The 57,671-nt window shown below is 30.8% G+C and carries 66 protein-coding genes (2 of these 66 cut by a window edge); 1 reads left to right on the forward strand and 65 read right to left on the reverse strand.

Annotated features, from left to right (window positions below):
* The 51 genes from J2S15_RS11315 to J2S15_RS11565 form a co-directional block, all read right to left on the reverse strand.
* Positions 1-374, reverse strand: partial view of a DNA topoisomerase gene (locus J2S15_RS11315; RefSeq protein WP_307408365.1) — the start only. The gene continues 1,750 nt to the left of window position 1, outside the view; the window shows 374 of its 2,124 coding nt (coding positions 1-374); it begins with the start codon at positions 372-374; its stop codon lies off the left edge, out of view.
* A 74-nt stretch (positions 375-448) separates the two neighbouring features.
* The gene (locus tag J2S15_RS11320; protein ID WP_307408367.1) at positions 449-1,855 is read right to left on the reverse strand and encodes a hypothetical protein; all 1,407 of its coding nucleotides are present in this window, start codon (positions 1,853-1,855) and stop codon (positions 449-451) included.
* A gap of 116 nt (positions 1,856-1,971) precedes the next feature.
* Positions 1,972-2,739, reverse strand: a complete 768-nt coding sequence (locus J2S15_RS11325) for a hypothetical protein (RefSeq protein ID WP_307408369.1) — start codon at positions 2,737-2,739, stop codon at positions 1,972-1,974.
* On the reverse strand, positions 2,732-3,946 hold the full coding sequence (locus J2S15_RS11330; protein ID WP_307408371.1) for a hypothetical protein: 1,215 nt from the start codon (positions 3,944-3,946) through the stop codon (positions 2,732-2,734). The genes J2S15_RS11325 and J2S15_RS11330 overlap by 8 nt, the downstream gene beginning before the upstream one ends.
* Positions 3,939-4,598 carry a hypothetical protein gene (locus tag J2S15_RS11335; protein WP_307408373.1) on the reverse strand — a complete coding sequence of 220 codons (660 nt, stop codon included), beginning with the start codon at positions 4,596-4,598 and terminating at the stop codon, positions 3,939-3,941. Before J2S15_RS11335 ends, J2S15_RS11330 begins: the two co-directional genes overlap by 8 nt.
* Entirely contained in the window at positions 4,579-5,145 is a 567-nt protein-coding gene (locus tag J2S15_RS11340) for a hypothetical protein (protein ID WP_307408375.1), read from the reverse strand. The genes J2S15_RS11335 and J2S15_RS11340 overlap by 20 nt, the downstream gene beginning before the upstream one ends.
* Before the next feature lie 3 nt (positions 5,146-5,148).
* The gene (locus J2S15_RS11345; protein ID WP_307408377.1) at positions 5,149-5,571 is read right to left on the reverse strand and encodes a hypothetical protein; all 423 of its coding nucleotides are present in this window, start codon (positions 5,569-5,571) and stop codon (positions 5,149-5,151) included.
* An 11-nt stretch (positions 5,572-5,582) separates the two neighbouring features.
* A complete protein-coding gene (locus tag J2S15_RS11350; protein ID WP_307408378.1) occupies positions 5,583-5,777 on the reverse strand; it encodes a hypothetical protein in 195 nt (64 codons plus the stop codon).
* Positions 5,778-5,811: 34 nt separating this feature from the next.
* Positions 5,812-6,315 (reverse strand): hypothetical protein, encoded by a 504-nt coding sequence (locus J2S15_RS11355; RefSeq protein WP_307408380.1) that lies wholly within the window; start codon positions 6,313-6,315, stop codon positions 5,812-5,814.
* Between the two features lie 13 nt (positions 6,316-6,328).
* Complete coding sequence (locus J2S15_RS11360) at positions 6,329-7,435, reverse strand: DUF874 domain-containing protein (protein ID WP_307408382.1); 1,107 nt, start codon at positions 7,433-7,435, stop codon at positions 6,329-6,331.
* Between the two features lie 3 nt (positions 7,436-7,438).
* Positions 7,439-8,707: a relaxase MobL gene (gene mobL / locus J2S15_RS11365; protein ID WP_307408384.1), complete on the reverse strand. Its 1,269-nt coding sequence runs from the start codon at positions 8,705-8,707 to the stop codon at positions 7,439-7,441.
* Between the two features lie 14 nt (positions 8,708-8,721).
* Positions 8,722-10,857, reverse strand: coding sequence for a VirD4-like conjugal transfer protein, CD1115 family (locus J2S15_RS11370; protein ID WP_307408386.1), 2,136 nt, complete (start codon positions 10,855-10,857; stop codon positions 8,722-8,724).
* Between the two features lie 437 nt (positions 10,858-11,294).
* Positions 11,295-12,008, reverse strand: a complete 714-nt coding sequence (locus J2S15_RS11375) for a hypothetical protein (RefSeq protein ID WP_307408389.1) — start codon at positions 12,006-12,008, stop codon at positions 11,295-11,297.
* A gap of 57 nt (positions 12,009-12,065) precedes the next feature.
* Positions 12,066-12,497, reverse strand: a complete 432-nt coding sequence (locus J2S15_RS11380) for a hypothetical protein (RefSeq protein WP_307408391.1) — start codon at positions 12,495-12,497, stop codon at positions 12,066-12,068.
* Between the two features lie 33 nt (positions 12,498-12,530).
* A complete protein-coding gene (locus J2S15_RS11385) occupies positions 12,531-12,926 on the reverse strand; it encodes a hypothetical protein (RefSeq protein WP_307408393.1) in 396 nt (131 codons plus the stop codon).
* Positions 12,927-13,279: 353 nt separating this feature from the next.
* Positions 13,280-14,053, reverse strand: coding sequence for a Fic family protein (locus J2S15_RS11390; RefSeq protein WP_307408395.1), 774 nt, complete (start codon positions 14,051-14,053; stop codon positions 13,280-13,282).
* A 47-nt stretch (positions 14,054-14,100) separates the two neighbouring features.
* A complete protein-coding gene (locus tag J2S15_RS11395; RefSeq protein WP_307408397.1) occupies positions 14,101-14,580 on the reverse strand; it encodes a hypothetical protein in 480 nt (159 codons plus the stop codon).
* A 56-nt stretch (positions 14,581-14,636) separates the two neighbouring features.
* The gene (locus J2S15_RS11400) at positions 14,637-15,197 is read right to left on the reverse strand and encodes a helix-turn-helix domain-containing protein (protein WP_307408399.1); all 561 of its coding nucleotides are present in this window, start codon (positions 15,195-15,197) and stop codon (positions 14,637-14,639) included.
* A 9-nt stretch (positions 15,198-15,206) separates the two neighbouring features.
* Entirely contained in the window at positions 15,207-15,434 is a 228-nt protein-coding gene (locus J2S15_RS11405; protein WP_307408401.1) for a hypothetical protein, read from the reverse strand.
* A gap of 13 nt (positions 15,435-15,447) precedes the next feature.
* Complete coding sequence (locus tag J2S15_RS11410; RefSeq protein ID WP_307408403.1) at positions 15,448-16,407, reverse strand: CHAP domain-containing protein; 960 nt, start codon at positions 16,405-16,407, stop codon at positions 15,448-15,450.
* Position 16,408: 1 nt separating this feature from the next.
* Entirely contained in the window at positions 16,409-18,952 is a 2,544-nt protein-coding gene (locus J2S15_RS11415) for a VirB4 family type IV secretion system protein (protein ID WP_307408405.1), read from the reverse strand.
* On the reverse strand, positions 18,882-19,280 hold the full coding sequence (locus J2S15_RS11420) for a hypothetical protein (protein WP_307408407.1): 399 nt from the start codon (positions 19,278-19,280) through the stop codon (positions 18,882-18,884). The genes J2S15_RS11415 and J2S15_RS11420 overlap by 71 nt, the downstream gene beginning before the upstream one ends.
* A gap of 14 nt (positions 19,281-19,294) precedes the next feature.
* On the reverse strand, positions 19,295-21,094 hold the full coding sequence (locus J2S15_RS11425) for a conjugal transfer protein TrbL family protein (RefSeq protein WP_307408409.1): 1,800 nt from the start codon (positions 21,092-21,094) through the stop codon (positions 19,295-19,297).
* Position 21,095: 1 nt separating this feature from the next.
* Positions 21,096-21,845, reverse strand: coding sequence for a hypothetical protein (locus tag J2S15_RS11430; protein ID WP_307408411.1), 750 nt, complete (start codon positions 21,843-21,845; stop codon positions 21,096-21,098).
* Between the two features lie 47 nt (positions 21,846-21,892).
* Positions 21,893-22,138, reverse strand: coding sequence for a hypothetical protein (locus J2S15_RS11435; RefSeq protein ID WP_307408413.1), 246 nt, complete (start codon positions 22,136-22,138; stop codon positions 21,893-21,895).
* 48 nt (positions 22,139-22,186) lie between these two features.
* Positions 22,187-22,993: a hypothetical protein gene (locus J2S15_RS11440; RefSeq protein WP_307408415.1), complete on the reverse strand. Its 807-nt coding sequence runs from the start codon at positions 22,991-22,993 to the stop codon at positions 22,187-22,189.
* A 33-nt stretch (positions 22,994-23,026) separates the two neighbouring features.
* Positions 23,027-23,215 carry a hypothetical protein gene (locus J2S15_RS11445; RefSeq protein WP_307408417.1) on the reverse strand — a complete coding sequence of 63 codons (189 nt, stop codon included), beginning with the start codon at positions 23,213-23,215 and terminating at the stop codon, positions 23,027-23,029.
* Between the two features lie 14 nt (positions 23,216-23,229).
* The gene (locus J2S15_RS11450) at positions 23,230-24,099 is read right to left on the reverse strand and encodes a hypothetical protein (protein WP_307408418.1); all 870 of its coding nucleotides are present in this window, start codon (positions 24,097-24,099) and stop codon (positions 23,230-23,232) included.
* Entirely contained in the window at positions 24,092-28,261 is a 4,170-nt protein-coding gene (locus J2S15_RS11455; RefSeq protein WP_307408420.1) for a SpaA isopeptide-forming pilin-related protein, read from the reverse strand. Before J2S15_RS11455 ends, J2S15_RS11450 begins: the two co-directional genes overlap by 8 nt.
* A gap of 226 nt (positions 28,262-28,487) precedes the next feature.
* Complete coding sequence (locus J2S15_RS11460) at positions 28,488-29,564, reverse strand: hypothetical protein (protein WP_307408421.1); 1,077 nt, start codon at positions 29,562-29,564, stop codon at positions 28,488-28,490.
* Positions 29,545-29,988, reverse strand: coding sequence for a hypothetical protein (locus tag J2S15_RS11465; RefSeq protein ID WP_307408423.1), 444 nt, complete (start codon positions 29,986-29,988; stop codon positions 29,545-29,547). Before J2S15_RS11465 ends, J2S15_RS11460 begins: the two co-directional genes overlap by 20 nt.
* A gap of 64 nt (positions 29,989-30,052) precedes the next feature.
* The gene (locus tag J2S15_RS11470; protein ID WP_307408424.1) at positions 30,053-30,667 is read right to left on the reverse strand and encodes a hypothetical protein; all 615 of its coding nucleotides are present in this window, start codon (positions 30,665-30,667) and stop codon (positions 30,053-30,055) included.
* 15 nt (positions 30,668-30,682) lie between these two features.
* Positions 30,683-31,735, reverse strand: a complete 1,053-nt coding sequence (locus J2S15_RS11475) for a DUF3991 and TOPRIM domain-containing protein (RefSeq protein WP_307408426.1) — start codon at positions 31,733-31,735, stop codon at positions 30,683-30,685.
* A 50-nt stretch (positions 31,736-31,785) separates the two neighbouring features.
* A complete protein-coding gene (locus J2S15_RS11480; protein ID WP_307408428.1) occupies positions 31,786-32,631 on the reverse strand; it encodes a hypothetical protein in 846 nt (281 codons plus the stop codon).
* Between the two features lie 365 nt (positions 32,632-32,996).
* A complete protein-coding gene (locus tag J2S15_RS11485) occupies positions 32,997-34,280 on the reverse strand; it encodes a 5' nucleotidase, NT5C type (protein WP_307408430.1) in 1,284 nt (427 codons plus the stop codon).
* A gap of 82 nt (positions 34,281-34,362) precedes the next feature.
* Positions 34,363-34,923, reverse strand: a complete 561-nt coding sequence (locus J2S15_RS11490; RefSeq protein ID WP_307408432.1) for a JAB domain-containing protein — start codon at positions 34,921-34,923, stop codon at positions 34,363-34,365.
* A gap of 100 nt (positions 34,924-35,023) precedes the next feature.
* The gene (locus tag J2S15_RS11495; RefSeq protein ID WP_307408434.1) at positions 35,024-35,773 is read right to left on the reverse strand and encodes an LPD1 domain-containing protein; all 750 of its coding nucleotides are present in this window, start codon (positions 35,771-35,773) and stop codon (positions 35,024-35,026) included.
* A 59-nt stretch (positions 35,774-35,832) separates the two neighbouring features.
* A complete protein-coding gene (locus J2S15_RS11500; RefSeq protein WP_307408436.1) occupies positions 35,833-36,672 on the reverse strand; it encodes a hypothetical protein in 840 nt (279 codons plus the stop codon).
* Positions 36,673-36,733: 61 nt separating this feature from the next.
* Positions 36,734-37,540, reverse strand: a complete 807-nt coding sequence (locus tag J2S15_RS11505) for a hypothetical protein (protein WP_307408438.1) — start codon at positions 37,538-37,540, stop codon at positions 36,734-36,736.
* Positions 37,541-37,562: 22 nt separating this feature from the next.
* A complete protein-coding gene (locus J2S15_RS11510) occupies positions 37,563-38,507 on the reverse strand; it encodes a DNA-methyltransferase (protein ID WP_307408439.1) in 945 nt (314 codons plus the stop codon).
* A 118-nt stretch (positions 38,508-38,625) separates the two neighbouring features.
* A protein-coding gene (locus tag J2S15_RS11515) for an IS3 family transposase (RefSeq protein WP_307408441.1) occupies positions 38,626-39,734 on the reverse strand; the annotation gives its coding sequence in 2 pieces (ribosomal slippage) (positions 38,626-39,485 and positions 39,485-39,734; 1,110 coding nt in all).
* 158 nt (positions 39,735-39,892) lie between these two features.
* Positions 39,893-40,216 (reverse strand): hypothetical protein, encoded by a 324-nt coding sequence (locus tag J2S15_RS11520; RefSeq protein ID WP_307408443.1) that lies wholly within the window; start codon positions 40,214-40,216, stop codon positions 39,893-39,895.
* 142 nt (positions 40,217-40,358) lie between these two features.
* A complete protein-coding gene (locus J2S15_RS11525) occupies positions 40,359-40,805 on the reverse strand; it encodes a hypothetical protein (protein WP_307408445.1) in 447 nt (148 codons plus the stop codon).
* A complete protein-coding gene (locus tag J2S15_RS11530; protein ID WP_307408447.1) occupies positions 40,795-41,580 on the reverse strand; it encodes a hypothetical protein in 786 nt (261 codons plus the stop codon). Before J2S15_RS11530 ends, J2S15_RS11525 begins: the two co-directional genes overlap by 11 nt.
* A gap of 11 nt (positions 41,581-41,591) precedes the next feature.
* Positions 41,592-42,122, reverse strand: a complete 531-nt coding sequence (locus tag J2S15_RS11535; RefSeq protein WP_307408449.1) for a hypothetical protein — start codon at positions 42,120-42,122, stop codon at positions 41,592-41,594.
* A gap of 323 nt (positions 42,123-42,445) precedes the next feature.
* Positions 42,446-43,078 carry a putative bacteriocin export ABC transporter gene (locus J2S15_RS11540; RefSeq protein WP_307408451.1) on the reverse strand — a complete coding sequence of 211 codons (633 nt, stop codon included), beginning with the start codon at positions 43,076-43,078 and terminating at the stop codon, positions 42,446-42,448.
* A gap of 4 nt (positions 43,079-43,082) precedes the next feature.
* The gene (locus J2S15_RS11545; RefSeq protein ID WP_307408453.1) at positions 43,083-45,257 is read right to left on the reverse strand and encodes a bacteriocin-associated integral membrane family protein; all 2,175 of its coding nucleotides are present in this window, start codon (positions 45,255-45,257) and stop codon (positions 43,083-43,085) included.
* A 74-nt stretch (positions 45,258-45,331) separates the two neighbouring features.
* A complete protein-coding gene (locus tag J2S15_RS11550; protein ID WP_307408455.1) occupies positions 45,332-45,682 on the reverse strand; it encodes a hypothetical protein in 351 nt (116 codons plus the stop codon).
* A gap of 60 nt (positions 45,683-45,742) precedes the next feature.
* Complete coding sequence (locus J2S15_RS11555; RefSeq protein WP_307408456.1) at positions 45,743-46,105, reverse strand: hypothetical protein; 363 nt, start codon at positions 46,103-46,105, stop codon at positions 45,743-45,745.
* Positions 46,106-46,744: 639 nt separating this feature from the next.
* On the reverse strand, positions 46,745-47,233 hold the full coding sequence (locus J2S15_RS11560; protein WP_307408458.1) for a putative periplasmic lipoprotein: 489 nt from the start codon (positions 47,231-47,233) through the stop codon (positions 46,745-46,747).
* A 377-nt stretch (positions 47,234-47,610) separates the two neighbouring features.
* Positions 47,611-47,838, reverse strand: coding sequence for a helix-turn-helix transcriptional regulator (locus J2S15_RS11565; protein ID WP_307408460.1), 228 nt, complete (start codon positions 47,836-47,838; stop codon positions 47,611-47,613).
* Between the two features lie 69 nt (positions 47,839-47,907).
* On the opposite strand from J2S15_RS11565, the gene J2S15_RS11570 reads away from it, so the two are divergent.
* Positions 47,908-48,588 (forward strand): hypothetical protein, encoded by a 681-nt coding sequence (locus tag J2S15_RS11570; RefSeq protein WP_307408462.1) that lies wholly within the window; start codon positions 47,908-47,910, stop codon positions 48,586-48,588.
* Between the two features lie 249 nt (positions 48,589-48,837).
* Here the strand turns inward: J2S15_RS11570 and J2S15_RS11575 are convergent, their stop codons facing one another.
* From J2S15_RS11575 to J2S15_RS11640, 14 genes are all read right to left on the reverse strand, one after another.
* Positions 48,838-49,038: a hypothetical protein gene (locus J2S15_RS11575; RefSeq protein ID WP_307408464.1), complete on the reverse strand. Its 201-nt coding sequence runs from the start codon at positions 49,036-49,038 to the stop codon at positions 48,838-48,840.
* A gap of 132 nt (positions 49,039-49,170) precedes the next feature.
* Positions 49,171-49,419, reverse strand: coding sequence for a hypothetical protein (locus J2S15_RS11580; RefSeq protein ID WP_307408465.1), 249 nt, complete (start codon positions 49,417-49,419; stop codon positions 49,171-49,173).
* A 19-nt stretch (positions 49,420-49,438) separates the two neighbouring features.
* Positions 49,439-50,113 carry a CPBP family intramembrane glutamic endopeptidase gene (locus J2S15_RS11585; protein ID WP_307408466.1) on the reverse strand — a complete coding sequence of 225 codons (675 nt, stop codon included), beginning with the start codon at positions 50,111-50,113 and terminating at the stop codon, positions 49,439-49,441.
* Positions 50,082-50,711 carry a hypothetical protein gene (locus J2S15_RS11590; protein WP_307408467.1) on the reverse strand — a complete coding sequence of 210 codons (630 nt, stop codon included), beginning with the start codon at positions 50,709-50,711 and terminating at the stop codon, positions 50,082-50,084. The genes J2S15_RS11585 and J2S15_RS11590 overlap by 32 nt, the downstream gene beginning before the upstream one ends.
* Before the next feature lie 82 nt (positions 50,712-50,793).
* The gene (locus J2S15_RS11595; RefSeq protein ID WP_307408468.1) at positions 50,794-51,576 is read right to left on the reverse strand and encodes a ParB/RepB/Spo0J family partition protein; all 783 of its coding nucleotides are present in this window, start codon (positions 51,574-51,576) and stop codon (positions 50,794-50,796) included.
* 1 nt (position 51,577) lies between these two features.
* Positions 51,578-51,994, reverse strand: coding sequence for a hypothetical protein (locus J2S15_RS11600; RefSeq protein WP_307408469.1), 417 nt, complete (start codon positions 51,992-51,994; stop codon positions 51,578-51,580).
* Positions 51,995-52,005: 11 nt separating this feature from the next.
* Entirely contained in the window at positions 52,006-52,893 is an 888-nt protein-coding gene (locus J2S15_RS11605; protein ID WP_307408470.1) for a ParA family protein, read from the reverse strand.
* 22 nt (positions 52,894-52,915) lie between these two features.
* Positions 52,916-53,281, reverse strand: coding sequence for a hypothetical protein (locus tag J2S15_RS11610; RefSeq protein WP_307408471.1), 366 nt, complete (start codon positions 53,279-53,281; stop codon positions 52,916-52,918).
* A 10-nt stretch (positions 53,282-53,291) separates the two neighbouring features.
* The gene (locus J2S15_RS11615) at positions 53,292-54,044 is read right to left on the reverse strand and encodes a hypothetical protein (protein WP_307408472.1); all 753 of its coding nucleotides are present in this window, start codon (positions 54,042-54,044) and stop codon (positions 53,292-53,294) included.
* A gap of 55 nt (positions 54,045-54,099) precedes the next feature.
* A complete protein-coding gene (locus J2S15_RS11620) occupies positions 54,100-54,612 on the reverse strand; it encodes a hypothetical protein (protein ID WP_307408473.1) in 513 nt (170 codons plus the stop codon).
* A 14-nt stretch (positions 54,613-54,626) separates the two neighbouring features.
* Positions 54,627-55,406, reverse strand: a complete 780-nt coding sequence (locus J2S15_RS11625) for a hypothetical protein (protein ID WP_307408474.1) — start codon at positions 55,404-55,406, stop codon at positions 54,627-54,629.
* 4 nt (positions 55,407-55,410) lie between these two features.
* Positions 55,411-55,911 (reverse strand): ArpU family phage packaging/lysis transcriptional regulator, encoded by a 501-nt coding sequence (locus J2S15_RS11630; protein ID WP_307408475.1) that lies wholly within the window; start codon positions 55,909-55,911, stop codon positions 55,411-55,413.
* A 34-nt stretch (positions 55,912-55,945) separates the two neighbouring features.
* Complete coding sequence (locus tag J2S15_RS11635; RefSeq protein ID WP_307408477.1) at positions 55,946-57,148, reverse strand: hypothetical protein; 1,203 nt, start codon at positions 57,146-57,148, stop codon at positions 55,946-55,948.
* 193 nt (positions 57,149-57,341) lie between these two features.
* A protein-coding gene (locus J2S15_RS11640) for a hypothetical protein (RefSeq protein WP_307408479.1) crosses the window boundary here: on the reverse strand, positions 57,342-57,671 show its final stretch. The gene runs 498 nt beyond the window's last position; the window shows 330 of its 828 coding nt (coding positions 499-828); its start codon lies beyond the right edge, outside the window; it ends in the stop codon at positions 57,342-57,344.

Consider the following 57,671-nt stretch of genomic DNA (forward strand, 5'->3'; position numbering starts at 1 on the left):
TTCCCTTTGTAACTGAAATAATCTAAAATTTCATCAATTAAAAGTTGTCCTTCATCATCTGGATCCCCTGCATGAATGACTTCATCACTTTCTTTTAATAATTTACCAATAAGTGCCAATCTTTTTCTTTTATAGCCTTCGTTGTCTGGTACCCTTTTCCAATTCTCAAAGTATATTGGTAAATCATTTATGTTCCATGTTTTATATTTCTCATCATATACTTGTGGATCTGCTAACGTTAACAAATGCCCATATGCTGAGACAATGGCATAATCATTCCCATATATTACATCATTTCTTTCTTCTTTTCTATCTAAAATGGCATTAGCTATATCTTTTGCTAATGCTGGCTTTTCTGCTATTACTAGTTTCATATTACCTCCGTTAATTTACTATAAAAAAAGATGGAAATTTCACCATCTCTTCCTCTTATTTCGCTAGTTGATTTCTACTTCTCTATATTATTATCTTCCAGTTGCATCAGCCTAAGTTTTTTTTGCTTTGTACTTAATTCTTCTATTAAGATATCTATTTTTATTTTCCAAATTTCTTTTTGCTGACTTGTGACTTGCTTTGCATAATAATAAAGATTCGAAAGTATCGTTTCTAAATTTCTTAGAACAAAATCATTTTGCATATGTTCAATATCATTAATTATATCATTTAAATAGTCTATGACTACATCTTCATTTAGCACACCACGCTTGAATACCTCAATGTATTTATTTCCAAAATTGGTCTCTTTATATCCAGAAATATTACCAATGTAATAGGCAAACCTTCCATCATCTGTATTTAATTTGTTACTCTTCTGCATTGCCAAGACTTTTGAAGATAAAATATCTTTGACTATGTCAAGTAAAACCTTTTGCTGATCAACTGTTAATTTACTAATATATACACGAATATTATTTATGAGTTCAACTGTCTTAAATATGAACTCTTTTTTTATTTCATCATCACTATCCTCCAATGTATACCTAAAGTTCAATATGGAATTTATAACTTCCTGAATTGATTTATTTTCTTCAATGAGATATTTATTATCTATATATTTTTTCTTTGCATTTTCCAACTTCTTATTATATCCAAATTCATCAATTTTACATTCCAATAAAAAAGCATATTCCAAGAAAGGATAATACAATTTTGAATCACTATAATCACTAAAGTTTCTTATGAATGTATCATTCTCATATGAATATTCACTTATATATGCATCGCCTGAAAGATTATTATTAGTGTAAATATAATAAGAATAATCATTAGCATCAAACAATAAATACTTTGATAACTCATTAATCAAATCTGCTCTTATAATATTTATAAAACTTCTGCCAATGTCAGCAAACCTCACTTCTAATGATCTATTAGTAGATGAATTTGAAAAATGTATAATTTTATTTGTTTCATCTAAAAACAGATAATAAAGTTCATAACCAACAACTCTCTGCTTATAGATAAAAAGATAATTGTTATTTTGAACAGGAAATAAATAGTGTATTCTTTCTTCAATAAGCAGCGTTATCGGTCCATTTGTAAACTTTGAAATTTGATTTTTTTCTAAAATTGAATATAAAACCGCCATCATTACTTGAGATATCGTTAATTGTAATGACTTTGAAAGTTCTTCAATTTCTCTTATAACCCTTTTGTCAAGATATAAGGATACATTAATTTTGTCACTAATGGAATTTAATACATACTTATTTGCTAAATTCAGTTTTGCGTTACTCATATTAAAATCGTGAATAAACTTAGTTACCTCATCACTAATGTTTATTGATCGACTTGAAGCCCATTTTCTAACCACAATCATTAATTCTTCACTAACTACATATGTCTTTGATTTCATACCATTCTCCTTTTGATAATACTTATATTATTAATAATAATACACTATTTTAAAGAAGTCAATTTTTTGAATCCATTTTATATGTAATTGATTGCTCATCAACGAAGTTAAGCTCTCTAATTTATTTGTAATGGTTTTGCATTATACTTTACTTTGTATCTAATTATTTCTACATCAATTTCACTGTCTACTGGTATTGATAAGGTATTCACTCTATCCTTAAAGTAGTTTTTTTCCTTCTCTAAACTGTTTAATAGATTTGCTAGAAATGTAGTTTCTTCTTTTGTTATTTTTCTTGACGCAGAAGTATAATCTATATACTCATTTATAAACCAACCATCATCAAAGTCTAGACTCGCTATACAACCTACAACCTCACTATAATTGTTTCTATTGTGTTTGGTGTCACACAGTAGAGTGCTTTTCGAATATAGTGCATATATACGGTCATTTTCATTTTTGGTAAATGATAACTCATATTCAGCTATGCACACTGATAAACTAAAATTAAAAGGCTCATCGCACATATATGATAAATACTCACAATCCCATCGTACAAATACTTTAGTCACATCACTCATTTCTTCAAAAGAATTAAAAACTATTGGGATGCCTATTGTCTTTTTCCGTCCTTGCTTAGCTGCAATTTGCCATATCCTTTTATTGATATAAGGTTTTTTCACTATTTGATTATCATCAAATGGAATTATCTGATCACCTTTACTTGTTTCAATTATGACCTGTCCTTTTACTTCCTCTATTGCATGGCAAACAAATAAATCCATGATGATCCATAAAACATAATCATCTTTTCTATAATCTGGAAAAACTCTTTTTAACTCTTCAGTGTTCAAACTCCTTCTTTGTGGTATATAATCATTCATTTTCTTCACCACCCAAATTAAAAGATGGATATAGATCCATCTTTGTTTGCTTTATATGATTGCTCAAATTACACACAACTAAATGTACATCAACCTTATGTAACGGCTTATCAATTACATGTTTGTAATTTTCGTTCCTAATTGATTCTTTCATAATCTCTTGCAGTTTTAGAAATGCCTCTTTATACTTCATATCGTCAAAATTCACAGTATCTCTATTATTATTCATAGTAAACAATACTTGCTTATTTGAATTTGCTAATAAATCGTTTGCAATATTACTTAACAAAATAAAAGGGATTCTAATTTCCAATATATCTAACACTACGTCATCGTCAAGTTTGCTTTCTAATAAATCAGAGTATTGATTTTGATATTTAAATAAATCATCAAGCATTGCATCCGCTGCTTTTAACAACATCTCCTGATTTACCTTTATATAATTCTCTTGCTCATCTGTTGTTAATTCTCCAGCTTCGTTTCTATATAGATCCTCCAATTCACAATTATTAAAAATCATTTCCAAATATGATTCCAATAACCCAATTTCTTCTTTACTAAGTTTCAAAGTTGTATTGAATAATTTCTGTAAAATTACTTCTCTATTTTTAACTTGAATACTATCTCCAACCACTTCTGGCATTGAACACGTTTTTGACTTTTCCAAAACATAATATCCTTTTATTGTTGTATCATCTAAAACAATCGAAATATCATACTTCTTGTCATTTCGTACATCTATGATAAGCTTTATTACTTTACATATGATCCAAACAATTAGGAGCCACAAAACATGCAATAAATCATTAAACATATAAAATGTAATCAACACTCCAAAAAAAGATAAAATCATTACAATCATATCTATAGTTAAATAATGCACTATTATGTTTGTTTTTCTATTGGAAGCGCTATTTGACATCCATGTTAGAAAAGCAACAATCATAAGGATTGGTAACAGCAGAACAATAAACCTAATTACTGTCTTTTCATCAAAAGGGACAACTCCACCTTCCTGGATAAATGTTGTGCTTATGTGAATAGCCCCTAATACTCCAATCCAAAAACCAATTGCATATATTACATTTAAAATTCCTAAAAATAGTTTATCAATATCTCGAAATACTTGTGCTGTAAAGTAAAGCTTTTGTTCATCATTTTGTTCATTCCATTTATTTTTTATTTTATCTACAATTTTTTTAATCATTCTCTGTACCTCTCATTTCTGCATAACACATATTTTGTGGTGGTCTACTCATTACATTTCCTTTACTATCCAAAAATTCTGATATTTCTATAGACTTCTGGTATTCCTGTACATTGGCAAACCATAGAATATAATCGAAATCATGTGTTTCCCATCCGATTTTCTCAAGATAAGATATAAACTTTTTACTTGAAAACCAACCTTCATTTAAATTCGGTTTTAAGTTATTCATAAAACACCAGTCTAGATATAAGTTTTTTATGGCAAGATGCCTACATTTTGCATAGTCACAATCAACACGATAACCTTCCTCTTTTTCTCTAATATAGCCAATTGGGAAAACAGTAAATAAATCTGCTTCTCCTACTATCTTTCCACTTCCACCTTTGTTTTTTGTTTCATAGATATAGATTTTGGTTACTTCATTCATAGGCTCTTTATTCGTGCATGCTTGATGAAAATCATCATTTCTTAATTTCAACCAATTCTCACTAGTATTAAAGCGATAAAAAGACGCATACCACTCTGTTAAGCTAAATTCAGTTCTTGGATGCATATCTTTCAGGATCTTCTTTCTAAATTCATACCACTTCTCTTTTGATAGTATCTGATGGGTATATGGTGGATTGATACTAATCATTATTGATTTCATTTACATCACTCCTCCTATCTTTAGTTTTGATCCAAGAACTGGGAACTTGGGCATTCTTGTTATCTGATATATCAAATTCTTCGTCATTACACACAAAATTCATAAATACTTCCTCACTAACAGTAATTGATCTGCTTGAAGGTAAGTCTAAAATACTTCCAAGTTTTAGTTTCACATTATCACTTAATGTAGGATTATCACGGAGTGTACCTTCTAATACATCAATGGAATAACTCACAACTTCAAAATGAATTCCGGAAAGTTTCTCCATGATAACTTTATTTGCCTGATTAAGCGATGGATTGATTTCAAATCCTTTTTCTAAATCGTAAGAAACGCTTATTACATCACATAAGTAATATTCTTCTCCATTGATTTCTATTGCAGTTTCTTCATCAAACAATTGTTCTTTTCCATCATCACTGGTAATATGAAAAGCAATTGAAACCGTTGCACCCGTTACAAGCTGACCTTCAAATTTCTTTTCTCCAAAATAATTGAATTGATAGTCGTAACACAAAATTCCTTTTTCTTTATTATTTTCCATTTTCTAATATCCTTTCATCATCAGGTTCACGATTGCCTGATTCATTATCAAATCCTTTTTGAAGTATGGTTGATGAATAATGCTCCAACGCCCACCCTCTTCCACTCCAATTACTCCGATATATTTCTTTTCCTTCAGATAACCGAAATATTTGTTTAATATCAGTTCCTTCTTTTCAATTGGAATTACAATCCAACTTTTGTGTACATACTTCATATTTTCTTCTGCCTGCAAGAACACTTTCTTGATATCCGTTAATTTAAATTCGAATGCATTTATTTGAAAGTTATCCTGGTACTTTTCAATTGTTACTAAATCCGAACAACCTTCTCGGATCTCACATTCAAATTGATGTTTAATTGCTCTGCCCTTCTGGTTGTAATACTTCCAAAATAGATCTTTTAAATTCTTCTCAGTTAAAAACATCAGTTCCTCCTTTATAGTTGTTTTGCCTTTTCTTCAATCTCACTCAAGCGCTTTTTAGCTGCATCTGCATCACTCTTCAACTTATAGAGTGGTTTCAACTGTTGATCAATATCTTCTAACTCTTTCTTGATTTTTTCTTGTTCATTAAGTTGCTTTTGTTTCTTCTTTTCTAAATCACTAATTTTCTTATCTAACACTTTGCTCATATTAGTTTTCTCCTTTACAATGTTCTTATGTCTTTTATTTATATGAAATCAATGTATCAAAAGCAATTGCATAATTACTTTTAACATCCCAACTAATTTCTTCAAGGTATTTCTTGAATTTTTTGCTTTTCATATGCCCTTCACTTAAATTAGGCTGTATATCTTTCATTAAGCACCAACCTAAATAAAGATCTCGTAATATCAATTCTCTATCCTTTGCGACATTTATCATTTCATTTTCATCAATTAAATCATTACTTGAATACATAAGTTTATAAATACGTCTAATGGTACATTCTGCCAAAACTTTATTATTATCTTCATCAAGAAGACATAGTTTAATCTTTTCTTTTTCAATATATTGCTCGATCATTTCAGGTGGTAAGTAGTTAAAAAAAGATATATTTTTGTATCCTGTTAAAATCATTTCAATTGATTCTTTATTTACTCCTAAAAAATATATATTTCCTTTTGCTAAACCCAATATTTTAGAGACTTTTTTTTCATATTCTAATGATTTTAATTTTGCTGAACCCATACAATTAACCATCTTATTTATAATCATTTTCTAACAATTCCTTAGCAAATACTTTTTTTAACTGATAATCAACTGATATTATATAGTGAGGCTTATCCAATGCATTCATTACCTCTTCCATCTCAAGAATTTTAATTATTTTATTATTATACTTCTGTCGCTTACTATTTTTCTCATTGTTCATTTTATTTTCAAATGTCAATAAATTAATTACTGGTTTCTCTAAAGCTGAATTTAATAACTTTTTAAATTTTTCAATTTCAAGGTCATTAATGAAATCAATAATCTCTAAATCTACATCACCATGATTTTGATTACTACAGTATATATTCGTTATAATCCATCTATTTATATAATAGTATTGCCACCAATTCTCGTTTTTCCATGATTCACTTTCTTTGGCTTTATTAGTGGCTTCCTTAATAAGTTCTTTAGATTGTTCATCAAATTTGCTTGCTATTTTGGTATATATATCTGTACTTGTTTTGGCTGCTCTTGTACCAGTTATATAGGCACGTCGCCATACACTATATTTTTTAGCATTTGCTGGCACCATATTTCTTGGACAATCTCCACATCGAGTTCTAGAGCGATAATTCATGTGTATCCCAAAATGATATTTATGATCAATATAACTTTTAAATGCTAATTCTATAAAAACTAACAGAAATTGAAATACTATACATCCAAATACCATGTTTAATAGAATGGGGATCTCTGCTAAACCCATGATTACGAAAACACCCATTAGTAAATCAAATGTAAACGTCTTAATCATATCTGGTCCTAATAATTCACTCACTAAATCTCCTGTAGAAGTCCTCCTAAAAATTGATGAACAAGATATTCCAACAATTATAAAGATTCCTATAAAAGGAATAAGGAACGAAATCTCTGTAAACTCTGTACTAAGGAATTCCTTGATTTCTATTACTTCTTGATAATTATTCATCACCCAAACTATTCCAATCCAAAAAGATAGAATTAACAATAAATTTAAGATCCATTTATCAATACGCATGATGACATGGATTATTCTTGTTCTAATATAAACTTTCTCTTCGATGTCTTTACTACTGTATAAATCACTCCATAATTTTTTAATTATAAGTTTCATCATCTCTTACCTTCCAATCACTTTACTTCTAATTTCTTCTTGTGCTTTACGAGCTACTTCATCTGCTTGTCGTTGCATACTTTTACCAGCATAATATGTGTGTTCAATACTAGAAGATAAATCTAGTACTGTTGCATGCAGAAAATTAGTTGCTCTAGTTTTTATATTGTTCTTTCGCAGTCCTCGAATAACTCGCTTATCATCAAACTCCTCTTCATAGTCTTCACAATCTAATCTATAAGCTTTGATATTAGATAAAATTAAATTTGCTAATCTTGTATCAATTTGATCTATTCTTTTTTGTTTGAAGTTAATCTTATCTTCACTATCTTTATCGCCACCATAAATAATAATTTGTGCTTCTACCTCTTTATCCAAATGTTCAATAAATTCTTTGTATACTTCACTAATTCCTCCATGCTTTTTTATATAATCTACTAACTCCATTATCTCTTCCCTATGAGGTTTAATATTTGCACTATTAAATTTAAAAGATCCTTGTTGTGGAAGGACCTTTTCTAAATGCTCCAATTTTTGAGTATATTCTTTATCTACCTTATAAGCCTTTTTACTGTTATTTTCACTTTTAACTATCAACCTTTTAATATTGTCTGAAAATCCAAGTTCATCTAACTTTTTAAATAAACCATGCTTCAAATCATCTCTTTTGATATATAAGTCTGTATTCAATTTCATTAATCTTGTAATTGCACTATTTGCTTTTGTTAATTTAGATTTCTCAATCATATATCTTTTCTTTGTTCTCTTCTTTTCATAAAAGGAAACATGAACATGTGGTTGATTCGTATTCGTATGATAATATGCACTCCAACTTACATTTTCCGGATCAAACCCCAAAGCTTTAATATTTTTGTTCATTGTTTTCTTAATTAAATCTTGCATATTTTTTTTAGGCTTTAGATTGTTATCACTAGCAAATTCATCTGTAAATGATATTACACAGTTATAAACAATTTCTGGTTTGTACTTTTCCAGTTCTGACAATACTTTTTCCTGTGTTAAATAACCAGTGTGATTAAAAGCACCGGTGGAACCAATTCTATAATTGTAATAATCGAATGCATCCTTTGTATTTTCTGTCTCAATACCTGCATCTAAACTATAAAATGTTTTATCACATGCATCACTTCGATTAAAATACTTATGCATACCTTTGGTATTAGTTTTTAACAACTTAGGGGGAGGTTTCCCCCTAAAATATTCTGTAGCCCTATATCGCAAATCAAATATTATACCAGGTGTCGTTTTTTCCATATAGACCTTCTCCTTTATATTCTAAATATATCTTCTAGTTTAGATCTTTGATTATTATGAGGATTGTTCATCCTTAATGTTAGATCTACATCTGGTATGCTACTCTCTTCTTGATCATCAATATCAACAGATTGTAACCATGTTGAGAATTCCTTACTTTTCAAATAATTTTCTACTGCAAATAATTCTCCATTTACATCGGCATCAGATTTCTTCTGTTTGATATGATGTTCAACAGATTCTCTTAAATCACTGCGTGAGGACCAATACCACAACATATTCTTTTCATTTGGTAGTTTAGCACCAGGTTTCATAAAATGTTTAGCTGCGGCGTTAAACATATCTTCATCCTCCATCTCTGGCTTATCTGTTGTAAACTCAAAAAACCTAGGAACAGCCCATTTTAATGTTTGGTCATCTCTTTCAACTTCTGTTTCATCATGTTCCATTTCTTTATACCAGTCATATTCACTAGCATCTGGTAAATATACTTCCATAGGTTGAGTATATAATCGTGTAACAATGATTCCGTTACCATCTCTATTATCTGCACTCATTAATTTGTTTGCGTCCTTCAATGGAACAGATTGTTTTGACCATCCAACATTACCGCCTGAATTGCTTCCAGTTTGCGAATAGTTTCCACCTAAGTTATCTACCCATAAAGTTTCATTTCCGATTTGCTTCGACATCTCTTCGCAAGTTGCATAGTCAGAACTCGAGATAAAGTATTTCAAGTTACAGTTTGAACGAATCGTCTTAGCAACCTCTGGTCCATAGATTTCATCCATTTGTCCATAATCCTGAACATATAAGTGATATACAATTTCACGAGATAAAGCAACTGTGATTTTTCTTTGAAAATTATTTACCTTAGGCATATTCCCAAATTCATCATAAATATTATGAACACGTTTTTTTAGTTTTCTACCTGGCATTCCATTGGCTTCAAAAACCAACTCTTGATATGACTGATCAAATATCATACCGGCAACTGAATCATACGTATTCTTTTCATCTGGGTTCACTACAAAGAGTGCTTTCTTCCCTTCTGTAAAATCACTAAACTTAAAATCACTTCGTGACAATACCTTTGCAAGTTTCCTTGTAGAAAAAGTATGTAGTGTCGCCAATGCTGATGTCATAAATGACCCCTTTGTTCTTTCTGGAGCATTTGCAACTGCTGTATATGCTACTCTTGCAGTATCTGATTCATTTAAACTTTCCATAAACATTGATAACACCATCTTCTGTGCTTTTGATCCAGAGTGCTTATCATTAACAGGAATTTCCCCACCTAATAATGCAAGGGTTTGATATACCGAATAAAAGTTTTTTCTGTCCTCTGGAATGTTTGCGGAACATACACTCAGGATAATCCCTTTGATCATCGCCTTCTGACCATCCAGCCAAATTTTTTCGCCTGCACCATTATCTACAACGATTTGTGCAACAATATCTTCTGCATATTGATCTGCATCGTCAACCTTTCCTTCATTGATACATTGAATAATGTTATTAAGTGGATTCCAGCAATCACTATATTGAAGATTTCTCAAATCGATTACATAGATTTCATATCCTCTTTTTTTCAAATACTTATGGAAGTCTTGATAGAATTCTTTTTTAGGATCGTTAAAAATCATACTCTCCATAGCCATCGAACAAATCATAACTAATTGTCTAATTATTTTTCTTGATTTCCCAGAACGTGTAGATCCTACACATAATGAATGAACCGCTTCCTTTTCATAAAGCACTTCATTACGATCAAGTTTATTTACTGGTGGACCTCCAATCGTCAACGTTTCATTCGTATCAATAGAAGTAATTGCAAAAAATTCTCTTTGCTCTTTTTCTGTTGCCCACCTTGCAGCTGCTAAGTCATCATCTTGTACTGGCTTCTTAAACTGAAACATTTTAAACATAAACAATATAACCATAACCCATGCTGCAAAAGTTAATGTAAATATCTCTTTTCCTCTAAGACCAACTACATACAGAAAATCATAGTTTTCATTTAGCATGTCTACTTCCAGTCGCCAGAATAATATACATACAGCAATACCTATTATTGGAAGTGCAACTATAGCTAGTACTATATCTATAGCAACACCTTTTGATTTATATTTATTCTTTTCTTTACTCATAAATCTCCTTTCTGTGTAATACATAATTTTCAAATTCATGAATTAGTTTGATAAAATCTAACTAATAAAGGCGAACCTAAACCCTTTTTTTTATAGTTTTTTCAAGTGTTTTGTATCAGTTTGTAATACATCACCCTCAAAAATCGATAGAAAGTTTGATAATTTGAAACTCTAGTTTGGCTCGGTTTAGTGCATATAAACTAAAAAAGCGAACCATTGGTTCACTTTGTAATTTTTACATTAATATACTCATTATCTCTTCATAGTTTGATAAAACGTTGTGACCACTGGTCACAAGCGCCCCAGTGAGTTCGTTCGCGAACACACTCTTACCCTGCTCTCTATAATACGTGAACAAAGTTCGCGTTTTGTAGAGAGTGGACACGTGATAAGGTAGTACCTTTAAATAGTGTCCAAGCATTTTGCATTTCCATTAATCACATAGATAAGTCTTGCTCGTCATTACGATTAATATCTTCATCATCTGACAAATAAAAAGCTTGCTTTTCTCTATTGAAATAACATAGAGAATGTTTATTAACAATATCACTTTCATCGAAAATGCCTTTCAAATCTGTCACTTCATCAAACACATCCATCACGTCATCATATGCTCCAACTCGTAAAAGTTTCGATGCAATTTCTTCTGCTTCATCTAAACTTTTTGCAACAATTTCTAATTCATTTTGATATGTACAATACTTAATAATTCTGAATACTTTATCTGTTTTGTCATCATATTGAAGAAGTTTTTGTTTTGATTCACAATCGGTTTCCTCAAACATTTTTAGTAAACTTTCACTTCTTTCTTCTATAGCATATTCAAGATTTTTTACAATATCGCTAAATAAAAGTTTAAGAATATCATCATCATTTTCATATTGTTCTTTTGTGTAGAAATATTTCTTTGCATAAGAAATCATTTCTTTATTATCCAAAACCTGAGATAAATTAATAACAAAATCATCATACTTTGTAATTGAAATTACATCCAATTTATTAATCATATAATTTAAAAACTGTTTGCAGTTTGGATAATCTACGTCTGTTATATCCATAAATTTTATATTAAAAGTATACATTGAATCAATCTTCACATCACAGCAAGAAAGATTTCCTTTCTTCAATTCTACAATTTCTTTTAGTTTCATAATTCCTCTTTTCTTAAGTATATCGAGTATATTTTTTAAAATATACTCGATTAATTTCTACCACCATGACCAATAAAGAATGGCATCATCACTTTCAATTGTTTCTAAAATCTGTTGCATTGTTGCTTTACATATTTCTAAATCAACTAAATAATTCTCATCATATTCATAATTTCCATAGAACAATCCATATTGAATTGGTAGCCTTTCTTTTGCTAATTCAAAGTCTTTTGTATCTAAAATATAACTCGATTCTTCTAACAAATACTGAATATCTTCTACACTGACTCGTATATAATCACAGTTTTGTAAATCATATTTCATTTCGAAATAGCCTTGCACGCAATTCACTTTTCGTAAAAACAAGTCTGCTACTGAATCGGGATAGTTCATATTATCTTGTTCATCATAATACAAAACTGCTTCTCCCTCTTTATATAAAAATAATCGTTTATCTTTTACTATTACAAATTTTTGGTCAAGTCCCATACAAGCAACCTCTATTTTATTAAGAGAAGGGGATTACTCCCCAATCTCCTCATTACTAATTTTTCTTGTATACTCATCAAACATTTTTTTCATTTCTGGGTCTAATGAAGCATACTTTTTAAGTTGCTCTATCTTTTTAAGTTCTGCCATTTTGCTATCCATTTTATTGAATAAAATAATATCTTCTTTTTCTTTTGTAACCTTTTCTATGTATTCATCCATATCAACTTTTTGAATAATTTCAATTGGCGTTTCTACACTTGTTAATGCTTTCATACTAGAAATCACTGTCACAACTCTTGCACAAAGTGGCAAATCTTCCTCGTCATAATATGGTGGAATTACCACAACATCATTCTTTTCTACCTCTACTTTTGAAGAGTATAATTTTTGAGTTCCTTCTTCACATACTGCATAAAAATATTTCATATTAATTGTCCTCCTTCATTTGACTATGAAAATTTGCAGTTCAAATAATGAAGAAATTCGTAATGAAATTTTTACCAGATGTGTGGCGGGAATTTTCATTATTATCAACTGCACACGTAAGCAGAACACATAGAACGATGTAAGCAAGGACGACGTAGTTGCCTGATAGTTTTTGGAACAAAAACGTATCCTTGCTGTTACTGAGTCTATGTGTTATGAAAAGTAGCAGTTGATAATTCAATACTTTGTATTTATTAATATAGAAAAGTCCACCTCGATTTATCTCGGTGGACTCTCCTTATTTTATGTAATTCTTTTTGAATTAATACTATAAAAAAAGAAGCCTAGTAGCTTCAGTTTATCTCTTGTTCATCACTTGGTATTTCTAAAAATTCATCTAAATAGTTTCCAACCAATCTCTCATATATATCATTATAGTAATCTTGAAAGTGTCTACATGTTTCCATTAGAAAACCTTTTTCCTTGGAATATTCTTTTAACCCTCGATAATAAAATGCTTTTTGTTCATCCAAAACTATAAATGGTACTATATTATTTTTTAAGCATTCTTTAAATATTATTGCTCTTCCAACTCTGCCATTCCCATCTTGAAATGGATGGATTTTCTCAAACTTCACATGAAAATCCACGATATCTTCAAAGCTTACTTCTTCTAATTTATTATAGTTCTCAAGCAGCTTATTTATTTCAATATCTACTTTATCTGGTGCGGTTGTTTCCATATCTCCCACAACATTAGGAAGTCTTTTCCAGTCCCCTACCATGAACCATTTCTTTTGCGAGTCAGCAGTATTTACTTTTAAAATTCGATGATACTCCTTTATCAAATCTGTAGTTAATGGATCATCTGCATGATCAATTAAGTAATCAAATAAAATAAAATGGTTTCTAGTTTCAATCACATCATCTACATTGATTGATTCATTTTGATTATCTAGCATTACAGTATTTGTTTGAAAAATTAATTCTGTTTGCTCTTCTGATAACTTACTTCCCTCTATGTGATTAGAGTTGTAAGCAAATTTAACTTGACTCACATGATACAAGTTACCTTTCATTTTCATATCTTTTTGCTGTCGCAATACTTCTTTTATTGGATTAATCATATAAACACCTCTTTCCTATAATATCATTTTTATGTGATACTTTCATATTAACTTTTTATCATTTTCTTAATTTGCTTTTTCTTTACTTTTTTCAAAATGTAATTACTTTGGTCTACTTCGTAATCAGATCCTATTATTTCTCCAATTTCATATTCATTAATCGCAATATACCCAAGTTGTTTTGAAACAATTTCATGCATAAATATCTCATTCTTTTCAAGCACAACATCCATACAAACAACAACATTTATATTTGGATTAAATAATTTAATTCTATTTAATATCTTTAAAAGTTGGCTGTTACTGTACCATGATTTTTGTATAATTAGATCTCTTATATTTTTTATTCCATCAATTGGGTTTATTATAAAATTAATATAATCGCGATTTGTTAGATGATAAAAGTTATAATCGTCTTCACTAAAATAACTTCCAAGAACATTTCCATCTTCATCTGTATATTCATAATGTTTATATATTTTTTCATATAGAAGTGTATCGCCACAAAACACAATTTTATTTTGCATAAATGCTCATCCTTTCTAAAAAAATCTGCTCGCGCTCCTGTTCGTTACGCGAGCAGTTAATACTTTTCTGCTCTTTTGGTCTTTATATCTTTTTCAATTAATTTTCTTGAATACTCTTCGATATCTATACCAGTTTCTTCTTGAATCTTTTCCAATAATCCGTTCTTAAACGCGATATCTTTTTTCAAATAAGCGATTGTTCTTCCAAATGTTTTATCCAAGGAATTTTCAAAAAATTCCTCAATTTCATAGCGTACCTTTGTTAAATTCTTATTTTCCATATTCTCTCGAAGACAAAAACTGATTGCATCTGATAAATTCTCAAAATCATTTTCTTGTTGTATCTGTTGTAAGTATAATCTTAGTTCTTTACTAATTCGATATGTAAATGGTTTTGAAGACGATTCAATCCATAAGTTTTCATTTATACCTAATACGATTCCAATTCGATTAAGCACTTCCCTATCAACTCGTTTTGTATGACCTAATTCTATTCTTTTATAACTCTGTACACTAATATCTACTTTCTTAGCGACTTCTGCTTGTGACATCTTAATTTCATTTCTTGCAGCCTTTATTGCAGATATTATTTTGTCTTCTATCTTAATCTTTTCCATACATTACTCCTATCTCACCTGCTCGTTACATATAGTAGCCACCAGAGCCTCATATAAGCCTACATAGTAATAATACATCGTCATATGCATATAGATATTAGTTTCATTCAATTGTGCCTCTATGACCTTTATATCAATTCTCTCACTACTTGTGGCAATCTTATTGATACTTTCAATCATCATTACAACTCGACTTTTCCAATAACCCTCCGATCTATTACCAAGTTCTAAATTCATTCTTTCACCTCTTCTATTTTAAATATATAAATCCAATAAAATTCCCTCCACCTTGTCTTGTCTTTAATTCTTCTAATGTTCCTGACCATACATTTGTAAATGAAATCGAGTCCTCTAACGAACATGCATAGTTTACACATGATTTTGTAGGATTATAATTTCCTTCAGAAATAATTATTGTTGTTCCATCATATGATTCTACATAAGCAACATGTTGCAAATCTCCACCCCATACTGCAATAGAATTTACTGCTGGTGCCTGTCCCCAATCTTGATTCCACTGCCATACCCAATCACGTGCATTACCTGCTGGCATACCAGTATACTTCCCATTAAATACTTCATTCGCTCTTCCCCAACAGTACCAGGTGCATTGTCCTTGATATCCACTAATTGAGGATGGGTTTGTTGGTGATGTATACCATTTACTATTTAGATCTGCACCAACTTCATTTGCACCAATATTTCCAATTGGTGCTTCCGATTCCAAACCATCTTCCTCTTCTAATACCTTGGCGATTTCTTCATCCATTTTTTTAAAGTCTTTAATGAATGCTACAATATCTTGTTTTGAATAACCGAGTAATTTGTCTTTATATTTATCACTTTTCAAAAAACGATCTGCTATCGTTTCAGCAGTCCCTTTGTTATCAGCTATCCATTCAGCTTCTTTTTTAACATCTTCATAAACTGGTGTCTGCTCAGTTAATGCGTAATACCACGCCAATTGATATACACCCACATCGTAGGACTTTTCATCTTTCACTTCTTTTGTTGCTTTTAAGTAAATTTCTTTATACTCTTTTAAGCCCTCACCTTGTGTATAGTAATTTGCAACATTAGCAGGTGCATCAGCACTTCCACTTATACCACCAAAAATCAATAAGATTAAAATAATAAAAAAGCCGAAACCAGCTCCTGCAAAAGACAACATTCTGGTTCCAGCGTTTTTACCTTTTTTCTTCTTGAACATCTTACGATTTCATACTTTCAAACAACTCTAGAGTGTGCTGAGGTGGTGATATCTGCACTCGCATTGCTGTAGCTTTCCCTATCCGCGCATAGCATTGTCCAATCTTGGCTGTTTTAATAAATTCAATTTCACTTTTAGGTAATGCATTTGTTTTCTCTACTCGCTCGATATCATTTGACCCCATTCCAAAATAGAATTCATAACAAGAGTTTTCAATAATTGCTTCTCCATAAGAGCGAATTTCTTTCTTAAGCATATCAGACATTTGTTGCGTTGCTGTAGTAAGTCCTCCATAGTACTTACGAATACGTTTTGCAATATTATGGAAGAATAACATAACATCAACATTTCTTTCATCCATAATAACTGAAAGTTCATCTGCATAGATTTGTTGCCTTATTCTATTTGGGTTCGATATTACACTTGTCCAAATATACGACATAATATTGTAGTATTGTGTTCTAAGTACTTTGTTATCTGTATTATCATTTAATCCAGAAATATTAAAGCAAATCAATTTATTACTTAGATCAATAGTTGTATGACCATTAAAGATATCAGCATCCGCACCTACTGCTAATGGTTTTACGAATGCTATACATTGATTAATAATTTTTATTTCCTCCATGTCAATGTATATTTTTTCTTCAAAGCCACTTTTTTCATACTTATCTACTCGGTCTTTTTTCCAAGAAATTAATTTATTATACAAATCCTTCATTACAGGGTACATATCATTCGTATATTCATCTACTAATGTTTTTGCTGTTGTATCAAATGTGATATCTTTATCTTTATAACATTCAATCAAAGCGTCTTCTATAGTTGAATCATGCAACAATTCAATTTCTTTTGACCCTGCTTTATATGCTTTAAAAAAGTTCCTAGTAAACCGGATGTGTTCACTCAATGGATAAATTTCTTCCAATGGGATTTTTTTATCATCTTCATCCTTATCACTGTTTTCATCATCAGGTATTATAAATCGAACTTGCAAAGGATTGATTCTTCCACGTCTACCATTTGCACCATTGATATTTTCACCTTTCAGATGATAGGTAAGTTTATTAAGTTCCTTCCCTTCAACATCCACAATAAACTGGTGATAACCAAGTGCAAACCGCACGTAAATTAGCCACATCACCATAAATGTTTTTCCAGATCCAGAAACTCCTACAATAAATTCATTATAATTACTTCTATCATCCATTTTGGTGAAATTATCATAGAACATTACACCTCCTGTTTGAACAGTATTACCCAAATAAACAGAAGGCATGCGAATCTTCTTTGTAACATTTGTCTCAGTTGTATATTCTCCAACTTCTACACTGTCATATAGCGATTCAAATACAAATGGATATCCCCAACCTAATGTATCATTTGTAGTTGTTTTCATATATTCTTCAACTGCATTGTGACATATTGGCGAGTTATGTAAAAACATTTCTTTTTGTTGATAGATTCCATCTCTTAAAGTAATGTCTACTTCATTTAATTTCTTGTCAATCTCTTGTGACCACGATTCTACATCTTCTATTGTTTCACCTTTCAGACGAATAGTAACGCTGAAGCGTACTGGGCTATCTGATCCTGATACCATCTTATTAAGAACATCATCCATTTGGACTTCTTGTAGCTGTAGTTCTTTCTCTTCAACACCCGGCTTAGCCTTATCAAGGTTTTTTCTGATATTCTTTAAATCTTTTGTAACTTCTTTCTTAATAGCATCTGCTTCAGCGCGTTCAAAATGTAACGAAAAATCTACATTTGAAAGACTGCTTAGATAAGAAAGAAACGCCATTGCTGGAGCTTTCTTATATAATGAAACATATCTTATTTTCATTACCAATCCATCCATGCGTAAGAATTGTCTTTTGAAACCATGTGATTCCTTTTCAATAACATCGGGATAAAGGAAATCCATTAAGTCATCACATTCACCAGCCATACGTTCTGCAACTTTATTGTTTCTTGGATGATAATAGTTATATAACACATTTATCATTTCCGATGATTCCATCATTACAGTTTTCTGGTATGGATTTAGATTATTAATTACTTCATTACATCTCTGCTCTAAGCGATGCAAATCATCATCCTTCAAAATAAAAAGAAATGTTCGATCGACCATTTCTCGTGTGATTGCTGTATATTTTAATCTTTCCTGATTATCTAATAAAATTTTATACCTAATTCTATCTTGCTCATCATGAATTACGTTTAGTGTGCTTTTTTGATGCTCCATGTCTTCAATGTATCCATCAACATCAGCAGCTACTTCATAGGAAAAGATTTGTCCTTTTCCTACTGAGTTTGAAAAAATATATTGAAATGCACTCATATATGCATCTTGATCAATTTCTTTGAAACCAAAAAGATTAGTACCAAAGGTTTGAATCATTTTAATATATTTTCCGTCATTATCACAGAACAGTTGTTTATCTTCGTCCCATGTAAACGGCAACATTTCGCTAATGTGATGTGGCTGGCGTGAACCCTTTGATGCCTTGTTCTTCTTTTTCTTTTCGTTTCTTCTTGCCATTTTTATCCTCCTTTGCTACTTTTTGAGTAATTTTATTTATGTAATAGTAGTAAGCTTTTGGTTCCTTAAAGAAATAGTTAACTACTAATTTTATATGTTCCCAAATTGATAGATGGTTCGGCATTTCAATAAACATAAATCCAATTATAAACGCAATTCCTATTGCTATTACAAAGGGCATAATAGGACTTAATATAAATTCACTTAATAAATAATATGATGCTATGAAAACAGCCAAAACAATAGCTGCTTCTGGTAAATCAAATACTATAAATATTTTTTGTTTCGATTTTCCACTATCAATTATAATTTTATAATTATTAAACATTCTGTAACACCTCCTTATCTTTCAAATGGGTTACTTCTTTGACTCTGATTTTCATCTCTTCTATTAGAAATCGTTGGTCCAGATACAGAGCTACTACTTGCTCCTGAACTTGGTCCCGTTCTTCTTGTAGAAGCACTTTTAAATGATCGAGCGACTCGATTACCAGTACTTGTTTTATTTGTAACACTTCCTGATGCATTTCTAGACATTGTTGTTGTTCCTTTAAATGCAGCACGAAGTCCTCCAGAATATCTTTCAGTTGTGCCTCCAGAAGCTCCTTCTGATGCTCCACTTGCCCCTGCATGACTAGCCATTGTATTTACTCCACCTTTAAAGCTTCTTGAATCGTCTGCTTCTTGCGAGCTGAACCCTGAGCCTGTTTGTCCTTGTTGACCTGTACTTGGTGTTGTAGTTTTTTCTCCTCTTAGAACGCCTGTAATGCCTCCACGTTGTCTAGTTCCACCATCTCTTGTCGCACTCTTATCTCCAAAGATTGCTCCACGAACTCCACCTTGACGGAAACCATCATTATTTTTCTGTCCGACTGTATTTCCTACAATTCCTCCAGACCGAGTTCCATCTTGACGTTTATTACCGGCAACTGCACCGCGAATTCCACCTTCACGATGTCCGGTATATGAATTTCTTCGTCCTACTGTTTTGGCAACTCCAGCTGTAACTACTCCAGCAGTCATTGCTTTCCCCATAGATAAACCTCCACGGATCTGATTCATTGTATCCATAACACCTGCTCCATAGCCACCAATCATCGATTGAACAAAATTAGGCATTGTCAGTATTACAGAGAACCCTGCAAAATATAAACATAACTGTGCTATTACAGCCGTACCCCCGACTACTCCTGTAGTTTCGGAAATATTCGCTATATCTCCAACTATATTGCTAAAGAACCCTAATAAAAATATCTGGGTTATATTTAACAGGAATTGACCAATAAGACTATTTTTCCAAACTGTGAATGCTTGTGGATTTTGATAATTAGTTAATGATAAACAGCACAATGGTCCAATTACATAATAGAACCCAATTGCCATAATTCTTGTCGCAACTTGAATACAAATCATGAATAAAAGAATGACATAAATTATCATCCCTACCAAAACCATCAATTCACTGAAATCCCATATATAATCGCCATCATCTCTTTCGTATATATCAAAAGATGATTCTTGATATGTTTCAATTAACTTATCCGATCCGTGGTCACCAGATTTTTGCATTCCACCGAATCCAACGAATACTGATGAAAGTAACTCATCTCCAAGCATTCCGTTGGTTCGTGCATCAAATTCTCGTTGATAACACTTTGCTTCATAATCTTCCTTATTGAAAAATATATACTTACTCTGGCTACTACAGTAATCTCTTATTTCCTCCTGTGTGGTGGAAGAAATCGCTGCACCCGATGTTAATGTAGTATTAATATTTACAGATAGTGTATTTACCATCGTAATCAGTACTGTAAGTGAACTTGCAATTATTACTCCAAAGATTGCTCCACCAATTTTCTTTCTATAATCCAATCCTGCTTCATCATCTTTTATAAAACTACTTACTATCTCATAAATAATCTTTGGTGCTAAGATAAGAAACATGATTGCTAAAGATGCATTAAATGCTTCCTTAATATATGTATTACTTAAAATCGGAAACCCCATGATTCCTTTAGTTAATGCTTCAAGAATCCCAGTTATGAAACTCATTAATACTCTGATTGCTCCCCAGAATATTCCTCTAAAGAAATTTTCAACTGTCTTCCCAATCCCGAAGAAATCTAAGAACAATAAATCCATCTTAGTTCCCTCCCTTAACTAGGAGTAAAACTATTACAAGACACAGAAAGCACATTACAACCATTACTACAGAAGTTAAATTGAATGACTTATTGAGTTTTAATATAGATTTAATTTTCTTTTCCTTAGTTTCACCCTTAAGTTTCTTTCCATTTGATACTATTTGAATAACTTTTTCTACTTGATCATATTCAGCTGGTCGGCTATTGTCCGATTTTTGAGTGCTTAGACTATGTATTAGTTGATATGTGTCTTCAGCATATTTTTCAGATTTAATAGCTTCCTTGTGAAAATCACTGAATTCACTCTTGAAATCGCTAACAGAGAAAAAGAGATCATTTACATTATTCCCCATTGTTTCCTGTTCAGCTTGTATTCCAAAGAGTTTATCAATTATTTCAGAAAAAGATGCATCATCGATTTCCGGGTTATCGTTATCTATATCTTCTGGAGGAGTTAAAAACTCTAAATTCTTTTCTTTACGTTTATTAGTTTCAAATTCAGAGATTACACTTTGTACATAACTAATAGATACACTTTTATCACTTTCATCTTCTGGTAATTCATGAAGATAAACAAAGAACTCTTTTAAGTCATTTACACTTTTTATTCTTTGTAAAATTTGCGTGATATATGTGTATATCCATGAATCATTATCAAAGAATTCTTCAAGCATCTCTTCAATCTCTGATGAAGCGTCATCTTCAAAAAATTCAGAAATTTCTTTAAAAGCTTTCCTTTTTTTGCTCATTAATATACCTCCTTTTCAAAATAAAAAAAGGTAGTATACACTACCTTTTATAAGAAATACGTTTGAAGAATTTTTGCTCCTGTAGGAATAATGAATACAACAGCCAATCCTATTAATACTTTATTTGTTTTTTGCGAATACATTTGGTCTTCTTGCGGATTACCACCCATTTCTCTAATTTTGTAATAAATCGCCACAGCTGTAGCAATAAAAATCGCAATAGATTGAAGAAATGTTTGTGCGTCTCCGAAAAACGGTTTAATCAAATCATACAAAGGTTGAAAACCACCCATTAAGCACACCCCCTTTCAAATAAAAAGAAACCAACAATTTGTTGATTTCTATAGTTCTGGTCCATCATTTGCGCTTTCTGCTTCATCCTTTTCCTCATGGTCTTTACTTTGCTCGTCACGCGTCAAGAATTTCTCTTCAGGTTTTTTGTAATACTCTGCAAGATCTTTAGCAGTTACCTTTTCTGCCATAACGATACTAGAATATTCTTTTTTTCCTGTGTCTGGGTTGATACCAACCTCTTCTGACTTCATGATAGTAAATACTGCATCTCTGTGAATAGCAACTTGTAATAAATCATCACGGTCCTTCACAGGTGTAATATTCTTAGGTGAAACAGTAAATCTACCTCCTGATAGTTCACCACGACCTGCCGGAATAACTACAGTAGTTCTTTCATCACCTTCTTGAGTAATGTAATCTGTTCCTCTCATTTTTGGTGTGATGGTAAATGTATGCCATTGATTCTTTGCAAAAGAATCTTCTACTACACCAATTGGAACATTTTCAAGTTTTGAAAAATTGTGTTCATTCTTTCCGTCTTCTAATTTTCTTCCAGTCAATCCAAGATCGATATTAACAGATTTGAAAACATAATCACCTTTCAAGTTGATATATGCTTTATCCTCATTATATTTGTCTTGCATGATTGAACCTTTAGGAACAATAACAGAAGCACCCGATACTCCAAAAATTTCATTTCCTTGATTGTCTTTAAATCCTCCAAAATTTACATTTGAAGGTAAGTTAACCTTTACAAATTCATATGTTTTTCCGTTACTCCCTTTGATTGGGAATGCATTTAGTTCACCATTTTCTTTACGATCTAATAATTTAATATTAATATTAAAACCCATAATTTTTCTCCTTTTCTAGTTTTAATTTAAAACTTACATTGTAATCAATAAATACACACCAATAGCTGCGATTATTGAAATGATACCCGTTTGTATAAGTATCTGTTTTTGAGTTTTTCTTGCTTTTCCATTCTTCATTCCACTTTCTTTAACTTTTGGATAGAAATATATCCAAACGAAAACAATTGCACAAAGTGCAGTTACAATTCCTACTATGCTCATAGTTCTCCTCCTTTCTAATATACTGTCAATCTTTGTCCTATTGGATCACCTGAAGCGTCCAATATGTCGTTACATGTAGCACTAGAACCTTTGCTAAACGCCTCTAGCATTTCTTTCTGACAAGACTGAGGTGCTGTGATTCTGTTATATCCATCTACAAATAAAAAGTCTTTTATATATGGCGATGGTTTTTGTTGTGTTTGATTGCTGTTTTGTTGTGTTGAATTCTGATTTGATGAGTTTTGTCCATCGTTACTTGAATTAGAATTATTTTGCTCTTCTGGTTTTTGTTCTTCTGGCTTCTTCTTCACAACCACCTTTACAGATGTTGTTGTTGAGTTACCAGATGTATCTATAGCTTTAATTTCTATTTCTTGATTTCCAATTTTATTGACATCAAATTTACCAATCTCAACTTTTACTTCATCTGCTTTATCCACGTTATCTTTAACCGAAATGTGTTCTTTAATAGATAAAGTTTCTCCTTCAGTAATTTCAAATGTTTCTTTTGACAACTCAATTACAGGACTTTCTAAATCTTTGATTTCCACAGTAAGAGTAAATATATCTTCTTCTACTTTATAGTCTATTGTTACTTCACCCATTTTTTGAGTACTAATAGATCCACAAGAGACTTCATAGTTCGATATATAAATTTTCCTCTTGTCTGAATCGATTGCGGATTTCTTTATGTTATGTCCATCTACATTCAATACAAAACTGCAAGTATCAACATTTTTTTCCTTATAGTTAATTTCAACTTTTTCTTGAAATGTTATTTCATGAGCAGTTGATACATCTGCCTCAAACAAATCACAACCACCTAAGACAAATACAGTAAAGAAAAAAAAGGCATAAAGCCTTAATTTTCTTTTTTTATTCATTAACTCTTCCTTTTCTCTTTTTAGATGCAATAACTACAACTAACCCTAAACTAATTAAGGACATCAATACTAACATATTAGTGTTTGTAACGTCTCCTGCTACAACGGCAGCTGCTGGCATCATTGTATTCACATACTTAAAGGAATATGTATTTTCATCATTAAAGTCATCCATTGTAACTTTAACAACTTCATCTGAAAGAGCATATCCTAATGGAGCATCAGATTCTCTAAACTCAATATGACCATAAGTTCCTGCACCTGTGAATGTGAAAGTGGCGATTCCTGTCTCGGCGTCCCCCTTAACAACGATAGATTCTAGTAACTTACCATCTTGGTCGAATACATCAGCTGTGAATTCAAAATCCTTTTTAATATTTTCAAGAGATATTGAATCTACTTTATTGATATAAACTTTAAATTCAGTTTCTTCCATGCGGACCGCCTGTCCCTCATCTTTTGGATCATTATGCTCTACAAAGATTTCTTCTTTCTCATTACCTTCTTCATCCACTGTCTTTACAACAAGTTTTTCTACAAAGTAATAAGACTTCCCATTTTCTAGTGTATAAGCAGGAACGTTTACTGTAACAGTATATTTGCCTTCTGGTGTATCAAATCTTGTATCCTTTTCTACATCACTCAATACTAATTCCTGAGTTTCACTATCTCTAATTTCCCATACACGATCATAAACAAAGTTTGGATCAATACCTGTATAAGAAGCTACATCAATCATGATGTTGTCGATAGTTGGATCAAACACCTTTTCGTTATTTAACCCTGTTGCCAATGTACCTAGTGTCGGTTCTTCAGTGCGGACAGTTTGACCTTCATCTTCTGGATCATTATGTTCTACATATGGAATGTCTTCTCCATGAACCTTGATATATTCAGCAAAATAGTAATCTTCTCCAGCTTCCAGCGTTCCTGCTGGTACAAATACATTAATTCTATATGTACCATCGTAAGTTGGGAATGTTACTTCTGATTCCGTTTCAGTTAAAATGATTTCTCCTGTAGATGATTTACGAAGTTCCCAAATCTTGTCATAAACTAATGAGGTATCAACTCCAGTGTAATCACAATCATCAATTAAGATATTATCAATATCTGGATTAATTACTTTACTTCCATTTATATGAGTAGCTTTAGTTCCTAAAGTTGGTTCTGGTTTGTTATAGTATTCAATTGAATATGTATTTCCCAAACCTTCTGTTTCGCCATTAATAATTACATTTACGACTTCGTCAGATAAAATCCAACCTTCAGGAACCGCAGTCTCTACCAAGTAACCATTAAAACTATATGGAAGATTCTTAAATACTGCTGATCCTGTTGTTGGATCTACACTAACTGTTTCAATCTCTTGAGTTAACTCTTCATCAGCATATAAAGTAAATTCAAATCCTTCTATGTCTTTAACAATTTCTTCAGAATATTTATTCTTTTTTACTACTTCTAGATCAGTACGGATTACTTTGTTTTCGATTTCACGATCTATTTCGATGATTTTTGTTTGATTATCATCTTTATCTTTCTTGAAGTTTACTGTGAAATCATCTGCTTTTACATAACCTTCAGGAACAACAACTTCCTCAAATTTAAGAGTTGTACCTTCCCCTGAACCAATGTAAATGTCTAACATTTCTAATACTTCATCTTCTGTAGCATAGAATAGACCATCTGCTGACTGAGCATTTACAAGTTGTTCACCTTCATAGTGAACTACAGTCTCATTGTCATAATTAGCTAGTACATCATGGTCAACATATGTTACCTTCCAACCACTAACTAATGTTTCATCATCGTGTAGTCCTTCTACTCTTTCAAATAGTTTATTTAAAACCAATTTTCCCTTTGGTGCTTGGTTTGACACTCTTATTACAAGAATAGGTTTTCCATCAATGTTTACTTCATGAACATTTGATGCTTTAATTTCAAATGGAACTCTTTCTTCAGGGTCTAAGTAATTACTTGGTGTTCCTGTTTCAACTAGTTCATATTTACCAGCAGGAAGAACTTTGTTAGTAATTAACATTCCATTTTCGTCAGTAGCCCACTCACTAATTTGTTTATTTCCAACTACTTCAGAATACCATTCATTATTGTCAACATCCCATATTTTGAAAGTTGCAGGGAAGATAATATTTTCTCCTAGGTCCTCATCATACTTATATACTTGTAAATATGAAGTATGTAATTCATTACCTACAATATAATATAAAGTTTCTCCATGATTAACGATTTTACTATTCCATGCTGGAGCCAAACCTAAATTTTCATTAGCTGCTTTCGTTTGAGTTACTCTATAACCTGACTTTCCAGCCCAAGGAAGATTGTTTGCCTCTCCCATCCCCTGAATATCAGTAGTAATAGTTGCATAAACAGGTGCGTTTGCTTCTCCTAGTAATTGAACTTCGTCTTCAATTTGAACTTTAAATACTGCACCAAATTCTGGAAGTTTAATTCCACTTCCTTCAGTATTGATAAATTTTTGTACTTTAATATTTCCGCGCTTTACTTCTTGCTTAGAAGTAGCTTGTTTTGTGACTACCGCAGTAGCACTATTAACATAACGAAGATCTAAAGTATATTTGTTTGGATCAATATTATATCCATTAGAAGCACTTATTTCTTTAAAGTAATAGATACCAGGTTCTAATCCAGAAATAACAATTTCTAAATCTGACCCAATTACTTCACTTTTAACTAATTGATCAGTTGAATACTTAGGTGCGCCTGTTACGCCATCCTTAATATTTTCTCCTGCGTACAATCCATAAACTGCATCATCTAAATCCGCTTCACCCAATGGAATTTTTAATCCTGTATCTTTATCTACTTTATAAAGTTTAGCAGTACCTGTAACTCTCTGGTTGGTTTTCGTATAAGTTACTGTTTCATTTGGGATAATTGTTGCATATGCAGGTGTTGATTCTAATACTAATGGTGATGGAACATACGTTTCCACAATCTTAACTTCTTCTGGCAATATATCATCAATCTTGACTTTACCATCTGCTCCAGTTGTATAAGAACCTATTTTTGTTCCTGCATCATCTCCTGAATTGTAGAACACATCAAATTTAGCTCCAGAGATATAGTTTCCTAAGTTATCTTTTTTAGCAATCTCTAATGATCCAAATTTTTCCACTTCAATATTTAATGTAGAAAATACTGGGTCCTGAGAACCACCAGAATAAACATCTTGTTCCGTTGGATTTGTCCACAGAATAGAATTATCCGGCATACCTGTATTCATATAGCGAGCAAATCTAACCGTTCCATCTACATCATCTGCTGTAGCTGTTAATGTAAGTGTATTCCCACTTTTCACTATATTTACACCAGTATTATTAACTGTAATTGAATAACTATTTAGAACTCCATTTGTATCTGTAATAGTAACTGGTGTACCAACTCTAACTTTGATAGTTTGCCCCGTAAAAGAAAGTTTCGTATTATTTTGAGCAATTGATGCTAGTATAGATGCCTTTTCTGTTTGATAGTTTGGAACAGTATGACTTGAAGGCACATATCCATATCCAAGTTCCCAAATCATTAATTGCACAACAGCATAATTATAAGTAGATTTACCTCTTAAATAATAGCCATGTAATATATAACTATCAATAGCATCCATCTTTGATGCATTTGGTGTATATCCTGATGTACCAGCAGGATTACTCACTACTTCCCAAGGTTCAACACACCAACCTAGTGTACCATCACCAGTTAGCATTAAAATTTCTTGATCAGTGAACCAAGCAGTATGACCATTTCCTGAAGCTGTTCCAGAATGAGAATAACCTGTTGATCCTCTTGAGGCTACTACTGTTCCTGCTCTGGTTGTTGGTCCTGCCCTTGTTTCTCTAGCAGAATCTTCCGATTCATTAACTTCTTCTGAATCATTGCTACTTAAATCCACTGAATCATCTTCAACTGTTATAATTCCATCCTCTACAGTTGTAGTAATTTCTGCTTCATTCGTTTCTACTACTTCTTTTTCATCCTTTTCAACAATATCTGATTCGGTAATTGTTTCATTATCACTCAATTCATTAGCCAAAATTGCTGAATCATTACCAAAGTTGAATAATGCCGTAAAAGCGATTAAAGCAACTAATAATAATTTCATTATTTTTTTTACTTTATGCATTTTATACCTCCTGTTTCTAAAATTTGCACAAAAAAAGCAACTCCATTTTTTTAGAATTGCTTAAATTTCTTCTTTCTATTCTATTGTAAATACTGAATCACCGCTACCACCTCCACCAGAGCCGTTCGCTTTATATCCGCTCTTCATTTAGAGTACCTCCTTCCTTTCAAATACAAAAAAACTGATGATATTTATCATCAGTGATTAACACAATAATACTTTTAATCTAGTAATATACTCTAAAAGTATATTTCTTTACTCCGTTATTATACATAACCTGAGCACCTTTTATTTGCATATATGGACTTAAATCTTCACCAGTTATTGCTTCTATTTTATCAAATTCACCATATGCCATTAAATTCATAATATTTTCAACTTCTGCTGATGTATCAAACATCATGTGGCTTTGCCCTTCTCGTGTATCAGTTATAATAGCATCACACGGAAGAGATGGATCATATCCACCAGGACACACATCAGCTGTTGGTGTAGGTGTTGTTCCACCTGAGTTACCAGCAGAAGAACTTCCTCCAGTGTTTGTTGACCCTCCTGTACTTCCACCTGTAGAATCAGATCCTCCTGATGTATTTCCATTCGTTTGAGAATCTTGATCTGTATTCTGATCGTCATTCTCATCTTCAGTTGTTTTTTCTTTTACAACAATAGTAACTTCTTTTTCGGTTTTATTCTTATACCAATCTTCTGCAATTACTTTTGTCTTATATTCACCAACTTTACTTATATCAACGCCTTCCATATTAACAGTAATTTTTACTGCGCTTAAATCCTTGGCTGTAAATTTAGTAGTTAGATCTTCAGTTGAATCTTGATCAACTTCAATTTTATCCTTGAAGTCAACAAATTCAGGTGATTTAGTGTCCTTTATTTCAACATCTACTGTCTGCTCATGATCCTTACCATCATTATAGATTATCGAAACGCTATATACACCAACCCCAGTAAATTCTTTTAAAACTTCATTTTCGCATTTCTCACTACTACACATGTACTCTGCTGGAGTAATATTAACTTTCGATTTTTCTAGAATATCTTTATCGGTTGTTTTTAGATAAGTACTAGGATTACTTGAAACCCCAGCTTCTCCATACTCTAAAACAAACTTATCTTTTTTCAATGTCAAATCTACTTCTTTTGAATCGTTTTGCATAAAGATAGCTACCACCACAATTACTCCAACTGCGATTATAGCTGCTCCTATTGCAAATACCTTCTTTTTTCCTAACTTATCAATAAATCCCTTTTTTTCTGTTTGATAGTTGTTACTTTTTTTGCTTTCCATGTTTTCCCTCCATTTTGTATTTTTCTTTTGTTTTTTCCACTTCATTCATAATAAACTTGGATTCAGCTTGATTTAGTAGATCACTATGCTGATTCAATAAATATTCTAACTTATATACAGCAGTTTTAATAGTGCTAATTTCTATATCTTCAGATGAGCTAAACAATAAATGTAGATCGAAATAGCTCTTATAAATTAATCCTAGCTTTATATTTTCTTTCAGTTTAATCTCATCATTCATCATATTCACAAATCTTTTCAAAGCATTAACACTGATCCGTCTGGTGTCACTGTTTATCCCAGCAATAAATTGTTTATAATCTATATTTACATTTTCGCAAATATGTCGAATGTTTATCTTAGAACGATTGTTATTTATGTATTCAATAAGTTCAATCTTCTGCTCTTTCTTTTCCTGTTTCAATTGTCTACCTCCAAGCACATTATATATTATGATTTTTAATATTACAACCTTTTTGAATGTAATTTTAAATTTCTTGCATTTCAGTTTCTGACATTTCCGCTACTTTAATCTTCTCCTGAACCACATCATCGAAATCAAAATTGTTATACATTATGTCTTCAATGCCTTTAATTTGAGAAAGCGCCATTTGAGTATAATCACTACCTAGAAAATTTTCAAGTTCTTCTTGAAGTCCTAATACATCATAATCATTCTCAGAATAAACAGAAATAATATGCTTTGATTTATCGTATCCGAATGTTTTCAATATATCTATTTCAAGTGAGTTCACAATTGCCTCAAACAACCCTAGTTCTTTCTCATGTTCAATTTCAATTAACTCATCTAAAACATCAAGTTGCTTTTGGTTTAAATACAATCTAGTAATAGCTCCATCCTCCACATTTACACAGAAACCACGATTCATTTCTTGATTTGAAATTACCATTATATTATTAGTATCTTTTACAAACCATTCATCATTCATTTTCATTGTAAATATATGTTCAAAATTCGGAGCTACAGTATGTACCAAATTTGAATATTCGACATCAATGCTATGAATATCATTACACTTGAAATCAAATAAATATGTAAAAAGATTATTTGAATTTTTTAAATTGGTATAAAAAAGTTTCATTAATTTCAGTCCTTTCTACGATAATTCATTCTCGTTAATTTCCTCTTCCTTGCTGATGATCTCATTCATCATCTCAAATTCTTGATGTTTAATTTCGTACAGTCTTTCATTATTGATGTCACGCTTTTCTCCTTCAGGTACGTATTTGAATTCGAATTGTACACGATTAACATTTGGTTTGTTTTTATTCATCCAGTCTTCAATACGTTTTTGCTCATTTCTTCCTGCTGGATCATCATCTAAGCAAAATATAATTTCTTCAACGTTAACATTTTCACGCATTGTCAAATGATAGCAAAGAGTCTCTAACATCGACCCAGCTCCACTTGCGCATAATATGTTGGCATCTAAGGTCCTATGTAATGAAGCATATGATAGACCATCTATTACCGCTTCGCAAAGAGCAAGTTTTTTGAAATTCTTTCCTGATTCATAGTAGAATCCAACATTTTTCTTAGATCCTAGACAATCCATTTGAAACTTAACACTTCTAGTGCCTCTTAAACATCCAAATGTAGGTTTGTCCCATGCATCATAGCCAATAAAAACACAATTTCCATTTTTGTCTTGATAAAGCATTTTATCATCAATTAATCTATCTACTACAAACTTCTTAATCCCGCGTACTTCTGTAAGATAAGAAATTACTTTATCATTATTTTTATCTTCATCTGGATATACAATACTTTTTATTTGTTGAACAGTATCTGTTTGGCGTTCATATCTAAAAATCTCTATCTGTTTGCTATCTCTTTCTCGGTAATATTGAGTTATTTTACCTACAGCAGCTGCACCAGATATTTTCTCATATTCCATCATGAAATCAATTGGATTTAACGCACGGTTTCCAGAATGACCATTCCAATAGGCAACATTTGATTGTAAATCAAACACTAGTGATCTATGTTCCATCGTTTTTAAGTATCTACTTCCTTTTTTTGATTTTAGCACTTTAAGTCCATATAAATTTGTTGCAAGTTCTACAACACTTACTTCTCTTTTGATTTGTTTCAACAACTCTGAACGTGCTTCAATTTCATCTCTTGTAAAAAATTTTAATTCTGCCATATTTTAACCTTTACCTCCTGAATATAAAAAAACGGCAATTTGCCGTATTTCTAGTTTTCATGTATTTCTATGTTATCATCCAAATAATTATCAAATACATCTGACTTTAATTCTATAATTGTTTGCGCAAGCTCAATGCTTTCTCTTGTTTGTTCTTCAAATAATCTCTTCACAATATCAACATTACTTACTTCGCCTTCTTTTAAATAATCAGCTCTTTCATGCCAATTAAATATTTTATCTAATTTTTCTATTTCACCATTCTCATGAATCTTAACTCTATACACGTTTTGACTATTCATTGATGCAATCTTTATCGCATCTGATGGTGTATCAAAATCAAATACTCTACCTGTCAGACTTGACTTATATATATAGTCACAATGAAATAAATAATGAAACTTATTTTCTTCGTGTATTTTATCAAAATCAACTGTTACTCCATTTATTAACTTCGTCATCATTTTTCCACGATCTTCTAAATCTGTTGTTTTATAGATTTCTTTGTATTTTTCAATTGACTCATCAATTGTATTACCTTTCTTTTGATAAAAATCTACTGTTGCTGCTATGATATATAAATCAGTAAATATTTTGTTATATAGATATCCTTCATTACCTTCTTTACAAAATATTGTTGTTCCCGTCGCATCTGGTAATCCCTCAACAAGTTTTTCCAGTTTATCAATTTCCATTCCTGTCTGTATAATCATCGCAACCGGGAAAATATTCTGTGCAATATAAAACGATTCTTTTTTATAGAGATTGTCATGAAGATATTTAATTTGAGGAAAATTAATTCTCCCTTTATCAAAAAGCTCAGTCATATAGTTTTTTACTTCTGGGAATCCATTCATTTTAGCTAAATATACTTTTGTTGGTAATTTTTGTTTCATATATTCTCCTGTCCTATGATTGTATTATTTTAATAATATTTATTCTCTTATTATGCATATATAAATTAAAAAGGCAATTTTAAATTGCCTTAATGAAGGGCGAAAATGCATAACATTTTCATCTAATTAATATGAAAATAAATAAAAACAGTTGATGTCAATTGACTATCTTCATTACTTCCACAATACCATATTAGCACAGTTCCAGTTCCAAAAATACAGACATTTTTTCCACACTTTTTTGCCAGACGCTTCGCACTTTTTTCCACAGAACTCAACTATCTACCTATTTCATTGGTTCATTTTAGGTTTTCCAGTTTAATTGTGCTAAATATTTTTTTTTATACTTTTTTAGTAAAATACAACTAATTCTCCATTTGTTGTTCATCCATATCAAAACCTTGGTCTTCTTTGAAAGTAGTATTCTCTTCTAGGTATTGATTAACTTCATCTCTTTGAAGACCAAATTTTCTCTCAATTAATCGTCTTTTATTTTTATATTGATTTAGATTCACATCTACTATTTTTTGTTGTTTAAGAACTGATTGTTCAATAACACTTAATTTATCACTCGTGTAAAGATTCTCCAGATTTCTTGAACTTTCTTGATATCCTCTATACATTCCAGATAACTCTTTCAACTCTTCACCCATAGTTTTTTCAAAGATGATTTCATTCATTTCTTTTGCCAAACAATTACTTTCTCTTGATAATAGTAATCCCTCCCATGTCCCTCTGTTATGGTTGATTCCGTTTTTAATCTTTATTGCTGTTCCACCAGCAGATTGCCATTCATACAAGTTTTGATTGTAATCATCAATTAGGATATCAGAATCTCTAAGACCTAACCTTTCATTCATTATGACTGATTTCAATTCACCATCCTTAACAAATATTCTTTTATCTTCTTCAATCTCTGGTAAATATTTATCCAACCATTCATTCTTTTCGATTAATGAATACTTGCTATCTGGTAAATACTTAGATAATATAAAAAATTCAATATTCTCGTTTTTGTTTAATTCTTTTATTGCATCAACTACATTTGTATACGGTTTAAGAGAACCAAAGTAATCTTTCTCGTATAATTGCTCCAACACTTCAACATTGTTCCATTCAGCTAACGTTCCATCCATATCAACGAAAACTCTACGATTCGGTGCAATCTTCTCTTTAATCATGTCTAATAATCCATATTTGACATACAATTCGTTTAATAACTCAACTTCACCATTTTCTAGGTCATGGATAAGATTATTCATTTCCTCTATTTCTTTTTTATATTCCTGTATCTGATTTTCAATTTCTTCTGATGGTGTCCACGGATCTTCATCAGAGTGTTTTAAATGCTCTATACAAAGTTCGTAATACTCTTTGTTTTCTTTATGATCATTTAATGTTTCTTTCAACGAATAATAAGGACCAGCTTCATCACCTTCTATTTCTATAGAGGGTGGTATACTATCATATCTAATTTCACTTGTTTGAGTTTTATCAGTATAATGTCTTTGATGAAAACAAACGACTTCCCCTTTTTTATATTCTTTACTACACCCCTCTGAATAACTACCCAATTCTGGATACTGAACATCCACTAGCTTATTATGCACTCCTTTTATAATACAATCTTCTAGTATTAATAAATTCATTTTTTCTCCTATCTAAAAATCCGGCAATTTGCCGGATTTTGTTTCATTGTTATTTTTGTATATTACTTTTCTTTATGATTTTCTATAAACCTAGTTCTTCTTCAATATTTTTATTCTCCATATCTTCTATTTTATTTATGATATCAATTGAATCTTCATAGCTAATATTATCATTTTCAAACAACTCACCTAATTCATAATTAAACGGATCCTCTCGCATGCTATAGTAATGATCTTTACCATGCGTGCAAATTATATGGTCTAGTGGTTTTATATTTAGTAACTTATACGCATTCGCAAGAACTTTTGTAACCTCTTTATCCATTGGCGATGGTTCTAAATCACCACTAGGGTGATTGTGTACAAATATTACTGAAGCTGCATTACTTAATACCGAAGACTTTAATATTTCTCTGGGATGTGCTATAGATTGATTAATTGTTCCGATATGGCATATATTGACATTAATTGGTTTTCCTTTATTTGTTAAATTAATGACAGCAAACACTTCTCGATCATATTGCCCCAATTCGCCCAAAACTAACGAAAGAACATCTCTCGGATTCTTTAATACCTTTTCACTTTTAAGAGTAAAGTCATTTACCAATTTTACTTTTACAAATTCTACCGATTTAGTTTTCATCTTTAGGCTCCTCAAATTCAATTACTAAGACTTCATTACTCTTCAATCCATTTAACTTATTTTCAATATTTTCTATTTTAATTTCTTCCATATTTTTCTCCTATAATAGTGATAATTGACTATTCTCTAATTTATCTCTCTCTTGCCATCCCTCATTACCCTCCAATTGTTGTAGGATTTCTTTTTCCCTGAGGATCTCAAACAAGTGTTCGAATTGTTCGTTGATCCTTTCTCTTTCTTCACCGACAGGATAAGCTTCTAATCCATCTTCAATCTTTGCTGAATTTGCATGCCCACACAAATAATCAGACTTTCCGTCTAGCTCATCATATATATAACAAGCAAATGCACGTGCAAACAACTCTTCATTAGAGGACCAATATCCATGATCAGTTTTAGAATATTCCTTGTCAAATAGTTTTGAATTTGCATAAAAATTTGTTTCTTCATATCTGTCAACATATTTCAAACTGTCAATTAATGAATTAAACACATTTGGTACTTTATGACAATTTAATTCGTTTGATGCAAAAGAGTTACATCCGAATGCCTCGCCTAATAAATCATCAAGTGCATGTGCCCATTCATGTGCAAGGCTTCCAGCACCTTTCATCTTAGTTAAGTTAATTACTCTTCTAAGCGGTTCATAATGTGCCAATGCATTCCCTCGCCCTCTAGAACCAAACGCAATAGATAAACTATCATTAATTGATAAAGATATAGGATTAATTTTAATTGCTCTGGAAAGGTCTAATAATGCCTCAAAAGCATAGTTAAGTGAATACTGCCTATCACTGTTATTAAGCCAGTTACCAAACTCTCCTCCTTTAAATCCAAAAACCTTTAACAAGTCATTTCCAGTGATATCAATTCCGTTTCTATAATCTGGTCCCTCTCTTTTTATATTACTTAATTGTTCTGGTACAAATGATTTTTTTCCAACTCGTTTTTTTTTTCAACTTTATCTTTTATGTGTCTATCAAGAATGCTTTGTTTTGCTTCTTCATAGCTGGAATGGTTGTTAGAAACTAAAGAGTGATTTTTCAAAATAAAATAAGTATCATCTTTCCATTGGTCAATCGAAGCAAGATCATCTTTTGGATATACAAATGTTGTGCCATATCTTGTTCTTTGAAATAAACGAGGTTGGTCAACACTACCTTTATCAAACTGATAATGTCCACTGCCATATTTGCATATATTATAATCGGATAAGACTTTTTCCTCATCCGTGTAGCAAAATTGATATTTTTTTATTTTGTTATCAATTGCGAAAAAAGAAGTAACCTGTGATTGCTTAACTAATTTATTATCAATCACCGCCAAAGCATTCTCTTTAACCGACAGTCTTCTTGAACCATCAATAGCTTCTAAGAATCGTGGCTTGATAATAGTCTTAAAATAATCAGTTACTTCTTCTTCTGATTTAAGCGCTAGTGTCGTATCTCTTATTTCCTTAATAGTATCAATATAACTTTTCTCGACCATGTTTCTATCTGTAACACCTCTTACCAATGGCTTTGTTGGTATTGCATCTCTCATCATCTTCATGAAATACACAACTCTTTTCGACAATCCTTCTTCCACCATTTTTTTATAATCAGGCTTAATCCAAATGTTTTGCTTTTTTATATACATATCTTTTTCTCGATCATTCATTTCCAAAACATCTGAAATACCCAGTCCTCTATGCTTCCATAAATCCTTTTTTGCTCCACCTATCTTTTTTCCAAAATCTTCTATTGCCATAATTTACCTCCAGTAAAAAATCCGGCAAATTGCCGGATTCTTTGTTTGTTCGATATGCTTCTTATAATTCCATCCCGTTTTCACTTAACACATGATCAACAGTTTCTTTAATTTCTGTATCTAGATTAATAAGTTTATAAAATGACTCTTCAGTAACAGCTTCTTTTATAACGCCAATATCAATATAATCAAAAGCAGATATAAAACGCTCTCTATAAATATCATTATATAGTTGATAGTAAGTGTTATATTCTTTAGGAGGGTATCCAATAAGATCCTCTTTATCAGGATATAATATTAATTTGCCATCATCAGTTACACATTCATGATCTTCCAAGCAAAACTCTACTATCCTTTGGTAGTCTGATTCTTTTAGAAATTCGATATAGTTTTCATCTCTAAACATGCAATATGCTAATTGAAGCTTACTGTCTACAAATTGTCCTCTATCATCGCTTCTAAGACAAACAGAAAACGGACTAGAGTAAAGTGGAAAAGGACCTTCTTTGATATCACATTGAGGATACTGTTCTCTCAAAAAATCAATATCTAGTTCACTCTCCAATTGCTCACTCTTCTCGTCTAAACTCTTTTTATATTTCTCGATATTTTTCACTTGTTCTGCTTGTTGTTCTAGTATCTTGTTCAGCAACGAATTAGTGTTGCTCATTTTTTTTAAATGAACGTCTGCTTCTTGATTTGGTTTGAATGAGATAAAATCACCGATTTTATACGTACTTCTTTTTAATGAATGGGTAGACTCAATTAAAAAACCTTCATTCATATTATAGTCAAACAGTGCATCGTTCAATATTCTCCGCAAATATTCATACTCTTTTAAATGTTCATTAAATTGTTTTTTATTCATCATATTTCTTCCTTTCACTTTTTTATAATTCATGGTCATGTGCTATATTAATTCGGTCAAGTTCATTAAAATTATCTAAAGAACTCTGAATATACTTTAGCGCATCCTTTGAATCACTTTCAAAACTATTTCCATCTCTTTTGTTGCAAAACACGACTGTATCTTCATCTTTGACTTCTGTGTAATATAAACCAGCATACTCGCAATCCTCTTCAACACATTTATTCCAAGCTTTAAAGATATCATTTACACTTTTTATATTTTCTATACAATCAATGAAGTTTACATTAGGATAATCTTCTATCATTATGGAATAATTTCTCATAAACATTTCATAATCACTTTCAATCACGATTGCATTTCTACTTTTATTAAGTGCAGCTTTACCAGTGTTGAGACTTCCTCCAAATTGATCTAAAATAGTTTCATTTTCCTTGGTAACAAACTCTATCAACTCCTCAATAAGCTCAACAGGCTTTTCAGCTTGGTGAATTCTTTCGTTCTTTATTGGTGCTTTATGTTCAAACTCAGCTGGAAGCATTCCATTTGTTCCAGACATAAAATGTTCTTTAGTAGGGTCTTGCTTATCTTTTTTCACATCTCTTCTAAGCGATCTAGCTTTCCCTTTAGACATAAATAAAATATCTTCAGTCATTTTTTGCTTTCTTCCAACATTGTGTTTGATACCTTTATTCCAAGGAACTTTAGAATAATACTCAAAGCCCACTTGTTTTGCCATTTCTTTCATATTAAAAAGATAATTGTAATTATCTGCATTTTCTTCTGGTATAAATTCAATCATGAAACCACCAGGTTTTAATACACGAATTTTTTCTTCAAAATCTGATACTTCATAATTAAAACATTCATATTCAGATGTGAAATTTCTATTTCCGCCCTTATGTGATTTCTCAATTAAATATAGATGATCCGTTATAATCGCATCAATACTATTGCTTTCAATCATTGATAAATCTCTACCATTTCCATTAATCAGTAAGCAATTGTTATTATCTTTTTGTACTCTATATACACCCTTAGATATTCTTTGAAACTGGAATGGCAACACTATAATGGACAAAATTTTAAAGGAGAGAAACGCTAAATTCCTTTGGACTTTTATACCCAAGAGAACTGTGTAAACGAATGTTATTAAACCAATGTACATACGCTGCAAATTCAAGTCTTAATTCATCCAATGATGCAAAACTTCTACGCTTCACAAATTCTGTCTTTATGATTTTAAAATGTGCTTCTGCTACAGCATTATCATAAGGACAACCACGGTTACTTAGGGAGCGTATGATATGGTTGTTCTTTATCAGTTCATCAATTAAATAATTATCAAATTCGCTTCCTCTATCACTATGGAAGAACTGGATATCTCGTAAAGATCCTTTCACATTTTCAAACGCTTTCATTACAAGTAGTGCATCCTTATGTTCTCCACAGCTATATCCAATTAGCTCTCGGTTATGTAAATCTAAGAGGACACAAATATAATTCCATTTATGGTTTACTCGTACATAGGTCAAATCACTTACAATAACTTCTCTTTTTTCTCTTTCGTCAAATTCTCGGTTTATTAGATTTTGTGTTGAAGCTGTATTAACTAAACTTTTCGTTGGTTTGTATGGTTTCTTTGTATATGCGGATATTAAACCATTTTGACGCATAATGCGTGCAATTCTTCGTCTGGAAGTACAAATCCCTTCCCGTAATAAAACAGCTCTTATTTTACGTGCTCCATACACACTTTGATTCTCATGAAAAATCTTCACAACCATATCGTTAAGTTCATCTACCTTCACTTGTGTTTCTTTATGAGCATAATAGGAACTTCTAGAGATATTTAAGCGTTTACACATTGCTGATATGGCATATCGATATGCATTTTCTCTTATCACTTTTACTTTCGTCCCATGATCAGCGCTGCTTGCTTTAAAATATCATTTTCCATTTTCAATTGTTTATTTTCTTTTTCCAGTAGTTTCAATTGCTTTTGGTATTCACTCTGATTATCCTTCGCTTTAAATGAACCAGACTGATTATAATTCTTTACCCATTTGTAGAGGGTTGATGCAGTTAGTTTGTATTCTTGAATAAGTTCCCCAGATGGTTTTCCTGCATTATATAATTCCACCATTTGTTTTTTGAAATCCTCACTATATTCGGTTTTTGGTCTTCTTGTCATCTTTGTTTCCTCCTACTATTTCTTTACTATATCAACTCCTTATCTTTTTTGTCCATTTTATTGTAGCCTATCCACTTTTAATTTATCTACATTTTGATCCATGTTTAACATGTCGTTGCTATTTTCAATATTATTCATATTTTTCCTTCCTATCTAAACTATATTAGTTCATTAAAATTTTCAGTTTGTGAGTCTAATTTATGAGACAATTCATCATCTATGAAATCAAAAAGAAGATGTATATACTCTTTTTCGATTATATTCACTAGATATGAAGTGTATCGTCCTATATGCATATCAAACTGTGTTCCGTTTTTCTTCAGATTGTCCAAATAGTCATAAACTTGTGACCACAAATCGCTGTGTTTAGGTTCACCTTCTCTTGGTTTGACTGTTTTCAAAAATATTTGAAGTTTTTCTTTTCCATCTAGAGGTAAAGCTTCATATAAATCTACAAAATCTTTTGAGTTAAATTCTTCCATATGTTTCTCCTATCTAAAAATCCGGCAATTTGCAGGATTTTATTTTATTACTATAATTCTAGAATATTCTCATTACATTCTTCACTTGTTAAAGACTTATCAATAAACACTTTATTAATACCTTTTATTATTTAGAGCACCGTTAGTAAAACTCACCTAACTCATCCATTGTCATATCTTCTTCTTGAATATTATCGTCAATAGATTGATTATGAAGTTTATTTGCAACTTCTGTATACTCTTTTTGTTGTTGAACCCTAGTTGCTACTATATCAATATAGTTATCTAGATCAGCTGGGGTAATTGGTTTATTGTAACCAAACATTTTTATGGATAATTCCATGCTGTTTGTGGTTCTAATTTCCATTTGCTTTAAAACTGTTTGTGCCAATCCCCATCCCGATACACCATTTTCTCTTAACCGTTGCATTTGGTTGGTATTTATCCATCTCATATCCCCAAATATTGAGATGGCATCAGGATGCGTACCAATAATTCGTATTAAATTTTGTAATACTTCTTTTGTTGGCATCTTCTTTCTATTCTTTTTCAATTCTCTAAGTTGACTTGCTGCTTCGCTATAGTTCATTTTGAATATCCTCCTTATTTATTTCACCAAATTCTTTCTCTGGGTTTAAAAATTCATCTATCATATCAAATAGTTTGTCTTTATACATTTTCTTAGCTTGTTCTTCATTTAATACATTACCTATGGTAGTAACATGATTAATCCATGTAATTGTTAGTTGCTTTAAATCCATATCATAAGAATAGTCTATTTTATCTTCCAACTGAGACACCAGATCTTGGTATTCTAAGTATTCTTTATAATCATCTTGATGGAAGCAAAGCTTATCTAGTTGCGAAATTCTATCTGGTATAATTTCTAAGAATAATCCATCTGGATAACTATCAATATCTGCCATTTCAACATTATCTTCATCTTCTTCAAGTATTAATGATAATTCATATAAATCTTCTTCATGGACATTCATATCTGTTAGATCATCAAATGGATAAGTTTTATTTGTAAATTGATTGTTTTCTATTACATCTAAGACTAAACTATCTGCAATACTTTTTAACCGATAATATCTGTCAAGCACTTCGGTTAATATCGGTTTACTCATAATCTCCTTTGAATATTCATGAATTTGCTCTAATTGTTTTAATGATATAAGACTAGTATCAATGACAAATGAATCAATAAACTTAAACAGCCCTTTGTTTCTCCAACGATTGCCTTCAGTATCGCTTCCATATATAATGCCATTCTTCTCAACTACGTTTAATTCAATTTTATGTTGTGCAGCTACTTTTTCAATTGTATCAAACACATTCTCATAACAAGTTCCAAAACTCATTGTTTCACCTCCTAAAATAATTCCATTTGGTTAGTAACTTCGTTATTATCCATAAATTCTCTATATTTTTCATAACATTGATCAATTTCGCTAAATGGGTCAACAATTAAAATACGCCTGATGTTCACTATATTTCTTTCCTCTATATATTTAGGTAAATTCCATGCTTCATGAGTTAAATAATGATATAGATAATGAACTGCTTCACCATCTAATGCTTCTCTTGTATCAAGCATTTCGAGCAATTTAGAATTACTATAAATTGTTTCACATAGTCTTATTCCTTCTTCTAAAATCTCATCAGCTTTCACATTTAGTTCGTAATCTACTTCTGGTGGTATTTCTTTTCTCATAAACTCATCAGAGTAATTTGAATCTTGGTTTAGTATTAAACTTTTAAATGCACTAATTTGCGTTCTAATAAGATTTAGGTTTGTTCCATCACTATGAATTCTATCAGTTGATCCATGTTCCATAATATAATCATGTTGCTCATATCTTTCCTGTAACATTTCTATAAGTTCCTCTAAATTTCGCTTCATCTCGAACCACCTTTCTAATCACTATAAGCAAAAAAGCAACAGATTTTATATCTATTGCTTTTTGTTTATAAGTGAAGGAGGAGCGGAAGTATCTTCATTACTTCCACAATACCATATTAGCACAGGTTCAGTTTCAAAAATACAGACATTTTTTCCATACTTTTGTAATTATGTTGTTTTTTTATAAAGAAACGATCTCTACGAACATAAATAATTTACAATTATCTGCATCTACAAACCTTTTTGTAGAAGGATATCTACCAGATGAATCGTTATACAATCTAAAATGTTCTTCAACAATTTAAACACTAGAACAATTTGCTTTAATCTAGATTTATAACATGATTACACAATGATGCAATCTGAGTATCATGCGTGACAATTATTATCGTCTTTTTCATTTTTTTCAAAAGTAGTAGAAGATCAAAAATTTGCTTTTTATTGTAATCGTCTAGATTTCCTGTAGGTTCATCAGCTAATATTAACTTAGATGGTTTCAAGATTGTACGTGCAAATGCTACTCTTTGTTGTTCTCCTCCACTCAATGTATGAATCTTTGTATTTAAGTCCTTATCAATTCCAACTGTTTTTAATATTTCTTTAATTTTATTTATTTTTTCTTCGCGAGATTCATTAGTATAATAGAGTGAAAGAAGAAGATTATCTTTTATATTTTCATCTTCAATTAATGCATAATTCTGAAATAAATAACTAATATTATTTCTTATGTAAACCCGTCTACTTGAATAACTCATTTCCGAAATGTTTTCATCATCAATTATCACTGAACCTTCATATTTTGTATCTAATAACCCAATTATATTAAGTAACGTACTTTTACCACTGCCACTCTTTCCTACTATAGCCACCATCTCTCCATTATCAATATTTAAATTGAATTTATTCAAGACAACAATATTATCATATTTTTTATTAATATTTTTTATTTCAATCATTTTACTACTCTCCTTTCAATAATGTTGCAACCTTATCTAATCTTATATATCGAATCGCAATCATCAAAATGATTTGTTCATAAATAAACATCCCTAACACCACTGCTATAAACACTATATTTATGATAGATGTAACAAATATATTTATCGCAATAAATATACCTACAGACATTGCTAATAACTTTAGGTTATAAATAAATATTGATTTAAATATATCTTTATTTTTAAATCCTAAAAATGTCATTACTAACATTCTTCGTTTACTCTTCTCTATAAAGAGTGAATCTATTTCAAACGTCATTACAGAATAAATTGCAAAAATCAATATTAATACGATACTTTCTACATATAGAATCATTTCAGTATTTGATGATTTTAAGCCTGCCACTTCTCCTATTGTTGTAAAACTGTCTATTGTTAATATTTTATCAATGTTTGCCTCTTTTAGTATAGGAAGTATCCTATCATATGTTGCTTCTTTTCCTATTGATGCATCGATTTTGAGTCCCGTCTCTTCACCAACACCAGCTGTACTTATCCCATACATATCATCTATATAATTAACTGGATAATCACTATAAATGACTCTAATAATTGGTTCCTTTAATATAAATTTTGAATCTACTGCTGTTGATCCTGAATTACTTGTTGAAAGTGTTGGTAATTTTGTAGCTTCATACGTGTATAAATCAAAGTTTGATTTAACATCTGGATACTCTGCTTGCTCATTCAGATAAAACTCTTTAAAAGCATCATAATATTCAACATATTCCTTTGGAAATAAAAATCTTTCAAATTCTTCTTCGTTAAATGTCACTAGTTTATCTTTTGAATCATATATAGTTATATTATTCATATTTAAATAATTAACGTTTACACTAATAATTGGGAAGTATTCTCCTTGTTCAATTGCAGCATTAGTGTATTCTATGTCTTCCGGAGCCGTTATAATATATTGTGCTGACTCAATGTATTGAGTATCTAATTCAGTCTTTTGTAACTCCTTGTATAGCTCATTTAGCGCTGTATGATCTTGATCATTATATTGTTCATTTGACATGTTTATATGAGTGAAGTAACCATAATTTGCATATCTTTGTGTATTATCAACAATATCTTGATGCTCCACAAATTGACTAGTTGTAGAAAATGCAACAAGTGCTGTCAATATAAATAATACATTTAAAATCAATTTTCCATATGTTCCAACTTTTGTTAAAAAATCAATAATAGATTTACTTTTTAACAAATCTACCATACTATACAAATGATTAATTACAATAACACTAACAAGGGTCAAAATGCAAAAAATAGAAATTATAATTAAACATAATATAGCAATTGAAATTAAAATTGATAATGTTATATTTGGTATTAAAAAATTAGTAAGTACTAAAAGTACTAATGCAAGAAGCAAATAAAATGGAAGCTCTTTTTTTATAAATAGAAATGCAATCCTCTTATCGCTTATCCCTAACAACTGCATAATTGATATTTTTTTTGCTTTATTGTACACATAAAAAAGTTCAATCACTATATATATCATGAAAGTAATAAGAAACACTATAATTCCAATTTGTAGAATAGAAGTTTCATGAAAGTCCATCATGCCTGTTTCTGTAAGAATCAAATCATCACCAAATATTACCTTTGAGTCATCCATGAAATCATTTAAGTTGGTTTCATTAGAATAATAAACCAAATAATCTGCATATAAATATCGGTTATTATCAATAAGTTTATCTATAGTATAAATATTAAAATGATCATTGTTCAAAAAGTCGCTTAACTCGTATTTTGCATTTTTCCCATTTTCTGTGCTTGCTAAATCATTCTTTTTATCATTATTATTGATTGTATATTTGAGATTTAGTCGGTTTAATATATCCTCAAGACTAGATGATGATATATATATATTATTAACCCAAATCCCACTAGTATATTGAACTTCATTTTTAAGAAGAATAACCTGATTATTCTCTGCCATCTCAAATAATTTTGTAAAGTCATCTTTAGTATAATCTTCGCTGAATTTAATATCAATAACTTCATAATCCATATTTTCTATAGAATAGTATTTTTTTTCTTCAACTGCATCATGATAAAATATAGATAAACCTATCGAAAAAACAAATATAAATAAAACCATTATCTTTTTAGCATTTCTTAATAATTTCATAATACCTCCCATTTAAAATAGAGTACAGAATTTATGAATCTATACTCTATTAGACTCTATTAAAAGATTATTCTTTATTTGTAATCAAATCTAACGAATACGCTTCCTCCCCATGGACCAACATCTTGAACACTAGCTACTTTACTTGAAGATGCATACCACGCACTAGTTGTACCTTCTGTCCCCAGTCTTGCATATACTCTTTTCTGATTCCCATAACCAGTAAGTTTAGCATATAGATAATCCCCATTGAGATTCCACGATGTATTCCACCAAGCCTGTAAATTTTTATTATTGCCAATGTACGACTCTCCCGATTTATTGGTAGACTGTAAGAAACCAGTAGCTGCGGATACAGATGATATCATCCCAAACATGATTATTAATGCTAATCCTGCACTTAATACTTTTTTTATTTTTTTCATGATTAATCTCCTTATTTTAATTTAATGTATAATCGTATAATAGCTTTAGCATTGTAAGAGTTATTTCCATTCAAATTTCACCCAGTAAGAACCACCCCATGGACCTAAATCTTTTGTATAAGCATTCCATGATGTAGCACTAACCCAAGAACCAACTGTTCCTTCTGAACCCAATTTAGCAGTAACTCTTTTTTGGTTTCCATATCCTTGTAGTCTTCCATCCATCATATCTCCATCAAATTGCCATGTTTTACTCCAGACAGCTTTGAGATTTTTGCTATCTCCTATTGTTGCTGATCCACTTGAAGTATATCTCATAATACTCCCTGAACCAGCGCTTACAGAAAATGAAGTAGCATTAAACACACATGCTAGAACAAATACAAGAAGTGCATATTTTCTTATAAGCTTTTTTATTTTCATTTGGTTTCTCCTTTCTCAATCCCTATTCGATTGTTAAAATTACATTACCATATAAATAAAGATAATTATTATTTTTGGTATAATCGGCAGGTGAAAAAGGATAATTGGTAGTGCTATGGAATTTTCGGTTTGTTTACTGGAATAATCGGAGGTTGTGCACTACAACTTTTTATTTTCTGCGCGCACTTGTTTTTTCAATACACTTGAACTTTAAAGTCTATAATTACAATTGTTTTCATGATAAAAAAAGAAGACACTATCAATTAGCGCTTCTTTTGCAAATAATTTAATACTTTCTGATTATTATATAGTCAGTTCTCTACTTAAATCCGGCAAATTCCCGGATTTATTTATAATGTCTAAATCTCATAAGTAAATCTCTACTTGTCTTTCTAGCCATTCCAACATTATTTGGTTTCATCGTACTCCAATCTCTGATTCTTCCTTAATATAAAGCATATGTCTCCAAATAAAAACTACCTGGTCTTCAAACATTCTAATAGATGGAATTTATGAATAAAAAATATATTTTCTAATTTCTTTCTTTTTTCATTATTTATTGTAAAAAATATCTATTTAAGTTTTCTCTTTCTGCTTATATCTTGGTAACATATGTACATAATTTCCTTTAAGATCAAATCAATCATATTTTTCCTTGCAAGTCATGCTATAGTATGATTCAAGATATTCAGCATACTCCTTTACTGTTAATTTATTATCGTCCTTGTCATACTCATTTATTAGTTGATTATCATAAAGATCACTCAAAGATACCTTTTCATAATCAATTTTTGTTTCAACGAGTAGTTTTTCTTTGTTAATTGTTTCTGATATTTCCAAACCATCTATTTGCTTTAGATTGTAATTCATATTTCCTGTTTCAATCATTTTTTCTAATCCATCAATTTCTTCATCTGAAAATGTCGTTAATGAACTTGTAACAACTTGTTTACTTTTGGTTACATATCCCTTTTCATCAAAGCTTATTGTGACCTTATTAGAGTTGTTATCATCATTTAAACTACATACTATACTAGTTGGAATTTTAGCTTTTTCCTCTTCTTTATTCTCTTCACTACATGCTACCAATAACATAACGGCTATAATTACAATTATTCTTTTTTTCATTTTGATCTCCTTTTTTGGTTTTCTATTAAATTTTGTTATAACGATTTTGTATCTGTGTATAACCCTATCTTCCTACAGATACAATTTGGGATGCTCATCCTATTTATTTACACCAGGACATCCTTTTTCTTTTGCCACCGAAGTGATACTATGCAAAAGAAGGATTTGGATTAAATTGAGGATATGTGAATGTATTTTAGTAACACAGACTTAGAAACCTTCAAACATATATAAATTCAAGTAAAAAACCTTCCTTGTCTGATGTGTATCTTCTAATTCCACATAATTAATTATGTCTAAGTATTTCTAATTTTTATGTTTTTTCATAATTTTCTATTTTCAATTTCAATATAATTCCTAAATTATCGAGTATTTGATTAGCCTTCGTGTTTATAATTTTTCTCCATATCTTTGTGTACAAAATCATCAATGCTAACTTCAAAAAAATCACATAATTTTGCAATTGTTCTTATACTTGGTGCATTTCTTTCGCCTGATTCTATTTTTCGTATAACACTTTCATTTATGCCAATTAATTTTCCTAATTGGTTTCTAGTTAATGAGTCATTCTTTCGCAACCATTTTAAATTGTTTTTAATATACATACAAAACTTTGTCCTTTCTATGTTACAATGTTTACAGTTTACGCCTATAAGGGCGAAAGGAGAGCATTAATGACATTTGAAGAAAATATTATTTTCTTTCTTTTAACCGCTTTATTTGGTGGCTTGATATCCAATTATATTTCTCATAAACTAAAGAAACACTTTGAATTATCCGATTCAATGAGAACAATAGAGGAAAAGCGGTTGGAAATATACAAAAAATTATACTTATTAACTAAAGATCATTATGGAAATTATATTACTGCAACTAAGGTTGATGATAGTCTAATTGAATTTTGTACAAATATTAAAAATACTGAGAACAGTGATTTTCTATATTTATCAACAAAATGTATTAAAGCCCTTAATGAATTTCAAAAACAATATCCTAATCGGGGTGCTAATGAATCCAAATTCCAATCTATTCGTAGCGATTTAGTATATATTATCGAGTATGATTTTAATATAATCAAAGAAAAATTAGGCTATTCAAATAGTATTAAAGAAAAGAGAAATTTGCATATAGCCATCACTTGTACCTGTTTATGTATTTTATGGATTATTTATGCAGTATTTCAGAGACAAACTAATCCTAATGTTATACCAAAAGATTCATGGAAAATTATATCAATAACTACTCAAATTGCAGTAGTTATCGGCTCTCTTTCTTTCCTTTATGTCATTAACCATAAATCATTATTATGGGAGAGAAAAATTAAACCTTCTGAGCGAAATAAGCAGAAACAATAATAATAAAAACGAGATAGACTACAACTTTAATTGGTTTTATTTCACCACCAAAAACCATTGTTATCATATAAAAAGCAAAAATAAATATTATACTGAATATTATATATTGTATAAAATGCTTTTTTAATTCATTCAGTATTCGCTGTAGTGTATCTTTTTTCATTTTGTTCTCCTAACTTTCTGGGTATAATTACCTTATATCAGACTAAGATTTCCTTTGAGTCTGATATAATCTTTTCATGAGGATGTTCAACTCTCTCCCAAGCGTTCTGAACATCCTTTTACATTAGTACTGCATTCTCTCTTATCTAGTTGTTCAAGAATATCAACATCATTTATATCTACTTCATATGTAACGTATGAATAATAAGGTGCTTCAGCTGAAAGCGATAAAATAGTATTCTCAAGCACCTCAGCTTCAGCAGTAACAATATCACCTTGGTAAAACACTGTTACAAAACGATCATTACCCTCCCATTGGACATCATGCTTAAATCTAATATTTATTTTTTTTGATTTTCATATAAGACCGGATTGATCCTCTTTTCTTCTGTCAAATCATTTATATCTAGAACATTGATTTTATAATCTAAAGTTCTTAATGATCGATCTATTGTATTTTTTCAATTCTTTCTTTTGCTTTCGTGGTAAATTTTTATGCTTATCTAACCTATTTATTAATACATACTTCCTTTCAAAATTGTTTGGCACTTTTATGAAATCAAAAATATCGCTATTCATGATGTCGCTTGGTACCTTTACAAAATCAAGAATAGATTTTATTTCACTGTATACTGCTGAATTCATTAATTTTATTTGTTTATTTTTCATGCTAACTCCTTTTTATAACCTATAAAAATAAAGCCACAATATTGCACAAAACATGTACAGATACAGGATAAAGCATATTATTACTATATTTATAAAGTGAAAATGTAAATATACTGAAAGTAAAGTAATATATATAATCACATATGAAATCAAAGCCAAGTTTAAGATTTATTATTTCATTTGATGTATGTAACATAGCAAATGCTATAGATAACAATATAATTAATATCGCTTGCTTCATTTTGGTACTTTTTAGAATTTTACTCTTATCGAAGATAAGATGTTTAAATATAATTTCTTCAATAATAGGTACAAACAACACGATTGCTATTTTACTAATCAATCCAGTTGTTTCAATACTATGAATTATCATATCTTGATTTGAATTGATTCCTTCAGTACCGAATGTTGCTTTTAGAAAACTCAGAAAGATTCCTATAAAAAGTGTTATTAAAGCTACTGCACCTACCAGATAAGATTGTCTATTCAACTCTTCTAATTTAAGAAAAAACGGTTGAAAGATTCCTCTCATCTCATATATACACCAGATACTCAACACTATCGTTAATATTGCCATTAAATACTCTGAATACATTTCTGGAAATATTGCTGTTATCATTGGTAATACTATTAGATAAAGCGATGATATCCGCAATAAATCATTATTCCATAACTTCTTCACTGTCAGTTTCATTATTATCCTCCTTATTTTTAAGTTTTCTCCTCTTAGCCTTTGCAAACTCTGTAATAAATAAACCAAATTGTCCCATTTTCTTATTAAACCACCATAGCCAAATACCAACACCTATAATTACCGTTATCGAAACTAACAGTATTAATACGAATACAAGAATAATTTGAATCACTTCATTATCTAATTCAACCATTTGTGAAAGTATCATTATAATTACAATTATTGATATTAATATTGAGAAGAGAGCAGCAAATATTTTTGCCACTGACTTTGCTTTTTTTTCATCTGCACTATGTGATTGCGTTTTTTCAGACTGATGATCTTTAACAAACTCTATTTGGTCCTTAATTGTTTTATTAAAATACAACGTTTTATTATTTATTGTTAATATCTCATCATCATTCTCTTTGTATAGAATATTGAAATTACCTGGCAGTATTCTTACTTCTTTTTCTTCACCTTGATCATTCATCAAAATAATAACAATGAAATTCATTTTTACTTCAACACCACACAAGGTATGAATGTTTAAAATATGTTCTAATCCTTGAACCGTACGTATATCCAAATACCTATTGTCATTTTTACTCTTTAACATTCTCCTTATAGCAAAAACTATAGCGAGCGCTGTAAGAATAAACGCAACAAATAGTACTATACTCCAGATACTATTCACCCAATCACACCCTCTCTTCTTTAATGTTTAACAGATCCATAATTCTTGCTAGGTCATCATCATTCATAAATTTGATTTTCACTTCATTTTTTGTAACAATCGTTTTCGTCTGGAGTCTTTCCATGAATAGTTTTTCTGAAAACGTTTGCCACCTTTCTTTTTCTGGTTTGCTTTTTTTAGGCTTTACTACATCGTTCCATTCTTTTTTACCTTGTATAATCTGAACAAAGTCTCCAGCACGTTTTTGACCAATTCCAAGCCGTTGCGCTATCCAATCACGTGTTTCACCCTTTGGTTTTCTTCCATCTTCTTTTAGGTCTAGATACATTCTATAATATGTACAAACTCGTTTATAGATTCTCTCATCAGATAATTTTCTATGCTCATTAAATGAATGAATTAAAAGTTCTTCATCAAGTTCACTTTTAGGTTTGTCTACTATATATCCCCTAATTGTGGTCCATCCTAGGAACATACACGATCTGGTTCTTCCTTCTCCACTGATAAGCATATAATTATCATCTAATTCATAAACTACTATTGGATCTGTTAATCCTTGTTCGTCAATATTAGCTGCTCTTTCTTGAATTTCCTCATCAGTATCATCAAAGATATTCTTTGGATTAAAGAGTATCTTCGAGATATTTAAATCCATTATTTGATTTTTTCCTGCTAATGGTTGATTATGATTTGTATTCTGTTTTGTTACGCTCATTAATTCATCAACGCCAGAAGATGTAATATCAGCTAATTCGATTGAGGATAAGCTATTTTTATTTTCTTTCATGCTAATTCTCCTTTCGTCCATCGCTATTATATTGAACCAATTCTTGTATTGTAAAACATAAGAATTCAATTGCCTTGTTGTGTTGCCTATAGGCAGATGTAATATGAATTCCTTCATCATTTATCCCATTCTCTAGTTTAGGCAATGATATTCCTCTAAAATAGCAATAATATATCGTTCTTTTTTGACTCGGACCAAGCTGATCTACTGCTCTGACAAGTTTCCTTACTAAATCATCATAAGGAGTCGAGAATTTCACAATTAAGTGATCACTGAACTTATAGTCGAGATTTACTTCGCTGTCTTGATAGTCCTCTAATTCATAGGCATATAACTCTGTGAACAAACTCCGTGATAACTCGAGTACTTTTTTTATATTCTTTTTTGTTTCATCCTTGTTAATAAACGGGCAAATCATATACTCCCTCCTCATTCTACTTTGATGGACCCAGCAATACCTTCGTCTCTACAAAATTCATCTACAAAACTTTGGTATCTTTGTTCCACTTTTGTATTCATATTGTTCTCAAGCAAAATCTTGTTTTCTAAACTACAGTTTGCTAATGGTTTCGCTTGATAATTGATTTCAGTTTCATATACAAAATCTGGTATATTTGTTCTAAACAATTCTGTTATAAATTTTTCTGAATTATTTCTATTAACCATTGTAAATAAAACTTTAAACTCAAAATTAAGATTGTTATTCTTCTCAAGTGCTAGCATATTCTTAATTGTTGCCATAAACCCTTTAATTGAACCTCTATCAACCTTCACTGGAATGATATTTAAATTACTTGCCACTAGATTATTTGTAACGATATAGCCCTGCAAAGGCTTGTTATCAATTATTACGTAGTCATATTTCCCTTCGGGTATATATGTCAGAGCTTCCTTCATTCTATGAATTGGCGATCTGGTAACATCTGCCATCAGTCTTTGTGCTACACTTGCTTCAGTTGACCTAATTGTTGCTGGTAATACATCAATACGTTCGTATTCAGTGGAAATAATTGCGTCATTAATTTTCTCAGGATTACATAAGACATCTCCATAATCGAGTTTTATCTGTGATGGAATTAAACATTTATTTAATGCATTAAAGAAACTAGAATTTTTAATTTCTTCTTCTATATTATCTATTTCCTTTTCAGATATTATGGTTCCTTCTTTCAAAACTATAGAAGAACTATCTCCTTGCTCATCTCCTTCAATAAGTAGAATATTTTTACCAATCACACTTAACCCATATGCTAAATTTGTTGCTATTGTTCCTTTACCAATTCCACCCTTTTGATTTGTTATGTTAATTACTTTCATATTAATTAGTTCCTTTCATTTTTTATGATTTTAACTTACTGGTGTCAGTCGACTCAGTTTCATCATCTTTTATTTCAACATCTTCATTTTCTTCTGGTATAGGATCATCTCCAAATGCATTCATAATATCTTTCATTTCTGTTTTGAAATATTTGCTTGTTGCTTGCGTAAATGCTGATGCAACTCGTTCTAAGTTATCACCCTCGTCAGCAAATGTTTTTACAAGATAATCAAATAATACATACAGATGAGGTAAATACACATCACCATCCATGACCATCCTCACTCCATTATTTTTTTCAATACTTACATGTATACATCCTTTTTCTTGTGGGTTAAGTTTCTTTACCAGAACACCGGGGAAAGGTGATTTATTATTCTTTGCCATATTTTCTCCTTTAATAATTTTCTATAATTATTTCTTGTATATCAAATGATTCATCGTTGTAAATTGGTTCATCAAGTTGCTTTATAGAAATAATGGATCCAATTTGAATATTCTCTTTGTCTAAAACATTTAACGAAAGACTTGCCTCAGCATAATTCCATGCATTTTCATCAATTGGGAGTGGCTGTAAGAGCAACCGATAATAGTCATTATCATCATCAAACTCTATCATCAATACCTTACAAGAATTATTAAGGAATGATTCATATTCATCATCCAGATCCTCATCTTCTTCATTTGCGTTGGATAACTCTATTTCTAACATGAGTTTCTCATGTCTAAGTTCTCTAAATTTCCCACAAACCACTGCAACAGCGCCTGCAATTGCTATATACGCTAAAATAATAAGTATCACTGACATCTGTGAATAATCAAATAGATCATTGTAGCCGTATAATAGCATTGGTAAGCACACTGCAACACTTGCCATAACATAAATAATAATCCCTATGACAAACGCTTTAATAAATTCATTTATACTTTTTTCTTCATAAGAATAAATGATAATTCCAATAATTATAATTATTAGCAGCACAAGCTGCGCAATACCTACTAACACTCCTACAAAACTTCCAAAGTAGGAAAGCCTATATGAGTAGAATGAGTTCATATTTTCTAAATACGTTAATGCATCTGCTAATCCTGTCGGAAAAAATAATTTTCCACTAAATATTAAATCTAAAAAATAACTAATAAAATCCATGTTATACCTCCATTTTGTAATTTATATATTTATTCATTTGTTATCTAATTAAAAATTAAACAATCCATCTAAATTCTAAGTTTTGATTTCTTTTGTTGTATCCTAAACTTATTTGTGGTGTTGATAAGAAAAATATTTCTTCTATGCTATTAGCTTCAATAATTTCCATGAGGAAATCAAAATTATTTTGATCTTTACAATAATATTGAAAATCATCGAAGACTATCCTATTGTATTTTTCCAAGTTCTTTCTGTCTAAATCTTCTGTGATAACCTTAAACAACAAATCACTATCTAACAGTTGTAGTTGTGATAGTTGAACGACATTTGCATTCTTGATATCTTGATAATCATCCTTCATTGCATACACCAACGTTTTATTATCTCTGATGTTTTCAATTGTTAATTTCATTTTTCTTGTTTTTCCTGATGCAGTAGTCCCCCATATATTGGTTATAATGAAGTACTGCTCTTGATCAGAATATACAAAGAATTGTCTTGCACCAGTACTTGGTTTTCTTGTATAAACCGTATCTACTAAAACCGTTTCTATACTATTTATTCTCATTTTAGATGTCCTCTCTAATCAAAGCCATTTTGTTCTTTATCGGTTACGGTACCTTCTGGTACGTAAAGAACTCTATTTACTTGAGTGTCTTCCACTTTAAAATCATAAAACAATGCTTGGTATCTTTTACTCGATGTTTCTGTAGAAGATATAAAATAGTAGTAATCTGTATCGCTTTCAATAATCGGAAAATCAAAGTCAATAGATCTTCTATTAATAACACCTTCAGCATTTTTTTCGTAATATATAAACTTGTTATCAGTTGTTATAGTAAAATCGTGATATAGCATACTACCTGATCCATATCCTGATACACTACTATCATTGCTTGTTCCATATATTTGTATTTTTTCATCTGGTGTAGCGTTTACTGTTTCTTGTGAAAATCCAGTAAATCCCAAAATCATCATTAGAGCCGAAACTATTGTAAAAATTCTATTTGCTCTCCAGTATTTCTTTGCAACATTATTAAAATCTATATTTTTCTTTAGTCGTGGTAGTGAAGAGTAAAATCTCAAAATCCAATATGTTAACGCTTCTCCAATAATCATCAAAAATAGTAAAAACTCACCTTTTATAGCTATGAGAATACTTATGAAAATTAATGCTACAAATGAAATAGTAAATCCAATTTTTACTTCTTTCTTATTGAGACGTTCGATTTTATCTTCGTTCTTCTCAATGAACCAATAAAACTTACTATAAACTGCTAAATAAAACATAATAAAGAACAGATATAGAATTGGATATATCGATAGAAGCAATAGTTTGTTACTTACAAGAAAATCAGCCATTATATCACTTCCTCCCTATTTCCCTTACTCGAATTTTATCTGGTAATAGTAATGCAAGATGTAAAAACGCACCACTTCTGAGTTTAAAGAACTTACTTTTTTTGACATCTAGATAATTCATAATATCCTGATCCTTCTCACAGACTATATATTTGGCAATAATCACATGCCTTTCTGTTTTTGGTAACTGATAAATACATTCAAGAACCTCTTTTAACCATTTTTCTTCTTTAACAGACAAATCAATTGCTTTTATTAATCGTTTCTCATAAGCAGTAGAATCTCCATTACCTGTAAATCGAATAATCGAGTTACTTGATGACATTTTGGTTGTCACATCATCATCCAGCGAGTTTGAATTTATAATGACCTTTTCATACATGCCATCGTCCGAACTTAATACGGTATAATCAAACCTAAAAGTTGAAAATGTTGGAAATATATAGTCGTTAAATAAATTCTCAACCTCTTTTGTTGTTCCTTTTATATCAATCTCATACTTCATGCTATTCCTCCTTCACTATCCTTGTATACATTTGTCATCCATCAACTGATAACTGAACAGCGCTTATATCTTCAAAAAACATCTTAATCAGTAAATGAATATTTTCTTCTAATTCATCAACTCTCTGGTAACAATGTTGAATCTTTCTCACATTGCCTTCATTATCGTGAAACTCCTCTTTTTTAAATCGCGATCGAAACTTCTCAAATATGCTTTCAATCTGCTTATATGCCTTGGTCTTCTCAACACCCATGTATCTCCATTCTGAACTATTCCATAACGTTAGCTGATCGTGCTGTCGTTGTATTGTAAAATCTTTAGGTTTCTCTTTAAACTTCAAATATTCTTTTTCACGCTTTAACAACCAATTTGTAGTGTATTCAATTGTTTGCTTTGCATAGTTAATTGAACTTAACCTTCGTCTGATCAACGGATGATAAGATTTTTTACACTGACGCTTATGAAGTACTTTTCCTGTACCTGCCTTTTTGGAAAAGATTCTTTTCAATGAATTGATTAATTTATTTTTCAAATCATTAATGAATATATCCCAACAGCTGGTACCATCCTTTCTCATTCCATATCGAAACACTCTAACGCATGTAGAAAATTTTCTCTCATTAGGTATCAGCTTTCCATTCTTATCTTTTTGAATATCTCCTTTTTTTCGTTTGAGCACTTTGAATTCTTCAGGACAATCTGATTTTGGAAACGATCCTGTTCTGGAATCTATCCAAACATCCTTTTGATAATATTTATAATTTGATTTACCAAGAAACTCTCTTTCTATAATTGTGATCAAAGCATAATTTGCTTTACCTATTGTTATTTCTTGCACTGTATATGGAAGATTAACTTTAATTCCTATCAGTTGTTTCACATACTCCTTCAAAAAGGATATTCTTTTATTCCTTGAACTAACAATTCCTTTTGGATAAAGAATCTTCAGTTGAACTGCATACCTTGCATTTCTTCCAGTGTATTTATAGTTATCCACAAATTGATCATATTCTTTTAAAAATCTTTCCTTTGGGATTGAAAACGAATATATAATAAAATCATTTACCCGGTTGTAATATTCAAAAAATTCATCTCTATGAAGAACATCATATTTGACATATACATTATTGTGAAAAGGATCTTCAGCAATAATATCTATCTCTTTAAATATTTCTAATTGATGATAATTATTACCATTCAAAGTCTGTTCTAAAAACAATTCATATGTTAACTGCATTCATACCTCCCTGCGGTTGCTTATATATACGCATCATCGTCACCGACATGCTTTATTTTTTTGTTTTTCTCATATTTTTTGATTTTAAAGGCTATTTTAAGGTGTTTTAAGAGGTTTTGTTAACTGGTCACCGAGTTGCAGTTAATCTCTTTAAGTAGCCCTGTGAGAGCCTTGATACCCCTCAACTACGTTTCTAAGTATTGCTTCCTTCTAGTTCTTTTCGAAATCTGAAATAACGCTTTCCATTTTCTTTTTTGCTTTCACACCATGATGTGTTCCAACCTTCCTGTAATGTCTTCATAACGCTGGGTCTAGGACTTGCATAATGTGTTTCGCAATGTTCTAATATATCATCGACAGTCACCCATCCATCGCTCGCGGACCATATTCGCTTTCTGCTCATATATTCTTTGATGCGGTTCATTGTTTCGGAATAGGCGGAAACCTTCTCCTCGTCGCCTCCAGACACGCCTCCAATGTTTTTATGGCTATGTGGCTGTATCTTTTTTCTAATGTTGTAAGC

The sequence above is a fragment of the Breznakia pachnodae genome, from assembly GCF_030814225.1.
Classification (GTDB): Bacteria; Bacillota_I; Bacilli_A; order Erysipelotrichales; family Erysipelotrichaceae; genus Breznakia; species Breznakia pachnodae.

What these genes read in the sequence shown, in the direction of transcription:
- J2S15_RS11630 (WP_307408475.1), bottom strand. Translation starts at nt 55,911, where the DNA reads ATGAAGTATGAGATTGATATAAAAGGAACAACAAAAGAGGTTGAGAAT.
- J2S15_RS11325 (WP_307408369.1), bottom strand. Translation starts at nt 2,739, where the DNA reads ATGAATGATTATATACCACAAAGAAGGAGTTTGAACACTGAAGAGTTA.
- J2S15_RS11570 (WP_307408462.1), top strand. Translation starts at nt 47,908, where the DNA reads ATGACATTTGAAGAAAATATTATTTTCTTTCTTTTAACCGCTTTATTT.
- J2S15_RS11380 (WP_307408391.1), bottom strand. Translation starts at nt 12,497, where the DNA reads ATGGGACTTGACCAAAAATTTGTAATAGTAAAAGATAAACGATTATTT.
- J2S15_RS11425 (WP_307408409.1), bottom strand. Translation starts at nt 21,094, where the DNA reads ATGGATTTATTGTTCTTAGATTTCTTCGGGATTGGGAAGACAGTTGAA.
- J2S15_RS11580 (WP_307408465.1), bottom strand. Translation starts at nt 49,419, where the DNA reads ATGAAAAATAAACAAATAAAATTAATGAATTCAGCAGTATACAGTGAA.
- J2S15_RS11615 (WP_307408472.1), bottom strand. Translation starts at nt 54,044, where the DNA reads ATGGATTTTATTAGTTATTTTTTAGATTTAATATTTAGTGGAAAATTA.
- J2S15_RS11330 (WP_307408371.1), bottom strand. Translation starts at nt 3,946, where the DNA reads ATGATTAAAAAAATTGTAGATAAAATAAAAAATAAATGGAATGAACAA.
- J2S15_RS11550 (WP_307408455.1), bottom strand. Translation starts at nt 45,682, where the DNA reads ATGAAAAAAATAAAAAAAGTATTAAGTGCAGGATTAGCATTAATAATC.
- J2S15_RS11420 (WP_307408407.1), bottom strand. Translation starts at nt 19,280, where the DNA reads ATGTTTAATAATTATAAAATTATAATTGATAGTGGAAAATCGAAACAA.
- J2S15_RS11335 (WP_307408373.1), bottom strand. Translation starts at nt 4,598, where the DNA reads ATGAAATCAATAATGATTAGTATCAATCCACCATATACCCATCAGATA.
- J2S15_RS11520 (WP_307408443.1), bottom strand. Translation starts at nt 40,216, where the DNA reads ATGGAAGAATTTAACTCAAAAGATTTTGTAGATTTATATGAAGCTTTA.
- J2S15_RS11540 (WP_307408451.1), bottom strand. Translation starts at nt 43,078, where the DNA reads ATGATTGAAATAAAAAATATTAATAAAAAATATGATAATATTGTTGTC.
- J2S15_RS11395 (WP_307408397.1), bottom strand. Translation starts at nt 14,580, where the DNA reads ATGCAAAATAAAATTGTGTTTTGTGGCGATACACTTCTATATGAAAAA.
- mobL (WP_307408384.1), bottom strand. Translation starts at nt 8,707, where the DNA reads ATGGAAAAAACGACACCTGGTATAATATTTGATTTGCGATATAGGGCT.
- J2S15_RS11430 (WP_307408411.1), bottom strand. Translation starts at nt 21,845, where the DNA reads ATGAGCAAAAAAAGGAAAGCTTTTAAAGAAATTTCTGAATTTTTTGAA.
- J2S15_RS11560 (WP_307408458.1), bottom strand. Translation starts at nt 47,233, where the DNA reads ATGAAAAAAAGAATAATTGTAATTATAGCCGTTATGTTATTGGTAGCA.
- J2S15_RS11525 (WP_307408445.1), bottom strand. Translation starts at nt 40,805, where the DNA reads ATGAACTATAGCGAAGCAGCAAGTCAACTTAGAGAATTGAAAAAGAAT.
- J2S15_RS11610 (WP_307408471.1), bottom strand. Translation starts at nt 53,281, where the DNA reads ATGGCAAAGAATAATAAATCACCTTTCCCCGGTGTTCTGGTAAAGAAA.
- J2S15_RS11440 (WP_307408415.1), bottom strand. Translation starts at nt 22,993, where the DNA reads ATGGGTTTTAATATTAATATTAAATTATTAGATCGTAAAGAAAATGGT.
- J2S15_RS11565 (WP_307408460.1), bottom strand. Translation starts at nt 47,838, where the DNA reads ATGTATATTAAAAACAATTTAAAATGGTTGCGAAAGAATGACTCATTA.
- J2S15_RS11455 (WP_307408420.1), bottom strand. Translation starts at nt 28,261, where the DNA reads ATGCATAAAGTAAAAAAAATAATGAAATTATTATTAGTTGCTTTAATC.
- J2S15_RS11410 (WP_307408403.1), bottom strand. Translation starts at nt 16,407, where the DNA reads ATGTTCAAGAAGAAAAAAGGTAAAAACGCTGGAACCAGAATGTTGTCT.
- J2S15_RS11415 (WP_307408405.1), bottom strand. Translation starts at nt 18,952, where the DNA reads ATGGCAAGAAGAAACGAAAAGAAAAAGAAGAACAAGGCATCAAAGGGT.
- J2S15_RS11375 (WP_307408389.1), bottom strand. Translation starts at nt 12,008, where the DNA reads ATGAAACTAAAAGAAATTGTAGAATTGAAGAAAGGAAATCTTTCTTGC.
- J2S15_RS11435 (WP_307408413.1), bottom strand. Translation starts at nt 22,138, where the DNA reads ATGGGTGGTTTTCAACCTTTGTATGATTTGATTAAACCGTTTTTCGGA.
- J2S15_RS11405 (WP_307408401.1), bottom strand. Translation starts at nt 15,434, where the DNA reads ATGAATTTAGAACTTGGTAATAGATCGGAGGGTTATTGGAAAAGTCGA.
- J2S15_RS11360 (WP_307408382.1), bottom strand. Translation starts at nt 7,435, where the DNA reads ATGATGAAACTTATAATTAAAAAATTATGGAGTGATTTATACAGTAGT.
- J2S15_RS11445 (WP_307408417.1), bottom strand. Translation starts at nt 23,215, where the DNA reads ATGAGCATAGTAGGAATTGTAACTGCACTTTGTGCAATTGTTTTCGTT.
- J2S15_RS11510 (WP_307408439.1), bottom strand. Translation starts at nt 38,507, where the DNA reads ATGATTGAAAGCAATAGTATTGATGCGATTATAACGGATCATCTATAT.
- J2S15_RS11555 (WP_307408456.1), bottom strand. Translation starts at nt 46,105, where the DNA reads ATGAAAATAAAAAAGCTTATAAGAAAATATGCACTTCTTGTATTTGTT.
- J2S15_RS11505 (WP_307408438.1), bottom strand. Translation starts at nt 37,540, where the DNA reads ATGAATAAAAAACAATTTAATGAACATTTAAAAGAGTATGAATATTTG.
- J2S15_RS11535 (WP_307408449.1), bottom strand. Translation starts at nt 42,122, where the DNA reads ATGAAGCGAAATTTAGAGGAACTTATAGAAATGTTACAGGAAAGATAT.
- J2S15_RS11620 (WP_307408473.1), bottom strand. Translation starts at nt 54,612, where the DNA reads ATGAGAATAAATAGTATAGAAACGGTTTTAGTAGATACGGTTTATACA.
- J2S15_RS11500 (WP_307408436.1), bottom strand. Translation starts at nt 36,672, where the DNA reads ATGGCAATAGAAGATTTTGGAAAAAAGATAGGTGGAGCAAAAAAGGAT.
- J2S15_RS11530 (WP_307408447.1), bottom strand. Translation starts at nt 41,580, where the DNA reads ATGAGTTTTGGAACTTGTTATGAGAATGTGTTTGATACAATTGAAAAA.
- J2S15_RS11385 (WP_307408393.1), bottom strand. Translation starts at nt 12,926, where the DNA reads ATGAAATATTTTTATGCAGTATGTGAAGAAGGAACTCAAAAATTATAC.
- J2S15_RS11470 (WP_307408424.1), bottom strand. Translation starts at nt 30,667, where the DNA reads ATGAAACTTTTTTATACCAATTTAAAAAATTCAAATAATCTTTTTACA.
- J2S15_RS11485 (WP_307408430.1), bottom strand. Translation starts at nt 34,280, where the DNA reads ATGAATTTATTAATACTAGAAGATTGTATTATAAAAGGAGTGCATAAT.
- J2S15_RS11355 (WP_307408380.1), bottom strand. Translation starts at nt 6,315, where the DNA reads ATGGGTTCAGCAAAATTAAAATCATTAGAATATGAAAAAAAAGTCTCT.
- J2S15_RS11390 (WP_307408395.1), bottom strand. Translation starts at nt 14,053, where the DNA reads ATGATTAATCCAATAAAAGAAGTATTGCGACAGCAAAAAGATATGAAA.
- J2S15_RS11545 (WP_307408453.1), bottom strand. Translation starts at nt 45,257, where the DNA reads ATGAAATTATTAAGAAATGCTAAAAAGATAATGGTTTTATTTATATTT.
- J2S15_RS11585 (WP_307408466.1), bottom strand. Translation starts at nt 50,113, where the DNA reads ATGAAACTGACAGTGAAGAAGTTATGGAATAATGATTTATTGCGGATA.
- J2S15_RS11340 (WP_307408375.1), bottom strand. Translation starts at nt 5,145, where the DNA reads ATGGAAAATAATAAAGAAAAAGGAATTTTGTGTTACGACTATCAATTC.
- J2S15_RS11600 (WP_307408469.1), bottom strand. Translation starts at nt 51,994, where the DNA reads ATGATTTGCCCGTTTATTAACAAGGATGAAACAAAAAAGAATATAAAA.
- J2S15_RS11460 (WP_307408421.1), bottom strand. Translation starts at nt 29,564, where the DNA reads ATGGAAAGCAAAAAAAGTAACAACTATCAAACAGAAAAAAAGGGATTT.
- J2S15_RS11320 (WP_307408367.1), bottom strand. Translation starts at nt 1,855, where the DNA reads ATGAAATCAAAGACATATGTAGTTAGTGAAGAATTAATGATTGTGGTT.
- J2S15_RS11625 (WP_307408474.1), bottom strand. Translation starts at nt 55,406, where the DNA reads ATGGCTGATTTTCTTGTAAGTAACAAACTATTGCTTCTATCGATATAT.
- J2S15_RS11595 (WP_307408468.1), bottom strand. Translation starts at nt 51,576, where the DNA reads ATGAAAGAAAATAAAAATAGCTTATCCTCAATCGAATTAGCTGATATT.
- J2S15_RS11450 (WP_307408418.1), bottom strand. Translation starts at nt 24,099, where the DNA reads ATGAATAAAAAAAGAAAATTAAGGCTTTATGCCTTTTTTTTCTTTACT.
- J2S15_RS11590 (WP_307408467.1), bottom strand. Translation starts at nt 50,711, where the DNA reads ATGTTAAAGAGTAAAAATGACAATAGGTATTTGGATATACGTACGGTT.
- J2S15_RS11350 (WP_307408378.1), bottom strand. Translation starts at nt 5,777, where the DNA reads ATGAGCAAAGTGTTAGATAAGAAAATTAGTGATTTAGAAAAGAAGAAA.
- J2S15_RS11635 (WP_307408477.1), bottom strand. Translation starts at nt 57,148, where the DNA reads ATGCAGTTAACATATGAATTGTTTTTAGAACAGACTTTGAATGGTAAT.
- J2S15_RS11345 (WP_307408377.1), bottom strand. Translation starts at nt 5,571, where the DNA reads ATGTTTTTAACTGAGAAGAATTTAAAAGATCTATTTTGGAAGTATTAC.
- J2S15_RS11400 (WP_307408399.1), bottom strand. Translation starts at nt 15,197, where the DNA reads ATGGAAAAGATTAAGATAGAAGACAAAATAATATCTGCAATAAAGGCT.
- J2S15_RS11605 (WP_307408470.1), bottom strand. Translation starts at nt 52,893, where the DNA reads ATGAAAGTAATTAACATAACAAATCAAAAGGGTGGAATTGGTAAAGGA.
- J2S15_RS11475 (WP_307408426.1), bottom strand. Translation starts at nt 31,735, where the DNA reads ATGGCAGAATTAAAATTTTTTACAAGAGATGAAATTGAAGCACGTTCA.
- J2S15_RS11480 (WP_307408428.1), bottom strand. Translation starts at nt 32,631, where the DNA reads ATGAAACAAAAATTACCAACAAAAGTATATTTAGCTAAAATGAATGGA.
- J2S15_RS11490 (WP_307408432.1), bottom strand. Translation starts at nt 34,923, where the DNA reads ATGAAAACTAAATCGGTAGAATTTGTAAAAGTAAAATTGGTAAATGAC.
- J2S15_RS11370 (WP_307408386.1), bottom strand. Translation starts at nt 10,857, where the DNA reads ATGAGTAAAGAAAAGAATAAATATAAATCAAAAGGTGTTGCTATAGAT.